Annotated in this window: 45 protein-coding genes and 5 pseudogenes (2 of these 50 cut by a window edge); 26 read left to right on the top strand and 24 right to left on the bottom strand. The window is 65.8% G+C overall.

Translation table 11 applies throughout. The features are described from left to right. The 3 genes from kstD to GTV32_RS11715 form a co-directional block, all read right to left on the bottom strand. On the bottom strand, positions 1–1,313 hold the 5' portion of the coding sequence (gene kstD, locus GTV32_RS11725) for a 3-oxosteroid 1-dehydrogenase (RefSeq protein WP_161060467.1). The gene continues 439 nt to the left of window position 1, outside the view; only the first 1,313 of its 1,752 coding nucleotides appear in the window; its start codon is at positions 1,311–1,313; the stop codon falls past the left edge of the window. 158 nt (positions 1,314–1,471) lie between these two features. Then, positions 1,472–2,236: a histidine phosphatase family protein gene (locus GTV32_RS11720; RefSeq protein ID WP_161060466.1), complete on the bottom strand. Its 765-nt coding sequence runs from the start codon at positions 2,234–2,236 to the stop codon at positions 1,472–1,474. A 166-nt stretch (positions 2,237–2,402) separates the two neighbouring features. After that, entirely contained in the window at positions 2,403–3,461 is a 1,059-nt protein-coding gene (locus GTV32_RS11715; RefSeq protein ID WP_161060465.1) for a ferredoxin--NADP reductase, read from the bottom strand. Between the two features lie 178 nt (positions 3,462–3,639). Between GTV32_RS11715 and GTV32_RS11710 the strand changes: the two genes are divergently transcribed. The 3 genes and pseudogenes from GTV32_RS11710 to GTV32_RS11700 all read left to right on the top strand — a co-directional run bounded on the left by GTV32_RS11710 (position 3,640) and on the right by GTV32_RS11700 (position 7,034). Further along, the gene (locus GTV32_RS11710) at positions 3,640–4,440 is read left to right on the top strand and encodes a mycofactocin-coupled SDR family oxidoreductase (RefSeq protein ID WP_161060464.1); all 801 of its coding nucleotides are present in this window, start codon (positions 3,640–3,642) and stop codon (positions 4,438–4,440) included. Next, a pseudogene (locus GTV32_RS11705) lies at positions 4,437–5,266 on the top strand (mycofactocin-coupled SDR family oxidoreductase). The gene GTV32_RS11710 and the pseudogene GTV32_RS11705 overlap by 4 nt, the downstream one beginning before the upstream one ends. Positions 5,267–5,534: 268 nt before the next feature. Then, complete coding sequence (locus tag GTV32_RS11700; protein ID WP_161060463.1) at positions 5,535–7,034, top strand: MFS transporter; 1,500 nt, start codon at positions 5,535–5,537, stop codon at positions 7,032–7,034. 253 nt (positions 7,035–7,287) lie between these two features. On the opposite strand, the gene GTV32_RS11695 is transcribed toward GTV32_RS11700, so the two are convergent. The 8 genes from GTV32_RS11695 to GTV32_RS11660 all read right to left on the bottom strand — a co-directional run bounded on the left by GTV32_RS11695 (position 7,288) and on the right by GTV32_RS11660 (position 15,934). Then, a complete protein-coding gene (locus GTV32_RS11695; RefSeq protein ID WP_237421526.1) occupies positions 7,288–8,589 on the bottom strand; it encodes a DUF222 domain-containing protein in 1,302 nt (433 codons plus the stop codon). Positions 8,590–8,726: 137 nt separating this feature from the next. Further along, on the bottom strand, positions 8,727–10,205 hold the full coding sequence (locus tag GTV32_RS11690) for an FAD-dependent oxidoreductase (protein WP_161060462.1): 1,479 nt from the start codon (positions 10,203–10,205) through the stop codon (positions 8,727–8,729). 110 nt (positions 10,206–10,315) lie between these two features. Further along, the gene (locus tag GTV32_RS11685) at positions 10,316–11,206 is read right to left on the bottom strand and encodes an alpha/beta fold hydrolase (protein WP_161062476.1); all 891 of its coding nucleotides are present in this window, start codon (positions 11,204–11,206) and stop codon (positions 10,316–10,318) included. 2 nt (positions 11,207–11,208) lie between these two features. Next, positions 11,209–11,997, bottom strand: coding sequence for a glucose 1-dehydrogenase (locus GTV32_RS11680; RefSeq protein WP_202422908.1), 789 nt, complete (start codon positions 11,995–11,997; stop codon positions 11,209–11,211). A gap of 4 nt (positions 11,998–12,001) precedes the next feature. Next, the gene (locus GTV32_RS11675) at positions 12,002–12,292 is read right to left on the bottom strand and encodes a hypothetical protein (protein ID WP_161060460.1); all 291 of its coding nucleotides are present in this window, start codon (positions 12,290–12,292) and stop codon (positions 12,002–12,004) included. 9 nt (positions 12,293–12,301) lie between these two features. Next, the gene (locus tag GTV32_RS11670) at positions 12,302–13,966 is read right to left on the bottom strand and encodes an FAD-binding protein (RefSeq protein WP_161060459.1); all 1,665 of its coding nucleotides are present in this window, start codon (positions 13,964–13,966) and stop codon (positions 12,302–12,304) included. A 16-nt stretch (positions 13,967–13,982) separates the two neighbouring features. After that, positions 13,983–14,327 carry a nuclear transport factor 2 family protein gene (locus tag GTV32_RS11665; RefSeq protein WP_161062475.1) on the bottom strand — a complete coding sequence of 115 codons (345 nt, stop codon included), beginning with the start codon at positions 14,325–14,327 and terminating at the stop codon, positions 13,983–13,985. A 29-nt stretch (positions 14,328–14,356) separates the two neighbouring features. Beyond that, entirely contained in the window at positions 14,357–15,934 is a 1,578-nt protein-coding gene (locus GTV32_RS11660) for an FAD-binding protein (RefSeq protein ID WP_161060458.1), read from the bottom strand. Positions 15,935–16,129: 195 nt separating this feature from the next. Between GTV32_RS11660 and GTV32_RS11655 the strand changes: the two genes are divergently transcribed. Then, complete coding sequence (locus GTV32_RS11655) at positions 16,130–17,779, top strand: NAD(P)/FAD-dependent oxidoreductase (protein WP_161062474.1); 1,650 nt, start codon at positions 16,130–16,132, stop codon at positions 17,777–17,779. Positions 17,780–17,841: 62 nt separating this feature from the next. Here GTV32_RS11655 and GTV32_RS11650 read toward each other — a convergent pair whose 3' ends face one another. After that, entirely contained in the window at positions 17,842–18,357 is a 516-nt protein-coding gene (locus tag GTV32_RS11650) for a flavin reductase family protein (protein WP_161060457.1), read from the bottom strand. Positions 18,358–18,550: 193 nt separating this feature from the next. Between GTV32_RS11650 and GTV32_RS11645 the strand changes: the two genes are divergently transcribed. Next, entirely contained in the window at positions 18,551–19,159 is a 609-nt protein-coding gene (locus GTV32_RS11645; RefSeq protein WP_161062473.1) for a PadR family transcriptional regulator, read from the top strand. A gap of 6 nt (positions 19,160–19,165) precedes the next feature. Here GTV32_RS11645 and GTV32_RS11640 read toward each other — a convergent pair whose 3' ends face one another. From GTV32_RS11640 to GTV32_RS11620, 5 genes and pseudogenes are all read right to left on the bottom strand, one after another. Continuing rightward, entirely contained in the window at positions 19,166–20,101 is a 936-nt protein-coding gene (locus GTV32_RS11640) for an alpha/beta hydrolase (RefSeq protein WP_161060456.1), read from the bottom strand. Beyond that, positions 20,098–20,961 (bottom strand): IclR family transcriptional regulator, encoded by an 864-nt coding sequence (locus GTV32_RS11635; protein ID WP_161060455.1) that lies wholly within the window; start codon positions 20,959–20,961, stop codon positions 20,098–20,100. Before GTV32_RS11635 ends, GTV32_RS11640 begins: the two co-directional genes overlap by 4 nt. Positions 20,962–21,169: 208 nt before the next feature. After that, a complete protein-coding gene (bphC, locus tag GTV32_RS11630) occupies positions 21,170–22,075 on the bottom strand; it encodes a biphenyl-2,3-diol 1,2-dioxygenase (protein ID WP_161060454.1) in 906 nt (301 codons plus the stop codon). A gap of 40 nt (positions 22,076–22,115) precedes the next feature. Continuing rightward, positions 22,116–23,294, bottom strand: coding sequence for an acyl-CoA dehydrogenase family protein (locus GTV32_RS11625; RefSeq protein WP_161060453.1), 1,179 nt, complete (start codon positions 23,292–23,294; stop codon positions 22,116–22,118). Positions 23,295–23,357: 63 nt separating this feature from the next. Continuing rightward, positions 23,358–24,528 (bottom strand): annotated as a pseudogene (locus GTV32_RS11620) (Rieske 2Fe-2S domain-containing protein). A gap of 187 nt (positions 24,529–24,715) precedes the next feature. Here GTV32_RS11620 and GTV32_RS11615 point away from each other — a divergent pair. The 4 genes and pseudogenes from GTV32_RS11615 to dmpG all read left to right on the top strand — a co-directional run bounded on the left by GTV32_RS11615 (position 24,716) and on the right by dmpG (position 28,451). After that, a complete protein-coding gene (locus GTV32_RS11615; RefSeq protein WP_161060452.1) occupies positions 24,716–25,495 on the top strand; it encodes an SDR family NAD(P)-dependent oxidoreductase in 780 nt (259 codons plus the stop codon). Between the two features lie 154 nt (positions 25,496–25,649). Beyond that, positions 25,650–26,438 carry a 2-keto-4-pentenoate hydratase gene (locus GTV32_RS11610; protein WP_161060451.1) on the top strand — a complete coding sequence of 263 codons (789 nt, stop codon included), beginning with the start codon at positions 25,650–25,652 and terminating at the stop codon, positions 26,436–26,438. A 41-nt stretch (positions 26,439–26,479) separates the two neighbouring features. Continuing rightward, positions 26,480–27,384 (top strand): annotated as a pseudogene (locus GTV32_RS11605) (acetaldehyde dehydrogenase (acetylating)). Further along, positions 27,381–28,451, top strand: a complete 1,071-nt coding sequence (gene dmpG / locus GTV32_RS11600) for a 4-hydroxy-2-oxovalerate aldolase (protein WP_161060450.1) — start codon at positions 27,381–27,383, stop codon at positions 28,449–28,451. The pseudogene GTV32_RS11605 and the gene dmpG overlap by 4 nt, the downstream one beginning before the upstream one ends. Positions 28,452–28,563: 112 nt before the next feature. On the opposite strand, the gene GTV32_RS11595 is transcribed toward dmpG, so the two are convergent. After that, positions 28,564–29,490: a hypothetical protein gene (locus tag GTV32_RS11595; protein ID WP_161060449.1), complete on the bottom strand. Its 927-nt coding sequence runs from the start codon at positions 29,488–29,490 to the stop codon at positions 28,564–28,566. A gap of 200 nt (positions 29,491–29,690) precedes the next feature. Here GTV32_RS11595 and GTV32_RS11590 point away from each other — a divergent pair, with 200 nt between their 5' ends. From GTV32_RS11590 to GTV32_RS11575, 4 genes are all read left to right on the top strand, one after another. Beyond that, the gene (locus GTV32_RS11590) at positions 29,691–30,833 is read left to right on the top strand and encodes an acyl-CoA dehydrogenase family protein (RefSeq protein WP_343287302.1); all 1,143 of its coding nucleotides are present in this window, start codon (positions 29,691–29,693) and stop codon (positions 30,831–30,833) included. Positions 30,834–30,843: 10 nt separating this feature from the next. Next, positions 30,844–31,650, top strand: a complete 807-nt coding sequence (locus GTV32_RS11585; RefSeq protein WP_161060448.1) for an FCD domain-containing protein — start codon at positions 30,844–30,846, stop codon at positions 31,648–31,650. A 104-nt stretch (positions 31,651–31,754) separates the two neighbouring features. After that, positions 31,755–33,407, top strand: a complete 1,653-nt coding sequence (locus tag GTV32_RS11580; protein WP_161060447.1) for an OB-fold domain-containing protein — start codon at positions 31,755–31,757, stop codon at positions 33,405–33,407. A 95-nt stretch (positions 33,408–33,502) separates the two neighbouring features. Then, positions 33,503–34,300: a GntR family transcriptional regulator gene (locus GTV32_RS11575; protein WP_161060446.1), complete on the top strand. Its 798-nt coding sequence runs from the start codon at positions 33,503–33,505 to the stop codon at positions 34,298–34,300. A gap of 27 nt (positions 34,301–34,327) precedes the next feature. On the opposite strand, the gene GTV32_RS11570 is transcribed toward GTV32_RS11575, so the two are convergent. Beyond that, positions 34,328–35,086 (bottom strand): SDR family NAD(P)-dependent oxidoreductase, encoded by a 759-nt coding sequence (locus GTV32_RS11570; RefSeq protein ID WP_161060445.1) that lies wholly within the window; start codon positions 35,084–35,086, stop codon positions 34,328–34,330. A 141-nt stretch (positions 35,087–35,227) separates the two neighbouring features. Here GTV32_RS11570 and GTV32_RS11565 point away from each other — a divergent pair, with 141 nt between their 5' ends. The 10 genes and pseudogenes from GTV32_RS11565 (at position 35,228) to GTV32_RS11520 (ending at position 46,994) form a co-directional block, all read left to right on the top strand. Beyond that, positions 35,228–36,748 carry a fatty acid--CoA ligase family protein gene (locus GTV32_RS11565; RefSeq protein WP_161060444.1) on the top strand — a complete coding sequence of 507 codons (1,521 nt, stop codon included), beginning with the start codon at positions 35,228–35,230 and terminating at the stop codon, positions 36,746–36,748. Between the two features lie 130 nt (positions 36,749–36,878). Continuing rightward, positions 36,879–37,661: an enoyl-CoA hydratase/isomerase family protein gene (locus tag GTV32_RS11560; RefSeq protein WP_343287301.1), complete on the top strand. Its 783-nt coding sequence runs from the start codon at positions 36,879–36,881 to the stop codon at positions 37,659–37,661. Positions 37,662–37,710: 49 nt separating this feature from the next. Next, positions 37,711–38,901: an acyl-CoA dehydrogenase family protein gene (locus GTV32_RS11555; protein WP_161060443.1), complete on the top strand. Its 1,191-nt coding sequence runs from the start codon at positions 37,711–37,713 to the stop codon at positions 38,899–38,901. Positions 38,902–39,096: 195 nt separating this feature from the next. Then, complete coding sequence (locus GTV32_RS11550) at positions 39,097–40,605, top strand: class I adenylate-forming enzyme family protein (RefSeq protein ID WP_161060442.1); 1,509 nt, start codon at positions 39,097–39,099, stop codon at positions 40,603–40,605. Between the two features lie 57 nt (positions 40,606–40,662). Then, positions 40,663–41,814, top strand: a complete 1,152-nt coding sequence (locus GTV32_RS11545) for a thiolase family protein (RefSeq protein WP_161062470.1) — start codon at positions 40,663–40,665, stop codon at positions 41,812–41,814. A gap of 149 nt (positions 41,815–41,963) precedes the next feature. Beyond that, complete coding sequence (locus GTV32_RS11540; RefSeq protein WP_161060441.1) at positions 41,964–43,193, top strand: CaiB/BaiF CoA-transferase family protein; 1,230 nt, start codon at positions 41,964–41,966, stop codon at positions 43,191–43,193. Between the two features lie 75 nt (positions 43,194–43,268). After that, on the top strand, positions 43,269–43,457 hold the full coding sequence (locus GTV32_RS11535; protein ID WP_161060440.1) for a ferredoxin: 189 nt from the start codon (positions 43,269–43,271) through the stop codon (positions 43,455–43,457). A 47-nt stretch (positions 43,458–43,504) separates the two neighbouring features. Next, complete coding sequence (locus GTV32_RS11530; protein ID WP_343287300.1) at positions 43,505–44,587, top strand: CaiB/BaiF CoA-transferase family protein; 1,083 nt, start codon at positions 43,505–43,507, stop codon at positions 44,585–44,587. A 44-nt stretch (positions 44,588–44,631) separates the two neighbouring features. Next, positions 44,632–45,812 (top strand): annotated as a pseudogene (locus GTV32_RS11525) (thiolase family protein). Between the two features lie 21 nt (positions 45,813–45,833). Continuing rightward, a complete protein-coding gene (locus GTV32_RS11520; protein ID WP_161060439.1) occupies positions 45,834–46,994 on the top strand; it encodes an acyl-CoA dehydrogenase family protein in 1,161 nt (386 codons plus the stop codon). Between the two features lie 203 nt (positions 46,995–47,197). Here GTV32_RS11520 and GTV32_RS11515 read toward each other — a convergent pair whose 3' ends face one another. The 5 genes and pseudogenes from GTV32_RS11515 to GTV32_RS24030 form a co-directional block, all read right to left on the bottom strand. Continuing rightward, positions 47,198–48,445 carry an ABC transporter substrate-binding protein gene (locus GTV32_RS11515; RefSeq protein WP_161060438.1) on the bottom strand — a complete coding sequence of 416 codons (1,248 nt, stop codon included), beginning with the start codon at positions 48,443–48,445 and terminating at the stop codon, positions 47,198–47,200. A 125-nt stretch (positions 48,446–48,570) separates the two neighbouring features. Beyond that, positions 48,571–49,335 carry an ATP-binding cassette domain-containing protein gene (locus tag GTV32_RS11510; protein ID WP_161060437.1) on the bottom strand — a complete coding sequence of 255 codons (765 nt, stop codon included), beginning with the start codon at positions 49,333–49,335 and terminating at the stop codon, positions 48,571–48,573. Then, on the bottom strand, positions 49,332–52,103 hold the full coding sequence (locus tag GTV32_RS11505) for a branched-chain amino acid ABC transporter permease/ATP-binding protein (protein WP_161060436.1): 2,772 nt from the start codon (positions 52,101–52,103) through the stop codon (positions 49,332–49,334). Before GTV32_RS11505 ends, GTV32_RS11510 begins: the two co-directional genes overlap by 4 nt. A 38-nt stretch (positions 52,104–52,141) precedes the next feature. After that, positions 52,142–52,567: a hypothetical protein gene (locus tag GTV32_RS24035; RefSeq protein ID WP_343287468.1), complete on the bottom strand. Its 426-nt coding sequence runs from the start codon at positions 52,565–52,567 to the stop codon at positions 52,142–52,144. A 56-nt stretch (positions 52,568–52,623) separates the two neighbouring features. Beyond that, a pseudogene (locus tag GTV32_RS24030) lies at positions 52,624–53,382 on the bottom strand (ABC transporter substrate-binding protein); the annotation flags it as partial. 457 nt (positions 53,383–53,839) lie between these two features. On the opposite strand from GTV32_RS24030, the gene GTV32_RS11495 reads away from it, so the two are divergent. The 3 genes in view from GTV32_RS11495 to GTV32_RS11485 are tightly spaced (at most 1 nt apart) and all read left to right on the top strand, a layout consistent with a single transcriptional unit that may run on beyond the window. Next, positions 53,840–54,841: a nitronate monooxygenase family protein gene (locus GTV32_RS11495; RefSeq protein ID WP_161060435.1), complete on the top strand. Its 1,002-nt coding sequence runs from the start codon at positions 53,840–53,842 to the stop codon at positions 54,839–54,841. Beyond that, positions 54,841–55,623: an enoyl-CoA hydratase gene (locus tag GTV32_RS11490; protein WP_161060434.1), complete on the top strand. Its 783-nt coding sequence runs from the start codon at positions 54,841–54,843 to the stop codon at positions 55,621–55,623. The genes GTV32_RS11495 and GTV32_RS11490 overlap by 1 nt, the downstream gene beginning before the upstream one ends. Position 55,624: 1 nt before the next feature. Further along, on the top strand, positions 55,625–57,671 hold the 5' portion of the coding sequence (locus GTV32_RS11485) for an acyl-CoA dehydrogenase family protein (RefSeq protein WP_161060433.1). 248 nt of this gene lie beyond the right edge of the window; only the first 2,047 of its 2,295 coding nucleotides appear in the window; its start codon is at positions 55,625–55,627; the stop codon falls past the right edge of the window.

The following is a 57,671-nucleotide window of genomic DNA, read 5'->3' as shown; positions in this document are numbered from 1 at the left end:
TCCGCGAGTTCGGCGATGGTGTCGGCCTTGACCACCACTCCTGACTCCAGCCACTTCTTCGGAAGCGGCTGGCGTGCACTGATTCCCGCGAACATGTAGCGGTTGCGGCACGTCTGGTCGAAGATCAGCCAGGACGGCACGTTCTCGCCCGGTCCCTCGCCATTGCCGTAGTCGCCGCCGTACATCTGGTGCACTGCCTCCACATAGGGCAGCGACTCGTTCATGAACCGCTCGCCGCGCTCGTTGACGATGAAGGTGCCCGGCACCGAGCGCTCCGACAGCGCGAACCAGGGTCCGCGCGGCAGCGGGATCGTGGGGCCCCACCAGGCATCGTCCATGAGCGAGACCGACGCGCCCGCCTTGAGGCCGGCGTTGATGCCGTCACCGGTGTTCGACGGGGCGCCGGTGGTCCAGTCGCTGCCGATCGGCTCACGCTGGTACTTCTGCCGCATCTCGGCATTGTTCTCGAAGCCGCCGCAGGCCAGGATCACCCCGTGACGGGCATGGATCGGGAACTGGGTGCCCTCGGACTCGGCGATCACCCCGACGACCCGGCCGTCGTCGGTGAGCAGATCGGTGAGGCCGGTGTTGAGACGCAGCGGTACGCCCAGCTGTCGAACGCCCAGCAGGAGTTCGGCCGCGAGAGCGGCGCCCATCGCGATGAGCTTCTTCCCGCGCGAACGGGCCCAGAAGAACCTGCTGCCCACCTTGGCCATCCGCAGCGGTCCGCGCCAGTGCCGTAGGCCGGTGTTGAGCCAGCGGTAGTCCGACTGCAACACCACCATGTTCAGCGGGGCCTTGGTGTATTGCGGGTGCAGGGTCTTGAGGTCGTCGCCCAGTTTGCGGGCATCGAACGGGCGCGGCTCGACGGATCGGCCGCCGAGACGGCCACCGGGCGCCTCGGGGTAGTAGTCGGAGTAGTTCTTCACCCATTCGAGGTCGAGCGGGGCATTCTTCATCAGAAAGTCCAGCGCCTCGGGGCCGCGGTCGATGTATGCGTCGATGCGCTCAGCAGGCGCGTGTTCACCGATGATCGCGTGCACGTACTCGCGGGCCTTCTCGGTGGTGTCGTCGACACCGTCCCGCTTCAGCACCGAGTTGTTCGGGATCCAGACACCTCCGCCGGAGCGTGATGTCGATCCGCCCCAGTACGGGGACTTCTCGATGATCACGGTCTTCAGGCCGCTCGCGGCGGCGGTGATGGCCGCGCTCAGGCCGGCCGCCCCGGCACCGACGACGACGACGTCGTAGGTCTCGCCCTCTGCCTTCGGTGCTGTGGTGTTCTGTTCTGCAGGATCGGTCGCGCCGGCCATGGAAGTCCCTTCGTGCGCCGCGGGGTGCAACATGTTCTCTCTAGGAATTAGAACACGTTGCAGAAATGGTACGCCAGAGGAGGCTCGCAACGTCGCGCAGTGACCAGCGCGGGCAGTGGTCACTGCGCGACGACGATCGATGTGTCAGAGGGCGTGTGTCAGCAGGGGGCGAGCGACCCGAGGTCGAGGGGGAGCGCACCGGCCCCGCAGTCGGCCACATCCGGCAGTTGGGGATTGCCGATCCACTCGACGATCCGCCATCCCTTCGTCGGGTTGCCTTTCATGACGACGCGACCGACGTTGCGCAGCGGGTCGGTCTGGAGCTTCTGTGCATAGTCGGCGCCGTTGGACGCAGTCATCATCGACCAGACCATGATCATTCCCCCGTGGGCGAAGATGACCGGGTTCTTCTTGCCTGCGGCGACCACCGAGGCGAGTGAATCGTCGACGCGCTTCTTGAACTCGTAGCCGTTCTCCGCACCCGGGATCCGGGCCGCGAGGTCGCCGCGCAACCACTTCGACGGCGCGGCGAAGTATGTGTCCCGGGCGTCGGATTCGGGCTGGCCCTCGTAGTCGCCCGCCAGGATCTCGTGGAAACCGGGCTTCACGACGATCGGGAGGCGATGGCGCAAGGCCGTCGGCCGCGCGGTCTGCTGGGTGCGGACCATCCGAGAGGCGTAGACGCCGTCGAATCTCTGGTCGGATAGCAGTTCTGCCACCTGCCGCGCCTGCTTGCGCCCCAGGTCGGTGAGATCGGGCCCCGGTGTGGTCGTATCGATCTTTCCCGACGCGTTGCCTTCGGATTCGCCGTGCCGCACGAACGTGAGGGTCATCTCCCGGGCCGTGGGTGCGGCCTGAACGGGTGCGGCGACGAGGCCGACCATGGTCAAAGCGGCAATGACGACGGCGAAGAAGGCCGCCATCCTTACATTCCAACAGCGCATTTCTGCTGTCCTCCCTGTTTCGTTGATTCTGTTGTGACGACGGACCGTAGCACCAGAGTTGTTTCCTCCGTGGCTATTTCGGAATGCCGCTGGCCGCGACCGCGGATCATGCGCGAGTGCAGAGATGTTCCATCTGTCTTGTGGATCAGAATCGGATTCGGGCACGCGGGCTCGTGGGCCGTGCCTGACATGCCAGGACATAACCGGCCTGCAGATCGTCCTCGTCCAGCACGCCGGTGTCGGCCATCGTCACGTCGCCGTCGACGACGACACACGCGCACGTTCCGCACTGGCCTTCGCGGCACGAGTAGGGAACCTCGAGTCCGTGGGCGAGCATCGCCTCCACGAGGTTCTGCGACCGCGGCCAGGTGATGATGTGCGTGGCCCCGTCGGCATCGACGTGCGCGGTGGTCGCGTCGAGGTCGTCGTGCTCCGCGGTGGCAACCGATGGGGGCCCGGCGAACGGGTCGCCGCGCAGCGATGCGAAGACCTCGGTGTGCACGCGGGAGCGGGGTATGTCGAGTCTCGCCATCGCATCGCGAACGGTCGCCATGAATCCGGCAGGTCCGCAGATGTAGGAGTGTCGGTCGGCGTACGGCTCGGCGAGCCCGGCCAGCTGCTCGGCAGTGGGGCGCTCTCGGACGGATTCGAGCCAGTGGATCACCGACAGCCGGTCGGGATGTCGGGTGGCGAGGGCGCGTAGCTGCTCGGCGAAGATGATCGAGTCTGCGTCGCGGTTGGCGTAGATGAGGGTCAGGCGCCCGCTCCCCGTCGCGAGGGTGGATTTGAGGATGGAGAAGAGCGGGGTGATACCGCTTCCGGCGCCCCAGAGCAGGAGGTCGTCATCGGGCGAGGGCGGGGTGAAAGTGCCGGAGGGCGGGAGTGATTCGACAACATCGCCGGCGGACACGTTGTCGCACAACCAGTTGGAACCATACCCTTCCGAAGTGCGTTTGACCGTGACCATCAACGCGTCATCGCTGGCCGGACAACTGGCCAGCGAGTAGCACCGCGCCACCGACCCGGTTCGGTCACTGGGGATGCGAAGGGTCAGGAACTGCCCGGGACGGTAGACGAAGTCGTGCGCACGGCCGGCGGGGACTTCGAGCACGATGGTCTTCGCGTCGTGCGTCTCGTCGACGACCCGGGAGACCCGGACCGATGCGGAACGTGGCGGGGCCACGCGGGTGGCTACCGTGGTCATGACGACCTCCTTCGTTGCGATCACGTCATGGTGTGCGGTCGGCCTACCCAGTTGAGCGGCGGATTCTGTTGGTCGGGAGAGATCTCGGCCCTCGCCCACTGAGTGGGAGACCGGGAGTATCTGGTGGTCACCGCGGCCTTATGGTCGCGCCCATGCACAGGTTTCACGGGAGAGCACGATGAATCGCATGCGTGATCAGGTCGTCCTGGTCACCGGGGCGGCCAAGGGTATGGGCAGAAGCCACTGCGTACGGCTCGCCGAGGAGGGGGCGAGCGTCATCGCGGTCGACCTCGACGACTCGGCCGACGATCTGGCCGGCACGGTACACGAGGTCGACTGGGTGGGCGGGCGATGCGTTCCCGCCCACGCCGACATCCGTGACTTCGAGAGCCTCGCCGCCGCTGTACGCGGTGGTATCGGTGAGTTCGGTCGACTCGACGCCGTGGTCGCCAACGCGGGTGTCTACCCGGAAGCGCGGCCCTCGTGGGAGATCGATGATGACGACTGGCGACGGGTCATCGACGTCAATCTGACCGGTGCGTGGCACACGGTGAAAGCAACGGTGCCACTGATGAACTCGGGTGGGTCGGTGGTGATCATCGGATCGACCAACGGGCTCAAGGGGATGGCGGGAACCGCGCATTACTGTGCGAGCAAGCATGGGGTGGTTGGGCTGACACAGACCCTGGCGAACGAACTGGGCCCGAGTGGAATCCGGGTGAATGCTGTCCATCCGGGATCGGTGGGAACATCGATGATCCTCAACGAACGGGTTTTCGCGAAGCTGCGTCCCGACCTCGACGCACCTGCCGAGGACGACGCGGCGGTCGCGCTCGCCTCCCGCAATCTCTTGGGCGTCCCGTGGGTCAGCCCGGTCGACGTCAGCAACGCGGTGCTCTTCCTGCTGTCCTCGGAGGCGCGCTTTGTGACCGGCACCAGCGTCGTGGTCGACGCCGGCCTCGTGGCGAAGGTCTCGTGATGGGCCGCGTGGCAGGGCGCGTGGCCCTGGTGACCGGCGCGGCCCGGGGCATCGGGCGAGCACAGGTTCTGCGGTTCGCCGAGGAGGGCGCCGACGTCATCGCGCTCGACATCTGCCGGTCCGTGGATACCACCGTGACACCGCCATCGACCCCGACGACCTCGCCGAGGTGGCGTTGCTCGCCGAGAAGTTCGGGTCGCGGGTGACCTCCGCCGTCGTCGATGTCCGCGATGGTGAATCCCTCCGCGGCATCGTCGACGCTGCTGTTGCTGATCTCGGTGGTCTCGACATCGTGTGCGCCACAGCGGGTATCACCTCGAAGGGTGCGGCGGCCGAACTGGATGACGACGCGTGGAACACGATGATCGACGTCAATCTCACGGGGGTGTGGCAGACGTGCAAGGCCGCCGCGCCGCACCTCATCGAGCAGGGTGGCGGTGCGATGATCCTGACAAGCTCCATCGCAGGGCTACGTGGACTCTCCGGTGTTGCCCACTACGTGTCGGCCAAGCACGGTGTGGTCGGGCTCATGCGGTCGCTGGCACATGAATTGGCGCCGTACAGCATTCGAGTGAATTCGGTGCATCCGACCAACGTCGACACGCCGATGATCCAGAACCCGATGGTCCGTCAGGCCTTCCGGCCAGACCTGGAGAACCCCACCCGCGAGGAGTTCGCTGCGGCAGCCCAGACGATGAACATGCTGCCGGTCCCGTGGATCGAACCGGTCGACGTCGCGAACGCCGCGTTGTTCCTCGCGTCCGACGAGGCGCGATACATCACCGCGGTCACACTGCCCGTGGATGCAGGGTCGACGCAACGCTGACGCCGAGAATCTCGTTCTGACCGACGACGTGGTCCCGCACAGCGGGACCACGTCGTCGCTTGCGTTGACACCTGCCGATCCGATTCGGTTGCAGTGCAGATCTTTTCGTGACGAACACGAGAGGTCTGATTCTGTCCCGGATAACGGGAACCTCGGCTGGTGTAGGCGGTCCGGTGCCAGTGTGATGTGACTGGCGCCACATCCTGTGGTTGTCGATCACTTCGAATCGACCCGAGCTCTGCGGGTCGGTGTCCATGGAAGGTATGCGATGCCTGTACAACCCACTCCGAGCGAGGGCTCGAGCGTCACGCGTGGCGCGGCGACATCCGACGACCAGCGGGTCTGGACGCCCCGGCTCGTGCTCGGTCTCGCGTCCATCGTGCTGTTGCTGGAGGTTCTGGCAATCAGCTATCTGATGATCTCGACGGCACTACCGTTCATCGTCACCCACTATCAGACAACGCAGGGGGCCTGGCTGCTCACCGCGTTCCTGCTCACCGGCGCCGTCACCGCGCCTGTCATCGGTCGGCTCTCGGACATGTTCGGTAAGCGCCGCCTCTTGCTGGGCTGTGTCGCGCTTGCCGCGGCCGGGTGCCTGTTGTCGGCGATCGCGCCTTCGTACGGCGTGATGATCGCCGGCCGTGCACTGGCCGGATTTCTGGTCCCGTGTCTGTTTCTCGGCTACTCGCTGATCCGAGACGTGTTCCCGCCAAAGGCTGTTGCACTTGCGGTCAGCATCGCGACAACCGGCATGGGCCTGGTGGCCGTGCCGGCGCCGTTCCTGACCGGTTGGCTGATCGATGATTTCGGATTCCGCAGCATCTTCTGGTTTCTCTTCGCCGTGGTGGTCGCGATCGGGTTCGCGATTCTCGTCACCGTCGACGAGTCGCCGCTGAGGGTGAGGACAACCGTCGATCTGGTGGGCGCGGTGCTGCTCGGCGCGGGTCTCGCCGGAGTGTTGATCGGCGTCAGTTTCGGGCCGTCCTGGGGCTGGACCGCATCGTCGACCCTCACCTATCTCCTCGGTGGGGCGGCGTTGCTCGTCGCCTGGCTGGTGTCGGCGAGAACGGTTGCCGCACCATTGGTGGATCTGGACGTGCTGCGACGTCGTCCCGTGTATCTCACGACCATCAGCGCCGGCGTCGCTTATGGGATCTCCGGGCTGTTCGCGGTTCTGCTGCCGATGATGGTGATGGTGCCCGGAATGCTGGGCCTCGGGTACGGCTGGGGTCTGTCGGCAGAGGACTTTGCGCTGTTCCAGCTGCCTATGGTGATCGCGATTGTGACCGGCGGTCTCCTCGTCGGTGTGTTGGTGAGCCGCGGTATCGCTCCCCGGTTGCTCATGCTCGCGGGCCTCTCGCTGATGGCTCTCGGCATGCTCGTGGTGGCGTTCAACCATTCGGAGAAGTCGACGATCATCCTGGGAGCGGTGGTCCTCGGTCTGGGACAGGGTATGTCGTATGCGGCCGTTCCGAACCTGGTGATCGAGGCCGTGTCGCCCACGATGCAGGCCAGTACGGCCAGCATCGTCGCCGTGAGTCAGAGCATCTTCCCGGCGGTGCTGTCGGTGGTTGCGTTCACGGTGTTGAACAACTCGCACGTCGCGATGGTCGCGGAAGGCGCCACGTTCTATGACTCGGACGGATTCGAGCTGGCCTTCGTGATCGGTGCGATCGTGTCTGTCGTGGGCGCGCTGACCGCATTGGCCATGCCACGACGGGCACGTGATGAAATCGCCGAGACCACCGGGCTTCTGGGCGCTGCCTGACCGGCGACGATCTGATCGGAGATGACGTCCATACGGTGTCGCGTATCGCGCACCACCATGGTCGGATCGGAAGATCCTGAGCTCGGTGGCCGTCGGTACGCGACACCGTTTGGTGCCGCCCGATTCATGCACTATTGAGTTCTCAAGGGACAGATGCGGTCCCGGCCGGGGCCGGGTGCGTGGGGAAGATATGCGGATCAGCGTGTCGAGTCAGGTGGGCGGGTGTCCCGGGGTCACGCCGAGATCGGCGGGATCACGCAGCCGAAGGCAGGTTGTCGAGATTCAGAGTGCGTCGGTTGTGAGCCGGTATCGGTTGCCGTTTGGGGTCCACGGCGGCCGGTGGTATCAACCAGGGGTGTTTGTCGAGTCCCATCACCACGTCCCAGCCGTTGTGGTGGACGTCGGCGTGGCAGGACGGGCAGAGTAAGCAGCCGTTTTCCAGACAGGTTTCACCACCGTCGGCCCAGTGATGCAGATGGTGTGCATGCGCACGGGATGCCGGTGCACCGCATTTGATGCAGCACTTGTCGCGCTCATGCAGGGCTCTCCGTATCGGCCGCGGGAAGAGTCGTTTCTCCCGGCTGATATCGAGGGGCACCTTCTCCCCGTCCACGATCATGGTGGTGATGGTGCCGTCGCAGGTGAGGGTATGCAGCGTGGCTTCGGTGATCGAGCCCATGAACTCCAGCTCCGCCTGCGCGGGTCTCTGCGCCGGCACGGTGATCAGTGTTTGGGTCCGGGGTGCTGATGCGCAGTCGGTGCCGCGGGCGGCGATGTCGAGCAGCGTCTCCAGTGCATCGGCCTGGCGGCGTTCGGTCGACCGCGCGTCCGGTGACCCGTCGGGTTCCGGCCGGGGTTTTGCGAGTTCTTCGATGGCGGCATGGAACTTTTCACCGACCTCGACGTCGAGGTCGGCGCGGACTTGCAGGCGACCATCGGTATCGATGGATTTCGAGAGCGCATTCAGATCACGGTCTTCGGCCGCAGGGATCCCGCCGGTGTCGTCGGCCTGCTGATTACCGAGAGTACGAGCACGTTTGGCGATCTGGGTCGGTGTGGCGCCGGAGAAGAACTGGCCGAGAAGATCTGTCACAAGAGTCAGACGCGTCGCGTCGTCGATCGGTTCCGCAGATCGCGAAGCAGCGTGGGCAACCCCTTTGACTATGGCGTCGACGTGTTCGCCGGAGATCGCCCCGTCGATGGCATGCGCATGCAGTGTCGGCAACGATGACGACGACGCGGCGACGCGTTGTAGCCGGGCGGCGAAGGCGGGGGCGAGTCCCATGACGATTAGTAGTTCGGTCATCTTGCGGCCGTGGTCTTCGGCGACCCCGAGGCGGTCGAGGTGGCCGGTCACGGTTACCATGCGGTGTTCGAGCAGGTTTCGCATTACGATCAGCGCACTCATGGTGTCGAACGCCGATGGCTTCGTCAGATCCGAAATGTCGTCGAAGTGCAGGTCGCGCAGTGAATCGATGACGGTATTGACCGTGGTCATGAGTTCCCCCGAAGTTCTCATGCCATTCAATGTATTCGAACTGGTGTTCGAAGTCAAGCAGATTGTTGGCGATAGTGCAGAGAATTGTCCGGGGTACGGGGAGCTCGATACGAGCTCGAAAGGCGCCTCGCCCTACTCGATCGGCGTGACGACGTGCGGCGGGGGCCTACTTGATGGCTCAGAGCGCCGCATTCTCAACGCCTTTCGGCGGCAGCGGTGCCGGCCCGTCGACCGAAGAAGGTGCCGTCGCCCAGTGAGGTGCCGCTGATGTAGCCCCAGGAGTGCAGACCCGACGTCGCGCGCCCGGCCGCGAAGAGCCCTGGTATCGCCTCTCCGTCGAGATCCAGAACCATGCCGTCGACCGTGGTGCACACGCCCCCGAGGGTGAAGACCTCTGCTCCGCCGCCACCTGCCGCACCGTATTCCGGTGGGGCGATGCCCCTGCGGACGTCGATGGCGGCAAACGGAGCCCGCAATGGGCGCAACCACCGGGCGGACTTGTGGAAGTAGGGATCGATGCCTGCACCTGCATACCGGTTGTATTCGGCCACTGTGTTCTGTAGCGCGCCCTCTGGCATACCGATCTCGTGTTCGAGTTCCGCGACGGTCTCGGCGACAAAATGCGGTGCCACACCCCACCTCTCGTTCTCCGGGACCTCGTCATATCCTTGTTCGTCGAGGATCACCCAGACCCGGAGTCCGTGTTCGAACAGCGCGGCTTGGCCGACGAGGCCGGGATAGACGTCCTCGTTGATGAAACGCCTGCCCAGCTCGTCCACGATCATCCCGCGGACCATCATCCCGGGGATCAGAGAGATGCCGACCTGTCCGGCCGACATGTGTCGGATCGCGGCTCCGGCGGCTTGTGCCATCCGGATCCCGCGGCCGTCGTCGCCGCCGTCACTGTTGACTCCCAGACCCACCAGCTGCGGCGCATGGTGCGCGACCATCTCGGTGTTGTCGGCGAAGCCACCGGTCGTGATGACGACGCCGCGACGCGCTCGGTAGGTGACGGTCTCGCCGAAGTGTCCTGCGGTCACACCGACGACGTGGTCACCCTCGACGATGAGTCGTCGGACCGAGGTATCGGTGTGGACCGCGACTGCCGACGACGCGATCGCGTCGCCGAGAACCGCCATCAGAACCTTTCCGCCGAAGCCGTCCGACGTCACCCGGTGCCCGCGTGGCGCCGGCGTCGCCAGGTCGCAGAAGGGGTGAGCGTTCTCGCCCATCCACATCAGACCGTCGTCGGTCGGCGGCACCCAGGTCGGAGAGTCCCACAGCGATGGCTTGAACGGAACACCTTGTGCCACCAGCCATTCGTAGTGCTCGACGCTGTTCTCGCAGTATTGCCTGATCTTCTCTGCGTCGGCGTCCGGTCCGAGCGCGGCGAGCAGGAATTTCGTCATTTCCTCAGCCGTGTCCGCGAATCCGCATGCCTGCTGGATCGCGGTGCCGCCGCCGAGGTAGATCTCTCCGCCGGACAGGGCTGCCGATCCGCCGCCACCGCTCTGCCGCTCGAGGAGGACGGTCTCGGCGCCGGCGGCCTCTGCCGCGAGGGCGGCCGCCGCACCGGCGCAGCCGAATCCGACCACCAGCACATCCGTCTCATAGGTGAATGCATCGACGTCGGATGCAGCGAGCGGACGGACGGTGCTGGCTGAGGTTGACATGTGCTTCTCCTGGCGTTGGTCGGGCTCTGGTCAGTTGATGGCGCGAAGACGTCGAATGCCGCCTCTCCTGGGGATGTGACGGCATTCGGGATCGTCGCGTGCGCTTCTCGTCATCGACGGGTGTCGCCATGGTCCTCTCGTCGGAGGAATGCCGACACCGCACTCTCGAACGCTGACTTCTGCTCGATCATCGCCCAGTGTCCGCACCGCGGAAACACGTGCAGCTCGGCGTTCGGGATCGTCCGCATCGGGAGGAGCGCCATGTCCAACGGGCTCACCCGGTCGTCGCGGCCCCAGGTCAGCAGGGTCGGCGCGGTGACCTTGTGCATGGTCGCCCAGGGCGCAGGGGAGTCGGAGTTCTCCATCGCGGCGATCATCGCGGCGAATGCGGTGGACCCGTACATGCGTCGAGCACTCTCGAGGGTCCCGGGCTCGGTGGCCTGTGCCCACCGTTCTTCGACGAGCTCGTCGGTGATCAAGTCGGGGTCGTAGACCATCGAGTGCAGCCAGCGCACGAGCCGCTCCCGGTTGGGATCATCGGTGAACTCCTGCAGGAGCCGGATGCCCTCGCTCGGTCCGGGGCTGAAGAGATTCTTGCCGATGCCGCCGATCGTCACCAGCTTCCGGACCTTGTCCGGATGAGCGGCCGCGTAACTGAGCGCGACGCCTCCGCCCATCGAGTTCCCGATGACGGCGACGTTCGGCAGGTCCAGCGCGTCCACGAACTCCTCTACCGCGGAGAGCGCGGTGATCATCGGATGCCCGCCGAAGTCGTCACTGACTCCGAAACCTGGGAATTCCACGACGAGACAACGGAAATGCGCGGCGAAAAACGGCAGGTTGCCGCGGAAATTGCGTAGGCCGGTGACGCCTGGCCCGGACCCGTGTAGAAGGAGTAGGTCCGGCCCCTCGCCGGCCTCGTGGTATCGGAGTACACCTCGCGCAGTGGCGATCTCGTGTGCGCTCATCTCAACGGCCGACGCGGGGCCCATCAGCGTCATGATCACTGCCCCATCGTGTAAGCGACGGTGGGACCTGCGGTCCAGCCGCCGTCGACGGCGAGCTCTGCGCCGGTCATGTACGTGGAGTCGTCGGACAGGAGAAATGCGACGGCACCGGCGATCTCGTCCGCGACCCCGACTCGGCCCATCGGGGTGTTGGGATACTTGCCATCGCCGGTCTCGATGCCGATCGGCGAGGTCATGGGAGTGTAGGTCATCCCGGGATGAACAGAGTTGACGCGGATGCGATCGGTGGCGAGCTCTACCGCGGTGATCTTGGTCAGGCCTCGGACACCCCACTTCGACGCGCCATAGCCGCTGGTGAGCGGCAATCCGGTGAGTCCGGCTGCCGACGAGATGTTGACGATCGACCCGCCGCCCCCGGCTCGCATGGGGGCGATGGCGGCGCGGATACCGTTGAACACGCCGACCAGGTTGATGTCGAGCACCTGCCGAAAGTTCTCGAGCGAATCCTGCTCGACGAAAGCACCGGTCGAGATCCCGGCGTTGTTCACGATTCCGGTCAGGGAACCGAATTCGCGCTCGGCATGAGCCACCGCCTCGGCCCACTGGTCGGGGTCGGTCACGTCGAGGTGGACATGGCGGGCACCGTCGCCGAGGTCCTCGGCGGTCTGCTTGCACACGTCGTCGAGGATGTCGCCGATCACCACCTTGCCGCCGCGCTCGACGATGCGCTGCGCGAAGGCAGCCCCGAGACCGCGGGCGCCGCCGCTGACGACGATCACCTTCCCGGCCAATTGTGTGCCGGCCGGCGCTGACGTTGGACTCACGATGTCACTCTCCTGGGGTGGTCGGATCGGGTCGGTGGGGGTGGGGTAGCCCGCGCGTCGGTTCGACTCGGCGGCTGTCGGTCGCCAATCGCCCACTGCGGGCTGCTTCTTCGATGGTCTCGCGGAGTGCCGGGCAGGTCGGGATGGCATTCACGTTCTCGCCGGCGGCCGCGAAGCGGGCGAACTCGGGACAGGCGTGCTTCGCGTCGTCGAGCCACTGGATGCTGGTGTGGCTCGGACTGAACTTCTCCACGAGGACGGTTGTTTCGCAAGCGCCACAGATCAATTCCTGCATCTCGCGACCTCACCGGCCGGACGCGGCGCGACGGGCCGCGACATAGCCGAAGACCATGGCGGGGCCGATGGTCGCGCCGGCGCCTGCATAGTCGTTGCCCATCACGGACGCCGACGTGTTGCCGGTCGCGAAGAGCCCGTCGATGACGGTCCCGTCATCTCGCAGCACCTGCGCGTCGGCGTTGTAGACGAGGCCGCCCTTGGTGCCGAGATCACCGGCACGCATTCGGAGCGCATAGAAGGGACCGCGATCGAGAACGTCGAGCGTGGGGTGCTCGAGACTCGGGTCGCCGTAATAGTTGTCATATGCGCTGTCGCCGCGGCCGTGATCGAGATCCTTGCCATCGCGGGCGAAACCGTTGTAGCGCTCCACCGTCGACGCGAGGGCGGACGGATCGATGCCGATCGCGACGGCGAGTTCCTTCACGGTCGTGGCACTCACCAGCAGACCGCTCTGTGTCCAGTCGTCGGGGAAGGACTGTCCGGGCATGATGCCGCCGACCGGATATCGATTCTTCGCGGTGCGGTCGAAGATGAACCACGCCGGCTCGTGACCGCCGGCCAACTGGGCGTGCACGAACGTGACGTACGGTGCCGCCTCGTTGGTGAACCGGTGACCAGAGTGGTCGACGATGATCGATCGCGGGATCGATCGCTCCGACACCAGTACCTGGTTGATGCCGTCGGGACGTTGGAACGACGGCATCCACCAGGCGTCGTCCATGAGGTCGACCGCGGCGCCGACGTCGACGCCCGCGACGATCCCGTCTCCCGTGTTGTCCTTCGAGGCGGCGCTGTAGTCGTCCTGTCCCCCGGGTGGCAGGTGCTGCTTGCGCATCTCATCGTTGTGCTCGAATCCTCCGGTGGCCAGTAGAACTCCCGCACGGGCGCGAATCCGGACCTGCTCTCCGCGATGCTCGGCGACGACCCCGATCACCGCGCCGGACTCGTCGGTGATGAGCGACTGCAGTGGTGTGTCGAGATGCAGAGGTACGCCCGCATCTTTCATTGCGAGTCGGAGCCGGGCGACGAGTGCTCGGCCGAGCGTGTCCATGTGGCGCCGCAGGAGCACCGCCTTGACTGCCCGCAACCCCGTCAGCAACGCGGTCCGCCTGCCCTTCCAGGTGCGCATCACCATGTTGAGCGCGACAAAGTCCTTGGACGTGATGAACAGGCCGGGAGGAGTTGCCAGGGCAGCCGGGCGCAATCGTTGCTCGTCCTCGCCGAGTTGCTTGAGGTCGACGGCCAAGGGCTCGATCGACCGGCCTTCCGGGCGACCGCCGGGACGCTCCGGGTGATAGTCCGAGTAGCCGGTACACCACTGGAAACGCATGTGCGCGCTGGTCTTTTCCAGGAACTCGACCATCCGGGGTCCCTCGTCGATGAAGGTGTCGACGTTGGCGGAGGGCACGCGATCGCCCACGACGGCATCGAGATAGGCGCGGACACTCTCGCGTGAGTCGATGATCCCTTCACGACGGAGCGTGGGGTTGTTCGGAATCCAGACTCCGCCGCCCGACAATGCCGTGCTCCCGCCGAAGAACGAGGCCTTCTCGATGACGAGGGTGTCGAGTCCACGGGCGGCAGCGGCCAGCGCACCGGTGAGCCCACCTGCGCCGCTCCCGACGACGACGAAGTCGACCTCGCGATCCCACTTCGGTTCTGGTGTGGTCATGAGCGGTCCCCCCCCTTTATCGGTTCTTGATGGTCAGGTCGTCGGGCGACCAGATCGCGCGCATGCTGGTGATCTGCGCGTCGTCGTCGAACGTCATGATGTCGATGGGTTCGACGACGATGATCTGGTCGGGAGTACGTGTGGTGACGCGGAAGTGGAATGCGGCGGTGTGCCCGGACACGCGCAGCGTGAGGAGCTCGGTGTCACAGTCGGCGCCACTGAGCGCCCCGTAGAATTCCTCGATCGCGGTTCGACCGGTACGGATCTCGGAACCGACGGGGTCTTCGACGGTGGCGTCGTGGGCGTACAGGGCGGCGACATCCGCGGCGGCACCGCTCCCGATGGCGGCGAGGTACTGCATGACACGGGAGCGGATCAGGTCAGTGGGATTCAACGGTTCTCCTCGGGATCGTCTTTGTCGTCGCGCAGGTCTGCGCGTTGGCGAAGCATGTCGAGTACGGCGAGATGGCTGAACAGGACCGATGCTCCGATCGGGTTTCCACCACCCGGGTAGACGGTTCCGCTGACCGCGGCCATCGTGTTGCCCGCGGCGTAGAGGCCGGGTATCCGACGACCCGACCCGTCCAGCGCGGCGCCGGCTGTATCGGTGCGCACTCCGCCTTTGGTGCCGAGGTCGGAGATGCCGAAAGCCGCTGCGTGAAAGGGCGGCTGGTCGATCGGCGTCATCGGTGACGAGCCGCCGGAGAACGCGCGGTCATAGGCCTCGTCGCCGCGCCCGAAGTCGGGGTCGACGCCGTCGGCGACGAACTTGTTGAACCGCTCGACCGTGGCCACGAGGCCTGCCGGGTCGACACCGATACGGGCGGCGAGTTCCTCGAGGGTGTCGGCGGTGTGCCACAGGCCGGCGGACTCGTAGTCGTCGCTGTCCACCATGGACACGTTGGATGCCTTGACCGGCGGCACGACACCGTCGGTGTCGTCGTACACCATCCAGAACGGAAGCGACAGTGCACCCTTGTCGATCTCCCCGATGACGGCGCGGCCCAGCCGGTCGTATGGCGCGGACTCGTTGACGAATCGTTCTCCGTCCTGGTTCACGAAGATGCCGCCGGTGAACCAGAGTGCGAACGCCGAACGCCCGTCCGGATGCGTCATCCCGGGTGACCACCAGGCTTGATCCATCAGATCGAGATCGGCACCCGCGGCGGTCGCCGCCTCATGCGCTCGACCGAGATTTCCCCAGGGCCCCATCGTGTCCCGTGCCACCCCCGGGACACCGTAGCGATTCCGCATCTCGTCGTTCTGCTCGAAGCCGCCGGCCGCGAGCAGTACGCCCCGGCGGGTGCGGATCGCGTGGCGCGCGCCATCGCGTTCGACGACCGCACCGGTCACCGCACCGTCCTCGACGACGAGTTCGACGAGGGGTGAGTCGAGGTGAAGCGACGCATCGGGGAACCCGGCGATGGCCTTGAGGAATCGGCCGATCAGTGCCTGACCGCCGATCAAGAGGTCCGGCAGTGGTACCCCCAACCGATCTGTGTCGAGCGGCCCGCGCAGCGAGTCGCGCAGATCGCCGAGCTCCGAGGCCGGCAGGGGCGCCGGAATGATGTGGCGCTGACCGTCGAGTCGTGCGCCCGGCGCGTTTCCGAAGTAGTCGGGCCACGGGAACATCTCGAAGGCGAACGCGGGATCGCTCTCCAGGTACTCCACCACGTCGGGGCCGCGACGGACGTAGGTCTCCTGGAGGTCGGCAGGGGTGCGGTCACCGACCACCGCATGGAAGTACTCGAGTGCCGTGTCGACGGTGTCGTCGGTGCCCGCTCGGCGCAGCACCGGGTTGCACGGGAACCACATCCCGCCACCGCCGGAGTACGCGGTGGTTCCCCCGAACTTGTCGGTGGCCTCGACCACGGCCACGCGTAGTCCCTCACGTGCCGCGGTATAGGCGCCGGCGAGTCCGCCGCCCGATCCCGCGACCAGCACATCTACTTCGTCGTCCCAGTGCATGCTGTCCCCTTCCGTGAACAGTGCCGACGCTAGGCGAGGACCGGCGCCTGCGGAGTCGCGTTGTCCCGATCATCGGGAGGCGATGTGACCGGCGGTGACCGGAGACGACTGTGCCGATCAGCGGGAGAGGCACTGGCCTGCGACGGGTTCGCGATCCTAGCGTCGGCGGCAGTGAACGTACCGATCGGAAGGCGAATTCCCGTGGAGAGCCCGAACTCATCAGACACCACACCTGTGCGTACCGTCGACGTCGTCGTGGTCGGCGCGGGTATCGCGGGACTGTATGCGCTGCAGCGATTCAGAAGTGACGGCTACACCGTCGCAGTTTTCGAGGCCGGCGGCGGGATCGGCGGGGTGTGGTATTGGAACCGCTATCCGGGCGCACGGTGTGACGTGGAGAGCGTGGACTACTCGTATTCGTTCGACGACCGACTGCAGCAGGAGTGGAACTGGAGCGAGAAGTACGCGACGCAGCCCGAGATCCTGCGATACCTCGATCATGTCGCGGATCGATTCGATCTGCGACGCGACATCACCCTGAACACCCGCGTGATCGACATGACGCTCGACGACACGACGCTCCGCTGGCTCGTGCGGACCGATACCGGGGAGGAGGTGTCGGCAAGATTCTGCGTGCTCGCGCTCGGGCCGCTGTCGAGTGCGAACATCCCGCAGATTCCCGGTCTGGCGTCATTCGAGGGCGACGTCCACCACACCTCGTCGTGGCCGCACGACGGCATCGACTTCAGCGGACGCCGGGTCGGCGTGATCGGGACGGGATCGTCGGGAATACAGGCGATCCCGCATATCGCCGAGACGGCCGCAGAACTTCATGTCTTCCAGCGCACACCGAACTACAGCATCCCGGCGGGCAACGCGCCCCTCGACGACGCGACTCGTGCGGCGCACAAGGCCGACTACCCCGAGCGTCGTCGGCGGTCGATGGACAGCGGAGGTGGCTCGCCGCACCAGCCGCATCCACGGTCGGCATTGGAAGTATCCGAGGACGAACGTCGCGACGCCTATGAAAAGCGTTGGCTCCTGGGCGGAGTCCTGTTCAGCAAGACCTTTCCCGATCAGCTGACCGAGCTCGAGGCGAACCGAACCGCACAAGAGTTCTGGGAACGAAAGATCCGTGCGGTCATCGACGACCCGGCGGTCGCCGACATCCTGATCCCTCGCGATCATCCGATCGGCGCGAAGCGGATCTGTACCGACGACAACTACTTCCAGACGTTCAACCGTCCCAACGTCCACATCGTCGACGTGCGGACCACACCGATCGAGAGGATCACGCCGTCGGGCATCGAGGTCGGCGATCGCGAGATCGCCGTGGACTCCTTGGTGCTGGCAACCGGATTCGATGCCATGACCGGCTCGGTGGAACGTATCAACATCGTCGGGCGTGGTGGTGAGACCCTCAAGCAGACGTGGAGCGAGGGGCCGCGAACCTATCTCGGTCTGGGTGTCGCCGGTTTCCCCAATCTCTTCAACCTGACCGGGCCGGGCAGCCCCTCCGTTCTGGCGAACATGGTGCTGCACTCGGAACTTCACGTCGACTGGGTGGCCGATGCGATGGCCGCACTCGATGCGATGGGGGCCGATGCCATCGAGGCACGGCCGGATGCCGTCGACGAGTGGGTGCGCGAATGCTCGGAACGTGCGGCGCGAACGCTGATGCCCGAGGCGAACTCGTGGTATCTGGGCGCGAACATCCCTGGGAAGCCTCGGGTTTTCATGCCGTTCGTCGGCGGATTCGGTGTCTATCGACAGATCATCGGCGATGTCGCGGCGGATGGCTATCGCGGATTCGAGATGATCCGACGCCACCCCACCTCCGACTGACGCCTTCGCGGCCGCGCCGGCGCTCCCCGTCCGATCGAGGCGGGGAGCGCTCGGTCGTGCGGTCACCCGGCGAGATCGTCGAAGGTGCCGAATCCGCCGCGGAAGAAGAGCAACGGGCCCTTGGCTTCCTGGGCCGAGAGCGCGGTGATGCGCGCGACCACGATGGTGTGATCGCCGGCGTCGTGCTCGGAGTCCAGCCGCGCGTCGATGTGCGCCAGCGCGTCGTCGAGGGTGGGAGCGCCGGAGGGGCCCGGACGCCAGCCGATCCCGTCGAACTTCTCGGTCCCGGTCCGCGCGAACTGCCGGCACATCTCCTGCTGGTCGGCGGCGAGAATGTTGATGCAGAACTCGCCGATCGTGCGGATCCGCGGCCAGCTGGTGGAGGTCGCCGAGGGGCAGAACGACATCAGCGGTGGCGCCAGCGAGACCGAGACGACGGACTGGCAGGTGAAGCCGATCGGCGCCGTCCCGTCGTGTGCGGTGATCACCGCCACACCGGTCGCGAAGTTGCTCCATACCCGCCGTAGCCTGCGCTCATCGAGATCGAGCGGCTCCGTCAGCATCTGGTCGTGGCTCATCATTCCTCCGAAAGTTTCCGTGTGACAACAGGATCACTCTCTGCCGCCGGGGACACAACGGCTTGTCCCGGTCAGTGCGCGCCTGTGCGCTCACCGGCGGACGCAGGTTGGTAGCATTTGCCCTGTGACCTCGGAAAAAGTGCGCTTCGAGGACCTGCCCAATCTTCCTCCGACCTCATGGGCGGTCCTCTGCATGCTCGCCTACGAGGAAGAGGTCTCCGGGTACGACATCAAGAAGTGGGCGGACTGGAGTCTGCGGCACTATTACTGGAGTCCGTCGTTCAGTCAGGTCTATTCGGAACTCAAGCGGATCGAGAATCACGGGTACGCCGCTTCTCGGATGGCCGGCGGTGATGGGGGCCGCAATCGGCGTGTCTACAAGATCACCGATGCCGGACGCCGGGCTGTGCGCATATGGGCGCTCGATGCTCCCGTCGACCCGCCGATGCTCAAGCACGGCGCGCTGATGCGGACAGCCTTCGGGCATCTCAGTACTCCGGACACCCTCAAGGCGATGCTCCGTGAACACGTGGACCGAGTGGAGGCGTTGCAGCACAGGATCGCTGTCGACGCGGTCGCGGCCGAGGCTGAACCCGCCTGGGCGTACGCGCGGATCGCGATGCGGTGGGCCGAGCGCTACTACGCCAGCGAACGTGAACTTGCGCTCGAGCTGATCGCCGAGATCGATGCTGCCGACGAGGTTTTCAACGCCGGAAAGCGTGGCGAGAGTTTCCCGAGGCCGCGGCCCGGGCACTGGCGCGAGATCGAAGAACAGGTGAAGGCGACCGAAGACGACGACTGATCGGTCTCAGGTCTGGGCCACCAGCGCCCGAAGGTCTTCCCATGCCCGGGTGCGAGCCGTTTCGCACAGGCTCAGTACAGGCATCGTCATGAAACCGTGGATGGCGCCCGCATGCTCGTGGTGGATCGTCGGCACCCCGGCAGAGGCGAGTGACTGCACGAGGTCGGCACCCTCGGAGGCGAGCGGGTCATGGCCGGCAGTGACCACGAGGGTCGGCGGCAGGCCGGCGAGTTCACCCAGGATCGGTGAGGCGTGGGGATGTGTCCGGTCGTCGAGTTCCGGAACGTATTGATCCCAATACCATTTCATCGCCGTCGCGGTGTTGTAGTGGCCCTCGGCGAATCGGATGTAGGACTCGGTGGTGAAGTTCGCGGACACCACCGGGTAGAGCAGAGCCTGTGCGCGAATCCGCGGCCCACCTTCCTCGCGGGCCATGAGCGACGCGACGGCGGCGAGGTTGCCGCCCGCGCTGTCACCGGCCACGATCAGATGTCCCGCGTCGGCACCGAGGGATGCGGCATTGTCGGACGCCCAGGCGGTGGCCGCGTGGACATCGTGTGCCGCGGCCGGCCACCGGTGTTCGGGTGCGCGGCGGTAGTCGACCGACACCACCACGGCTCCGGTTCCGTTCGCCATCGAACGGCACAGGTCGTCATGGCTGTCGAGATCGCAGAACACGAATCCGCCTCCGTGGGCGAACACGATCAGCGACGGTGCGGGGTCGACGGGATAGCGCGCGGCGGGCCAGTAGATCCGTACCGGGATCTCGCCGGCCGGCCCTGGGATCGTCTGCTCATGGACGCGGGCCACCGGGACGGGATCGGGATCGGGTTGCAATCGTGCACGGATCGCCGCCCGCGCCGCTGCGCCCGTCATCGTCTCCACCCGGGGGAACCCGTCGTTCAGACGAGGGAGGATGGCAGCGACTTCCGGGTCGATCATCGCGCCATGCGGGTCGGCGTGCCGGGGCGCGAAACACCCGAGACCCGGTGCATCCCGACATGCTGATGTCTGCGCTGCAAGGTGGGTACCACCCGACCCGAACCGCCCTCGAGCGTGCGCCAGATCGCCAAGGCGGTCATGCGAACGGGGGCCGCCAGTCGATGATCGAAGTTCATCCGATCCGCGGGACCGCAGACCGAGACCGCGGCGACGGCGTCGTCGAGTTCGCCGATCGGCGCCGCGACGCAGCCGATGCCGGCGAGGGATTCTTCCCGCTCGTAGGCGATCCCGTGCGTGCGGACCTTGACGAGTTCGGTGTCGAGGCGGGAGCGCGTCGAGATGGAATAGCGCGTCTTCTGTATGAGCGGCTCGCCGATGCTGGGCGTCCGATGGTCTGCCCGATCTTCGGAATGCGCGAGGATCGCCTTGCCGACAGCGGTGCAGTGCGCCGGCTGACGACCGCCGACCCGCGTCGGGACGGAGGCCGCGAGGGTGCCGCCGATCTTCTCCAGGTACACCACGTCGGGTCCGTCGAGGATGGCGAGGTGCACCACGAATCCGGTGGTGCGATGCAACTCGTGCAGAAAGGGCAGGGCCGCCTCGTGCAACCGGTCTTGATGGACGGCGATCGATCCGAGTTCCATCAGCCGGATGCCGAGTTCGTAGTCGCGCCCCTGCCGGCGCAACCACCTCAGGGCGACCAGACGCTCGAGCATCCGGTGGGCCGAGGAGCGGGGCAGGCCGGTGCGGCGCACGATCTGGGCGAGAGTGAGTCGCCCCGGTCCGTCGAACGCGTCGAGGACGAGGGAAACACGGTCGAGTACGGCATTCGGAGTGGATGTCTCCATCTCGAGGGTCATGGCACCTCCGTGGGCGGGTGGCGAGTGGCGAGGACGAGAAGATCGGGCTGGGCGTTATGCCTAATAGGCATATGCCTATTAGTAACACATAATGTGCTCGTTGTCACACAGTTGGTCCGCTCCGGCCGTGGTTTCGCCATCCGACGCAGACGAGGCGCCCCACCCGCAGGTGGAGCGCCTCGTGTGCACCACGGAACGCGCGACGGCGCTACATGGCGGCCAGCGGCTCGCTGCCCGACCAGTCGTGACCCCAGTAGCTGTCGGCGGTGATCTCCTCGGCTGTGTAGTGCGTCTCGTCCACCTTCATGCCGTCGGTGCCGAACTCGATGTCCCAACCGCCGGGTGCCCGCACGTAGAAGGACACCATCTTGTCGTTGGTGTGCCGGCCCAGCGTGGACGAGACGGAGAAGCCGTCCTTGACGACCCGGTCGAGGGCTTGGCCGACCGCGTCGAGGGAATCCACCTCGACCATCACGTGGATGAGGCCGGGCGCTCCGCCGTGGGGTGCGGGGCAGAGGGCAAGGCTGTGGTGACGCTCGTTGACGCCGAGGAAGCGAATACGCATCGGGCCGAACTCCGGCGGAGCCGGAAGCCGCATCGCTCCGCGGGGCAGGAAGCCGAGGACGTCGGTGTAGAAGTCGAGTGCACCCACCGGGTCTGTGGTGGGCAGCACGACATGTCCGAGACCCTGGGCGCCGGTGACGAATCTGCCGCCGAACGGGGTGATGATCGGGCTGTGGTCGAGTACGGGTCCATGGAAGATCTCCACGGCCGCACCCGTCGGGTCCGTGAACGAGATGACCTCCTCGACACGCCGGTTCTCGGCCTCCTCGACCGACAGCGGTTTCACCGCCACACCCGCCCGCTCCAGAACGGTCCGCACCCGCGTCAGCGCCGCAGCGTCGCGGACCTCCCAGCCGATCTCGACGACCTCGTCGGTGTTCCCCGGAACGACGACGATGCGCGCAGCACGTTCGTCCATCCGGAGATAGAGGGCATCTTTGTCCGGGCCGCTGCCCTGCGCGAATCCCAGCACGTCGAAGGCGAAGGTACGCCAGCGGTCGATGTCGTTGGTCTGGATCTTGAGATATCCCAGGCCTTTGATCTCTGTCATGTCGATTCCTTTGTCCGTCAGGTTCTTCCGTGGTGGTCGGTCAGATCATCTTCTGGAGTTGCTCGGGCGGGTCGATGCCCAGTGAGCTGAGAGCCGAAGCGTGGTAGACGGTGCTCGGTACGTGGATCGCGTGATTCAGGCCGGCATGCGCGTCGCGCCAGAACCGCTGCAGTGGCTTGTCCATCCGCAGGGCGTTGCCGCCGGACCGCGCGAAGATCTGATCCACGGCCATCACGGCACGCCAGGCCGCACGCACCTGGGTCCGTCGCCCTGCGGCCCGCTGCTCGAACGACACCTCCTTGCCGGCGTCGACGATGTCCCACATGGCGTCGACGGTGGCCAACAATTCCTGCCGCGCGGCGTTGATGTCCGCGGCGGCCTCGCCGACCGCGAACAGGACGTAGGGGTCATCCTTGATGGCGGTGCCCTGGGCGCCGACCCGGTCGCGCTGATAGTCCAGGTGGGCGGCGAGCGCGCCCTCCGCGATGCCGATGACCGCCGCAGAGATGCCCAGCGGGAACATGTTCGACCACGGCATCTTGTAGAGCGTCTCGGTCACGCCGTACTCGCGCTGCGCGGTGCCGTCGATCACCTGGTCGCCGTTCATCACCCGGTACGCAGGGACGAAAGCGTCCTTGACGATGATGTCCTTCGAGCCGGTTCCCTTGAGACCCACCACATTCCATGAATCGTCGACGATCTGGTAGTCGCTGCGGGGCAGGATCATGTGCAGCATCGTCATGGGCTCGGCGATCGCGCCCTCCGCGGTGCCGAGCATCGCTCCGAGGAAGATCCAGTCGCAATGGTCGGTACCCGAGCTGAACTGCCAGCGACCGTTGAAGATATAGCCGCCGTCGACAGGGACGGCGATCCCGGTCGGTGCGTACGGTGACGCCATCCAGGTGTCGTTGTCGGTGCCCCAGACCTCTTCCTGGACCTTCGGGTCGGCAAACGCCAACTGCCACGGGTGGACGCCCACGATCCCGCAGACCCAGCCGGTCGCACCGTCGAGCGAGGCTGCGGCCATGACTGTTTCGGCGAACTCGCGAGGATGCGCTTCGTAACCGCCGTACTTCTTCGGTTGCAGCAGGCGGATCGGGCCGGCCGCCTTGAGCTTCTTGGCCGTCTCGTCGGGGAGTCGGCCGAGTCGTTCGGCCTCGTCGGCCTGGCCGCGGATCTCGTCGGCCAGTGCGGCGATGTTGTCGAGTGCTTCGTTCATGATCGTCCTCGTGCTCGTGGTGGTACTCGGGTGGGTGCGGTAGACCGTCGGCGACCTGACCGGTCAGGCGGGCGCTTGCAGTGTGGTTCCGTTGGCGATGTTCTCGGCGACCTCGGCTTCCCAGCTCTGCACCGCCCGTTCGGTGTCGATCTCGAACTCGAACCGATTGGTCATGTCGTCGGTGACCTCGTCGACGTCGACGTAGAACTGCTCGTACCAGCGACGGAGCTGATACACCGGTCCGTCCTCTTCGGAGAGCAGCGGGTTGTCGATGGGCGCCTTGTTCTTCCAGATCTCGATGTCCTGCTCGAATCCCATCTCGACGCCCTGGGCGAACTGGGCCGCCATGCCGGCGGCCATCTCGTCGGACATGCCCTCGGGCTTCTTGACCATTGCGCCGTACTGCAACACGAACGAGTTCGAGGTGACCGGGTAGTGGCAATTGATCAACACCGTCTCGATCGTCATGCCCTGGGCTTCGCTCCACAGCCAGTCGATCATGTACGACGGACCGAAATAGGATGCGTCGGAACGCAACGTGGAGTTCGGATCGTCGTAGTTGGTGCCCACTTCGATGTCTTGTCGGGGGTGGATCGCATGTACTGCGTGGCGATGTGGCCCTCGAACACATTCTTGAAGTAGCGCGGGAACGCGTAGTGCACGTAGAAGAAGTGCGCCATGTCGACAACGTTGTCGACGATCTCGCGGCAGTGTGATCCTTCGACGAGGAGTGAATTCCAGGTCCAGCCGGTCCATTCCGGACTTCCGAATCCCTCGATCTCCGGGATCGTCACGTCGTCGGTGGGCTTGCTGCCCTGCGGGTCATGCCACACGAAGAGCTGCCCGTTGCGCTCCAGCGTCGGCCACGACCGGGTCTTGGCCACCGGGGGGACCCGCTTGGCGTACGGGATGTCGGTGCAGCGACCGTTGCCGCCCCAGCGCCAGTCATGGAACGGGCAGGCTATCGAGTCGCCCTTGATGGTCCCGAGCGCGAGGTTGCCGCCCATGTGCCGGCAATAGGCGTCGAGGATGTGGAGCTTCCCGGTCTCCTGGGCTTGGAATACCACCAGCGTCGTGCCGAAGGCCTTCACCTGGTGAGGCCTGCCGTCCCGGTAGGTGTCGAGCAGCCCGAGGCAATGCCAGCCGCGGGCGAACCTGGTGGGCGCGGCCGCGGCTTCGATCGTCCTGAACTCCTCGGTTTCGGGGATTGACCATTCGTCGTGTGACCCAGCATCGAGACCTCCAACTCTCCAGGCGGACTGGTGACGGTTTCGATGGTGGTCCGAAGTGCCCCGAGCGAAGCGCTTTCTCCCGTTCAGTGGACGGAATTCGCACTTCCCGCTGAGTGGATGCCGATTGCTTCCGCGACGACGCCGTCTGGTGGTATCGCTGGGGTAGTGCCGAGAAAAGGGAGAACTGCCATGCAGCGATATGACGGGCGCCGGGTCCTGATCACGGGTGCCGGCTCGGGGATCGGTCAGGCGACCACCCTGCGGATGCTCGACGAAGGGGCGCGGGTTGTCGCCGCCGACGTCAGCGAGGCGGGTCTGGCCGACACCAAGGACAGGGCGGGGGCCACGGCGGACCTGACGACTGTTGTGGTCGACGTCGCCGACGAGGCATCGGTTCGCGCGGGCGTCGCCGCCGCGATCGAAACTCTCGGCGGGCTCGACGTCCTGGTGAATGCCGCGGGGATCCTGCGTTCTGCGCACACCCATGAGCTGTCGGTGGAGATGTTCGAGAGCGTCTTGCGGATCAATCTCACCGGAACCTTCCTGATGATCCGGGAGTCGATACCGGCCCTGCGTGAGGGATCGTCGCCCGCGGTGGTGAACTTCAGTTCGACGTCGGCGGCGTTCGCGCATCCGTACATGGCCGCGTATGCCGCGAGCAAGGGCGGTATCCAGGCGATGACGCACGCCCTGGCCTCCGAGTACGGAAAGTCGGGTATCCGGTTCAACGCGGTCCAGCCGGGGTCGATCTCGTCGGGCATGACCGATGGCAGCGGCGCGAGCGGGCAGAGTGTCGGGCCCGGGTTGCCCGAGGATGCCGACTACTCGCTCTTCCCCGCACCACTCCTGGCCGGCGGTGGCTTTGCGCCGCCCGAAGCGGTGGCCGGCGTCGTTGCCATGCTCGGCAGTGCGGACGCCGCATTCATCACCGGCACGGAGGTGCGTGTCGACGGCGGCTCGCACGCCTGAGTTCATTCACCGAGCTCAGGCGAACGAGGTCACCCGAGCGATGGAGTGGCCGGGGCATGTCGCAGATCTGCAACATGTTCTAAACTAGAACACGTTCACCCGACGGCGCCGGGAATGCGGCGGGTGGGTAGAAGGTGACGACGAAGGAGACGAAGTGGCGGTCGACCAGGCAATTCGTGAGCAGATCGCGGCCGATCTGTGGAACGCGGAGAAGACCGCGGTCGCGATCGATCGGCCGACCGACACCCACTCGGACCTCGACGTCGTCGACGCCTATGAGATCCAGCTGGTCAACATCCGCAAGCGGCTGGCCGCCGGCGCCTCGGTCGCCGGTCACAAGGTCGGCCTCGCCTCCGAGGCGATGCAGAAGATGATGAACGTCGACGAACCGGACTACGGTCATCTGCTCGACGAGATGCAGTATTTCGAGTCCACACCCATCGACGCGAAGAAGCTCTGCTTCCCCCGGGTCGAGGTGGAGGTCGGGTTCATCCTCGGTGCGGATCTGCCGGGTGAGGGCTGCACCAACGAGGATGTGATCGAGGCGGTCGAGTGGGTGGTGCCGTCGATCGAGCTGATCGACTCACGCATCAAGGATTGGAAGATCACCCTCTGCGACACCATTGCCGACAACGCATCGTCGTGCGGCTGGATCCTGGGGGAACAACGTGTCCCGATCAGCGAGATCGACACCGGGAACATCGACGCCGTGTTGCACCGTAATGGTGAGGTGATCGCCAAAGGCAACTCGTCGGCGGTGCTGGGGCATCCGTTGAACGCCGTCTCGTGGCTCGCCCGCAAGGTCGACAGCTTCGGCGTGCGCCTGCGCAAGGGTGACGTGATCTTGCCCGGCACCGCGACCCGCGCGATCGACATCAGCTCGGGTGACCACTTTGTCGCCGAGTTCGACGGGCTCGGCTCGGTCACCCTCGATTTCGACTGATCGACAGAAACTTTGAACACGTCAACACACAGGAGGCGCACGTGGCAGCCAAGCTGACCGCAGCGATCGTCGGGTCGGGCAACATCGGCACCGACCTGATGTACAAGCTGGAACGATCCGAGGTCATCGAGCCGAGGTGGATGGTCGGCATCGACGCCGACTCCGAGGGTATGAAGCGGGCTGCCGACCACGGCCTGATCACGATGAGCGGTGGCGCCGACGAGCTCTTGTCGTCGTCGGAACGGCCGGACTTCATCTTCGAGGCGACCTCGGCATACGTGCATCGCGAGTACGCGCCGAAATACGAGGCGGCCGGGATCACCGCTGTCGACCTCACCCCGGCCGCGGTGGGGCCGGCGGTCGTGCCGCCCGCCAACCTCCGCGAACACCTCGACGCGCCGAACACCAACATGATCACGTGTGGTGGTCAGGCCACCATCCCGATGGTGCACGCGGTCAGTTCGGTGGTGCCGGTGCCGTACGCCGAGATCGTCGCCTCGGTCGCCTCGGTGTCCGCCGGTCCGGGAACACGGGCGAACATCGACGAGTTCACCGCGACGACGTCGAAGGGTGTCGAGACGATCGGTGGCGCCACCCGCGGCAAGGCGATCATCATCCTGAATCCGGCCGATCCGCCGATGATCATGCGCGACACCATCTTCTGCGCGATCCCGAGGATGCCGACATCGACGCGATCGCCGAGTCGATCCACAAGCGGGAGAAGGAGATCCAGGCGTATGTGCCCGGCTACCGGCTGCTCCAGGATCCACAGTTCGATCCGCCGTCGGTGATCAACGGCGGGCACGCACGGGTCTCCATATTCGTCGAGGTCGAAGGCGCTGGCGACTTCTTGCCGCCCTATGCAGGCAACCTCGACATCATGACGGCCGCTGCCACCAAGGTCGGCGAAGAGATCGCGAAGCAGAAGTTGGGAGTCTCGGCATGAGCAATGCAGACCTGATGGCGAACGCACGCAAGTACTCCGACGCCCTCGACATCCGGATCACCGACTCGTCGTTGCGCGACGGCAGCCACCACAAGCGGCATCAGTTCACCGAGCAGGAAGTGCGTGACATCGTCGCCGCACTCGACGCCTCGGGTGTGCCGGTGATCGAGGTGACACACGGTGACGGGCTGGGCGGGTCGTCGTTCAACTACGGGTTCTCCAAGACGCCTGAGCAGCAACTGATCAAGGCCGCCGCGGAAACCGCCAAGCAGGCCAAGATCGCCTTCCTGATGCTGCCCGGACTCGGCACCAAGGACGATATCCGGGCCGCGCAGGACAACGGTGGGCAGATCTGCCGCATCGCCACCCACTGCACCGAGGCCGACGTGTCGATTCAGCACTTCGGTCTCGCCCGTGACCTGGGGCTCGAGACGGTCGGCTTCCTGATGATGAGCCATTCGCAGCCGCCGGAGAAACTGGCAGAGCAGGCCAGGATCATGGCCGACGCGGGATGTCAGTGCGTCTATGTCGTCGACTCGGCGGGTGCGCTGGTCCTCGAGGACGTCACCGTCCGGGTGCAGGCGTTGCGGGCCGAGCTGGGTGACGACGCCCAGATCGGTTTCCACGGGCACGAGAACCTCGACATCGCGGTTGCCAACTCGATCAACGCTATTCGTGCCGGTGCCCAGCAGATCGACGGCTCGATCCGTCGCTTCGGTGCAGGCGCGGGCAATACGCCCACCGAGGCATTCGTGGGTGTCTGCGACAAACTGGGCATCACCACCGGTGTGGACTTCATGAAGATCGCCGACGCGGCTCAGGACGTGGTGCGCCCCGCGATGCCGAGCGAGTGTCTCGTCGACCGCCCGTCGATGATGATGGGCTACGCCGGTTGCTACAGCTCCTTCCTCAAGCACGCCGAGGGCCATGCCGAGCGCTACAACGTGTCCGCCGCCGAGATCCTCTTGGAGGCCGGCAGCCGCAAACTCGTCGGCGGGCAAGAGGACCAGCTCATCGACATCGCGCTGGAACTGAAGAAGAAGCAGGACGCGAACGCCGGCGTCTGAGGTCGCTTCACGCGGGCCGTCTTCGCTTACGCGGGTCGGTCCGGCTCGCGCGGGTCGTCGACCGCCCGCGTGAAGCCGGGCGGCCCGCGTTCTGCAACGGCGCTCGCGTCGGTTAAGCCGCGGAGATGGCGAGTCGGGTCAACCATTCCCGGATGATGCCGACCACGCGCCCGTTCTCCAGGTCGGCCCAGGTCCAGCGCACCACGACGATGCCGCGCCGACGCAACGAATCCTCGCGTGCCTTCTCGCGGACGACGGCATCCGAGGTGGATTCCCCGGGACGTAGGTGCTTCTCGTACTTGACCTTGCCGTCGAACTCGCCGACCAGCAGTCCGGCCCAGTCATAGTCGGTGCGTGCGATGAACTCCCCGTCGATCCCGTGGAATTCGTGCTGCAGTCGGGGGATCGGTAAGCCTGCCTCGATCATCTGGGCGCGTCCCCACGATTCGCCGGGGTTCTCCGCCAGAGCATCTGCGTGATGCAACGCGCGTCGGGCGTGTGCCGCACCGCGCCGTCTTGCACGGAGCAACCGCGCCATCACCTCGCGATCTGCATCCTTGCGCAGCGCGGAGTCGAAGACGGCCAGCGCCCCGGCAAACCCCAACGGGCTCGTACACGCGACGTCGACTGCGGTGCGTTCCAGGGAGGTCACCCGCAGGCCGTCGATCTCGACGACCTCGTCGGGGCTCAACGTGCCGACATGTCGATGCGCGGTGGTGGTGCGATAACCCCCGTTCGGGGAGCCCGTGGTCATGTGGACACGGCGCAGGTTCGGTCTCAGCATCTCGACACCGTGGATCACCGCGGCCGATTGATGGCTGAGTGTGGCGGCGACATCACTGGTGACCGAAGCCGCGATGGCCTTCAACCTGTGCCATTCGGCGGCGGACCGCTGTCCCGCGGGGACACATACGCCGCGGCTGACGGAGATTGTCGCCTTCGTCTGCAGCGCACGCCGGTACTCGTCGTCGGAGAACTGCGCCGCAAGGATGGCGGCGCGATGGATCAGGCCGTGGCGATCGGTGGGGAACGATGTCATGAAGATTGGACGCAGCACGGCTCAGATCGGTGCCCGCCGTTCTCGAAACGCGGGCCGCCTCCGGTCACGCGGGCCGGCTGGGCGAACGCGGGTCGTCGACGGCCCGCGTCAGCCCGGACAACCCGCGTTCACCAAGTCGAGTCGCGTCAGGAACGTCTCCCGGCGGCTGTCGCAACGTGGAACCACATGGTTAACTATGTATGACAACGGAGACGGGAGGGCTGATGGATTTCGCGCTGAGCACCGACCAGCAAGACCTGGCCGACGCCGAGCGTGCATGGCTGCAGAAGCACGATCCGATCCTGGAGCGGCGGCCGTCGATCGACGATGGGCCCGCGACCATCTCGGCGACCATGCGCAAGCACCTGACCGAAGCCGGGTACGCGGGCCTGTTGACAGATGAGGTCGGCGCGACCAACGTCGACCTGTTGCTTCTCGTGGAAGCCCACGGTTGGGCAGGCAGCGCATTACCCCTTGCGGAGGTGGCCATCGGCTCGGCACTGCTCGAGGCGATGGGCTTTCCCCGGTGGCGCGACGCCGCTGCCGGTGAGGAGATCGTCATCCCGGTCCGTCCGTCGACGCCTGCTGGTCTCGACATCGAGCTGACGGACGACGGCCTGCGGATCCATGGGACGACTGCGCCCGCAACCGGGTTGGTCGACGCGGATCGCATCGTGCTGATTGCCCGCGCGGCCGACGGTGGCGACGTGGCGGCGGTCATCCCGATCGATGACGTCGGAGTCCGCGTGCGCGAGACCCTGGATCTCCTTCGCTCATGGGCGGTTGTCGACATCGACCTGACCGTCGGTGCGGGACAATGGGCGTCGATGCCGGCCGGCACAGCCGACACGGTCACCGAACAACTTGCCACGTTCCGCGCCGCCGACGCGCTCGGTTGCGCCGATCGGCTCCTCGGTCTTGCCGTCGATTATGCCGGGCAGAGAACACAATTCGATCGCCCTATCGGAACGTTCCAGGCGGTCAAGCATCATCTGGCGAACATGGCTCTGGCGGTTGAGGCCTCGCGTTCGACCTTGTGGGCGGCCGCGCTCGCTCTCGACGACGACGCTCTCGACGACGGCGCTCTCGACGACGACGCTCTCGACACGGACAGGACTGCGCGAGCCCTGGCGGTGTCGTCGGCGGTCGCCTTCGCGTGCCGGAGCGCCGGTGAGGTCGCCCAGTTGGCGCTCCAGGTCCACGGGGGAATCGGTTTCACCTGGGAGCACGACGTCCATCTGTTGCTCCGGCGGATCAAGGTCGACGAACTCCTCGACGGTTCGGTCAGCGATCATCATCGCCGCATCACCGACCTGCGAGCGGGTTCGACCGGCACGTCCTAGGATCGGCAGCGTGCCATCCGACCGTGACCGCGTGCGCGACTCGCTGGCCTCCGACGGTGCGGTCCGGGCGCCCAAGGCCGCGGAGCAGATTGCGGGTCGGCTACGAGGGCGGATCGTGCGCGGTGAGCTCGCACCCGGTTCGAAGTTGAGATCCGAGCCGGATCTGCTCGTCGAGTTCGGGGTGTCGAGACCGACCTTGCGTGAGGCGTTTCGCATCCTCGAGAGCGAGGGGCTGCTCCTGGTGGTCACCGGGGCCGGTGGCGGGCCGCGTGTACAGGCGCCGGATCTCGGTGTCGTGTCCCGCCAGATCGGTTACTACCTGCAGATCAAGCAGACGACGCTCGAGGATCTGCTGGAGGCGCGGGAGGAGTTCGAACCGATCTGCGTGCGTCTGCTCGCGGAACGACGGACAGCGGGTGCGCTGCGGGAGTTCGCCGCATTGCTCGACCGTCTGCGGCGGGCTGCGGGTCCCGGCTTCGCATCGGAGTCGGCATATGTCGCATGGGTCGACTTGACGCGCGAGTTCCACGAACTGATCGCCGAGAACTGCGGTAACAACACATTGGCGGCGCAGGCACGGGCACTCGGTGAGATGCTGCGGGCCCACCATCGGCGGAGCCTTCGGTCGGTGAACTTCCGGCCGAGTTCGCCGAAACTCGCCGCAGAACTGATCGGGGACTACGCACGGCTGCTGGAACTGGTCCGGGCACGCGACGTCGACGCGGCCGAACGACACTGGCGCACCCACCTCCAGCGCTCGGCTCGTCTCACATATCGGAATCAAGACCCGCGGTCCGTCGTCGATCTCGTCGACTGAGCGGATGGTGGTACACGCGTGCACCGCGTGTGGGTAAGGTAACCAAGATAGATAACTCACGGGACGGTTGACGCGCATCAGCGGCAGCCGAGCGAGGAGGCCGAGTGACCAGTCCGTCGGGACGCCCTTTGCCGCAGCCGTCACTTCGTTCCGCGGAGTTCTGGGCATCCGGTGCCGATGGAGTGCTACGCGTCGCCAGGTGTGGGCGCTGCGAGCGTCTGACACATCCGCGGCCTGCGGTATGTCCGCACTGCCGAAGCCGCGAGATCGAGATGAGCGCGGTGTCGGGCCGTGCGGTGGTGGTCGGACTGACGGTGAACGAGCAGCAATGGTTGCCGTCGTTCCCGCCCCCGTATGTGATCGCCGTGGTCGCGCTCGACGACGATCCGTCGGTCCGGTTGACCACCAACATCATTGGGTGCGACGCCGCGGATGTCGGCATCGGGTCGCGGGTGCGGGTGACCTTCGAACAGGCCGACGACGACATCTGGATTCCGTTGTTCGAGCCCGACCCGGACGCGACCACCCCGGGTGTCATACCGGCGCCAGAGGACCTGTCCTCGCGATTGCGCGCGATGCCCTCGGCGTCGAAGTTCGAAGAGACGGTAGCGATCACCGGGATCGGGCAGTCCCGGGTCGGTCGCCGACTCATGATCGATCCGCTGAGGTTGACCGTCGACGCCTGCGAGGCCGCGATCGCCGACGCAGGCCTGACTTTCGAGGACATCGACGGTCTGGCCACATATCCCGGCGGTGCGTCGGCGGGTGGGCTCACCGAGGGCGGGATCATGCCGGTCGAGGAGATCCTGCGGCTGCGTCCCACATGGGTTTCCGGTGGCAACGAGTTCCCTGGACAGAACGGCTCGATCGTCGCGGCGATGCTCGCCGTCTCTGCCGGGTTGTGTCGCCATGTGCTCTGCTATCGGACGGTCTGGGAATCCAGCCATGCCGCGATGGTCCGTGACGGCCGATGGCACACTCCGAAGGCGCGGGCGACCGGCATGATGGAAGGGCGTGCGCCCTATGGGGCCATGTCGGCGGCCAACTGGATCGCGCTGTGCGCCAGTCACTATTTCCATCGGTATGGGGGCGGGCGCGAGACGCTCGGCCGGATCGCGGTCACCGCGCGGACACACGCGGCCGCGAACCCCGAAGCGGTGTACCGGGATCCGATCACCCTCGACGATTACCACGCGGCGCGGATGATCTCGAGCCCGTTCGGCCTGTACGACTGCGATGTGCCGGTCGACGGCGCGGTCGCTGTCATCGTCTCGGCTGCCGAGACGGCATCCGACCGCCCTCACCCGCCGGTGTACGTCGAGGCGGTCGGGACCCAGATCATGGAGACGCTTTCCTGGGATCAGGGCACGCTGACGCATCTCCCGCAGAGCCTAGGCCCCTCATCGCATCTCTGGTCACGCACCGATTTCGGGCCGGGCGACGTGGATGTGGGCCTTCTGTATGACGGATTCACCTTCAACGCGCTGTCGTGGCTCGAAGGCCTCGGTTTCTGTGAGCCGGGCGGCGCGGCCGACTTCATCGGAGACGGCAGCGCGATCTCCCTCGGCGGCCGGTTACCGCTGAACCCGCACGGCGGGCAGCTCTCCGCGGGGCGACTGCACGGATACGGGTTCGTCCGGGAGGCGGTGCTGCAGCTGCGGCACGAGGCACCTGGTCGCCAGGTCGACGAGGCGCAGGTCGCCGTCGTGACGTCCGGCGGCGGTGTGCCTTCGGGGGCGATCCTGCTCCGGAGCTGATCGGCTGCAACGCACGGAATGGCGTCTGGCGCGGACAACGGCGCTGGTGAGGTAACTTAACAAGTGAACGTTGTCGACTGGAGAGGACACCCCACGTGACCGACAACCCGACCGTCCGGGTCTTCTCGACACGCCACGATGCCGAACGCGGTATCCGGACGCCGAAAACCGCCGAACTGGTGGCCCGGCGGTTGCGTGGGATGGTCGTCGACGGTGAGCTCAAGGCAGGAGACCATCTGCCCAACGAGGCCGAGCTCATGGAGCTGTTCTCGGTGAGCCGACCGACGTTGCGTGAGGCGATCCGCGTGCTGGAGGCCGAACGGCTGGTGGAGGTGCGACGAGGGTCGCGATCGGGCGCCAAGGTGTGTGTGCCAGGTCCCGAGGTGGTTGCCCGGCCGGCCTCGCTCCTGCTGGAGTTGTCCGGAGCGACCGTGGCCGATGTCTATCGCGCGCTCGAGGCCGTCGAACCAGCCGCAGCGCGCCTGCTCGCCGCGGAGGGCAGCGAAGAGGCGTTCGACGAGCTGGAGCAATTCGTCGACGAGGTCGTGCCGGCCGAGTTCGCATCGGGCCAGCTGGGCCGTGCAGCAGCGGATTTCCACCTGCGGATGGTCCAGCTGTCGGGGAGTCCGACCCTCGCCCTGATCGCCGGCATGGTCCACGAGATCTTCGAACGCAATCATGTCGCGTTTGCCAAGGAACGTCTCGATTCCGACCGCTCCCAACATGAATCGAACTACAAGCTCTTCGTCCGCTCGCAGCGGCGATTCATCAAACTGTTGCGGGCACGCGATGGTGCGGGCGCATTCACCCACTGGCAGAAGCACATGGGCGTCGCCCGCGAGTTCGTGATGCTCGGCCGAGAAGATCTGCGGGTGCAGGACCTCCTCGACTGAGCATCCGATGTGTGGGCGTCCGACGCACTAACGCGGTGCGAACCGTTGGCCGGCGTCCAGGCGGATGCACTGGCCGTTCAACATCGGGTTGTCCACGATCGCCAGCGCGAGTTTCGCGTACTCCTCTGGGCGTCCCATGCGTTTGGGGAAGGCGGCATCCTTCACCAATGGGGCGACCTGCTCATCGGTGAATCCCGCTGTGGCGCCGGTAGAGAAGAGGCTGGGTGCGATCGCGAGCACTCGGATCCCGAGCGGGCCGAGGTCGCGAGCCATGACCAGGGCGCTGCCGGCGATCCCGGCCTTCGCGGCCGCATAGGCGACCTGGCCGATCTGCCCTTCGAACGCGGCCAGGGACGAGGTGTTGACGATGACCCCTCGTTCATCGTCAACCGGATCGTTGGCCGACATGTGCAGCGCCTGCAGACGGTTCAGGTTGAAGGTACCCACGAGGTTCAGATCGATCACCTGCCGGTACATGTCGAGGTCGTGAGGACCATTGCGGCCCAATGTCTTCTGCACCTTGCCGCCGCCTGCGGTGTTGACCGCGACATGGAGTCCGCCGAGTTCTGCCACCGCCGCCGCGAGGACCTCCTCCACACCGTCGAAATCGGTGATGTCGGCTGGGTGGAAGATCCCTCCGATCTCCGTGGCCAGGTCCTTGCCGTCGCTGCCCTCCCGGTCCAGGATGGCCACGTGCGCACCTGCCCGAGCCAGGGCCACGGCCGTGGCCCGACCCATCCCGGATGCTCCGCCGACCACGACCGCCGACTTGCCTGCGATGTCCATGCTGCTCCTCACCATTCACGTATCCGGAGCGCCGCCCGGCCGGGCGGGCCTTGTTCTCACTTGTAATACTATCTAAACTATGTCGGACCGTCGGGCAGAGTCGATGGACGGACTCGACCGAGATGAGGACTGGGGTATCAGATGAACATCGCGTTGTTGTCGGACATGGCCGCGGATGGTTTCGGAGAACGGGTCGTCGTGGGTACCCGGGATTCGGGCATCACCGCGATCGGCCTACGGTCCATGTCCACCGCGGGCGCGGAGATCATCCGCAGGTCGCGTGCCGATGCGGTGGTGTACCTCGCGGTCAACGGACCGGCATTCCCGGTGGCGATGTTCTCGGCTGCCCGTGCCGGCGTTCCGCTGGTGCCGGTCAACTATCGGTTGGGTCGTGAACAACTCGATGCACTTCTCGCGAATCATCCCTCGGCACTGGGGATCGCAGATCCCGAGCACGCGCCGATCCTCGAACGTGCCGGCCTACAGGTGCTGACCACGGAGCAATGGCTGGATCAGACGCGGGCAACCACGCCGGTGACCGAGGCCGACCAGCCGTCGATCGAGAGCAATGCGCCCGCGGTGATCATCTACACGTCCGGGACGACGGCCGCCCCCAAGGGGGTGCTGCTGCGCAACGAGAACCTCACCTCCTATGTGTTCGGTTCGGTGGAATTCGCGAACGCCGGGGAGACAGAGGCCGCATTGGTGAGCGTTCCGCCGTATCACATTGCGGCCGTGGCCAATGTCATCAGCAATCTGTACGCAGGCAGGCGGACACTTGTGCTGGAGCAGTTCACCCCGGAGGAGTGGCTGCAGACCGTGCGCGACGAGCACGTCACGAACGCCCTGGTGGTCCCGACGATGCTGGCCCGCATCGTGGAAACCGATGCAGACAAATCGATTCCGTCGCTGCGAAACCTCGCGTACGGCGGCGCACCGATGCCGTCGCGCGTGATCGAAGAGGCCCTGCGACTCTGGCCCGAGGTCGGTTTCGTGAATGCCTACGGCCTCACCGAGACGAGTTCGACGATCGCGGTGCTCGGTCCGCAGGACCACCGGGATGCATTGGCCAGCGACGACGAACGCGTGCGAACGCGTCTCGGTTCCGTCGGCCGGGCGCTACCGGGTGTACGGATCGAGATCCGCGACGACGACGGGGCGCTTCTCCCGCCCGGCCATGTCGGGAGGATATGCGTGTCCGGCGAACAGGTCTCGGCGGAATATGCCGGCGTCGGCCGTGTCGTCGACGGGCAGGGGTTCTTCGATACCCGTGACAAGGGATTCGTGGACGACGATGGCTTTCTCTTCGTCGGTGGACGCGCCGACGACACGATCATCCGGGGCGCGGAGAACATCGCGCCGGCCGAGATAGAGGACGTCATCTTGCGTCATCCCGACGTTCTCGACGTCGCGGTGGTGGGTGTGCCCGACGAAGAGTGGGGTCAGCGCATCGAGGCCGTTGTGGTCCTGCGGGCCGACGCGGATCGGGACGCCGAGGGGCTTCGCGACCATGTCCGCGCGGCGTTACGCGGCAGCAAGACCCCGGAGCGATTTGTCTTCTGGGACCAGGTGCCACGCACGGAGACGGGGAAGCTCGTCCGCCGGCATGTGGTCGACCGGCTGGTGACCGAGTCGGCGCCGGCGTCGGTGAACGGGGCGTGATGGGGTGCCCGGCGGTGCGATACTCACCTCGACGCACGGACCGGTCGCCCGACCGGCGGAGTTCAGCGGTCATGGCGAATGCCACCGACGTGAATGAGTATCCGTCCCGTCGACGAAGGAGGACGACATCGTGGACCTCGATGCCCTGACCACAGTGATCGCGGAGCTCGACGACAATGTTCTGACGCTCACGCTCAACCGTCCCGAACGGCTCAATTCGTTCACCAACACGATGCGTGCGGAATTCCGGCAGATCTGGGAACACGCACGCGAGGACGACGACATCCACGTCATGGTCCTGCGCGCCGCCGGTGACCGTGCCTTCTCGACCGGTATGGACACCCGCGAGGGAACCTTCATCTCCGACAACGTCTTCAGTCGCCGCGATCCCGGGAACGATCTGTCTCCCAAACACAACGGCTGCTGGAAACCATTGATCTGCGCGGTCCACGGGATGGTCGCGGGCGGTGCGCTCTACTGGCTCAACGAGGCGGACATCATCGTCGCCAGTGACGATGCCCAGTTCTTCGATCCGCACGTGTCCTACGGCCTCGTCGCGGCGTTGGAACCGATCGGGCTGGCTCACCGGATCCCGATCGGTGAGGTCCTTCGCATGGTCTTGCTCGGTCTCGATGAGCGGATGTCGGCGCAACGGGCACGCGAGATCGGGTTCGTGAGTGAGATCGTCGCCCGAGCAGACCTGTGGACGCGGGCGGAGTCCCTGGCGCGACGGATCGCTGCGAAGCCTCCTGCGGCCATCCAGGGCAGTGTGCGGGCGATCTGGGAATCCCGGGACGTCGGCAGATCTCATGCGCTGGCAACGGGAATGTCGTACACGTCGTTGGGCAACCCCATCGGCAAGGCCCAGGTGAACAGGGCTGAGGTCGCGACGCGCGACTACGAGGTCCGCTGATCGTCGGCCGACGTGCGCCACGCATTCCGATACAGAAGGGTGTTCGATCGTGAAGTACGGAGTGACAGCCGAATTGGACGATTTCCGCGCGGAGGTTCGCGACTTCGTCCGCCGCCACGCGCCCGCGATCCCGCCCAAGGCGGGTGTCCGTGTCGCAGAGGACCAGAGAGAACTCGGCCTGCTCAAAGCGTGGACGGGCAAGCTGTTCGAGGCCGGCTACGTCGGAGGTTCTTGGCCGCGCGAATACGGCGGAAACGGCCCCGATCACCAACTCGAACGAGATGTGGTGGTCGGCGAGGAGATCGCGCGGCACCGCGCGCCCGCCCCTGTCCAAGGCGCCGCAAATCTGGTCGCCCATGCGCTCATCGATCACGGCACCGACGAACAGAAGCAGGCATACCTCGCCGGGATCCGGTCGGGCGAACACATATTCTGTCAGCTCTTCAGCGAGCCGGGCTCCGGAAGCGATCTGGCCTCGTTGCGGACCCGGGCCACCCGACTGGACAACGGTGGCTTCCGAATCACCGGCCAGAAGGTGTGGACGACGAACGGGCAGTGGGCCGACTACGGCTACCTGCTCGCGCGGACGAATCCAGAAGCACCCAAGCACAAGGGAATCAGTGCCTTCATCATCGACATGAGCCTGCCGGGCGTCGACGTCCGGCCACTGCGTGAGATGACCGGCACCGCCGATTTCAACGAGGTCTTCCTCGACGACGTCGAGGTGGACGAGAGCGCGCTGATCGGAGAGATCGACCAGGGCTGGCGGATCGCGAACTCCAGCCTCGGCCACGAGCGGTCGGGCGTTGCGAACAACGCGGTTCGCCTGCAGCGCAACATCTCCGCCCTGTTCGAGCTTGCCGGGACCGTCCGGCGCCGTGGACGACCGGCGATCGAAGACGATGCGGTCAGGGAACGTCTCGGCGAACTGTCCGCGTCGGTGGATGCCTTGTCGGCCCTGGTCTACGCGGCCCTCACCAGGGTGTCTCGTGGGGACGTCCGTGCGGGTGATGCCCCGATGACGAAGCTGATGTTCAGCGAACTGGGTGTGGAGATCGCTGCCTTTGCGCTGGAGCTCTGCGGTGAGGAAGGCATCCTGGTCGCGGGTGACGAATCGGTGGTCGATCACGGTCGATGGCAGGACGAGTTCCTCTACGCGCGTGCGTACACCATCGCGGGCGGCAGTTCGGAGATCATGCGCAACATGATCGCCGAACGTGGACTGGGGCTGCCGCGCTGATCGTCCGGCCGCACGTGGACGAGTATCTCGCGGCCGCCTTTGGGGGTTGTCATAGTTAACTATGTCAGATATCTTTGACGCATAGACCTGGCCGCTCCTGCATCGGGACCGTGCCATCGGGAGAGCGGGTGTCACCGCTCGCAGATCCATCGGGTTCGCGCGCGCAAACGTCGGTTTGTGCGGAACGGAGGCGTCGTGACGGGTATCAGGCAAGCGCTTCGCGAGTTGTGGTCGGCCCCAGACGATGCCCGGGTGCTCCAGCAAGACGGTCGGTGGTACACGTGGGGCGAGGTGCGCCTCCTCGTCGAGAGCATCGATCATGAGCTGAGTGTGTCCGGAGCGTCCGAGGGATCGCGCATCGCGGTGGTCCTGGGAAATCGTATGGAGTCGATCGCCGCACTGATCGCTCTTCTGAGTACCGGCCGCACGATCACGACGCTCAATCCCATGCAACCTGTCGGTCGGCTGACCGCCGATCTGCGACAAGCTCTTCCACGCGTGGTGCTGGCCCCTGGGGAACTCTGGGAAATCGACGAATTCGTCTCCACTGTAAGCGAACTCGCCACCGATGGCTATGTCATCGATGCCGGGATGGCACATCGCGCGACTCGGGGGGCGGCAAGCGTCGACGATGCGAGCACCACCGACACGGTGGCGATCGAGATGTTCACCTCGGGGACGACCGGTCCACCCAAGCGGGTTCCGCTGACCTGGCGTCAGCTCGACGCCGCGATGTCCGCGGTACACGGCCATGTCGGCGCCGCACGGTCGGCGCGCGAACCCTTGACCGGGCGGGTGGCACTGGTGACCCTCGCCATCGTGCACATCGGAGGCATGTGGGGCGTGCTCCAAGCGCTCACCGAGGCACGGCCATTTGTGTTGTTGCCCAGGTTCACCGTGGAGGGGTGGGTCGGTGCTGTCGAGGAACACAAGCCGAGGATCGCGAGCCTGCCTCCTGCCGCGATGCGCTCGCTCCTCAACGCAGAGGTGCCCGTGGACAAGCTGGCCAGTCTGCGGGCGGTGACCGCCGGTACCACGTTTCTGAGCCCCGATCTGGCCGACGAGTTCATCGCGCGCTACGACATCCCGGTGCTCACCGTCTATGGCGCGACCGAGTTCTCGGGTGCGGTCGCCGGCTGGACGAAGCCGATGCACGCGCAATGGTGGACAACGAAGCGCGGGAGTGTCGGCCGTCCCTTCCCCGGCGTGCAGTTGCGCGTGGTCGACGACAAAGGTCTGGTTCTCCCACGGGGAGAGACGGGTGCGCTGGAGGTGTGCTCGGGACAGACCGGATCGGGCTCCGACGAGTGGGTGCACACCAGCGATCTCGCTCACATCGATGGCGACGGATTTCTCTACATCGACGGTCGAGCCGACGACGCCATCATCCGCGGTGGGTTCAAGGTGCAACCTGAGGTGGTGGCCAACGCCCTGCGTGAGCACAGCGCGGTCCTCGACGCCACGGTCTACGGCAAGGACGACGACCGATTGGGACAGGTCCCGGTGGCGGTTGTGGAACTGGTGGATGGTAACCGGGTGATCGACGAGTCGGAGCTGAAAGAGTTCCTGCGCGACCATCTCACCGGATACGAGGTCCCGGTGGCCATCCACGCAGTCGAATCCCTGCCTCGCAGTGTGTCTCTCAAGGTCGACCGTCGTCGGCTGCTCGAACTCGTCGCCGAACTGGAGGCGTCGACCGCCTGACGCGGCACATCCACCGCGCGGCCCGCCGAGCGGAGCCGCCCGTTCGTCAAGGAGATTCTGATGTCTGCAGTGATCGTCGAAGCCGTCCGTACCCCTGTCGGCCGCAAGAAGGGACGTCTGTCCGGGATTCATCCGGCGGATCTGTCCGCCACCGTCCTCGACGGGCTCGTGGAACGGAGCGGAATCGATCCGGGGGTCGTCGACGACGTCATCTGGGGATGTGTCCAACAGGTCTCCGAACAGGCCATCGACATCGCCCGAACTGCGGTGTTGACGGCCGGCTGGCCGGAATCGATCCCGGGCGTGACCGTCGACCGGCAGTGCGGATCATCGCAACAGGCACTCAATTTCGCGGTCGCCAGTGTGGAAGCGGGTCACTACGATGTGGTCGTCGCGGGGGGCGTGGAGTCGATGTCACGGGTGCCGATGGGCTCGTCCACGTCGGTCGGCGAGAGCCCGTTCACGCAGCGATACCGTGATCGGTACGACGGCATCGTGCCGAACCAGGGGATCGGTGCGGAGATGATCGCGGAGAAGTGGGGTCTGTCACGCAACGACGTCGATGCGTATGCCGCCCGCTCACACGAGCGGGCAGCGGCCGCGCAGGATGCGGGATGGCTCGACCGGCAGATCGTCCCGGTGACGACGGCGGATGGCATCGTGTCCGCGGACGAGGGCATCCGTCGCGGGACTTCGGTCGAGACCCTGGCGAAACTCAAGCCCGTATTCGCCGAGGACGGGGTCATACACGCGGGCAACGCCTCCCAGGTCTCCGACGGTGCCGCGGCGCTGCTGGTGATGAGCGAGGAGGCCGCCCGGCGGCACTCGTTGACCCCTCTGGCACGGGTGCACACGGCCGTCGTGACGGGGGCGGACCCCGTGATCATGCTGACCGGGCCGATCCCAGCCACCGCGAAGGCACTCGCGAAGGCGCATCTGGACGTTTCCGACATCGGTGTGTTCGAGGTCAACGAGGCCTTTGCGACCGTGCCACTGGCATGGCAACGGGAGGTCGGAGTGGACGACGAGGTTCTCAATCCGAACGGTGGTGCCATCGCGTTCGGTCATCCGCTGGGGGGTTCGGGCGCACGGATCATGACAGACCTCATCGCGCATATGCGGCGCAATCACATCCGATACGGATTGCAGACGATGTGTGAAGGCGGCGGTCAAGCGAACGCCACCATCCTCGAACTGCTCGCGGCATGAGGATGTGCGCAGGCCGAGCCGTTCCGTCCCACTCGCCGGGAGGAAAGGCCCGACACCGCGCAGATCGTCACACCATGGACCGAGACGAACCACCGGTCGGGCGCGCGGAATGGAGACCGCCAGGGCCGGACGAACCGTGAGGAGTAGGCATGCACCGCCCGATGGAAGGCGTCCGCATTCTCGAGGTGGCGCAGTTCACCTTTGTCCCGGCCGCCGGAGCGGTCCTGGCCGACTGGGGTGCGGACATCGTCAAGGTCGAGCACGCGGAGAAGGGTGACGCCCAGCGCGGACTGGTGCGGGTGCTCGGATACGACCTGGCCGGTTCGTCTTTCGCTCCCATCATGGAAGGTCCGAATCGCGGGAAACGCAGTGTGGGAATCGCACTCGAACGACCCGAGTCCCGTCCCGTGCTCGAAGAACTCGTCAAGAAGAGTGACGTCTTCCTGACGAATTTTCTGCCGGCCGCGCGTAGCAAACTCGGGATCACGCTCGAGGACATCCGGGCGATCAATCCCGACATCATCTACGTGTCCGGGAGTGGCTTCGGTTCCGAGGGGCCGGATGCGGACAAGGGAGGCTATGACTCGACCGCGTTCTGGGCGCGCGGTGGCAGCGCCTTCGGTACCACCCCTGCGGAGGCGGAGCGGGTCAGCTTCATGCCGGCTGGAGCATACGGGGACAACATCGGAGGAATGACCATCGCGGGCGGGATCGCGGCGGCGCTCTACGGTCGTGCGATGACCGGGGAACCGTCGGAGATCGACGTCTCGCTCCTCGCGGTGGGTGCGTGGGCCACGCAGTTCACCGTGAACATGGCCCTGATGCGCGGTGAGGCGATGCCTGCGCCCTCTTCGGAGAAGCGTTCTGCGAGTGCGGGTAATCCGCTCTCCGGGGCCTACCGCACGTCGGATGGACGGTGGATTCAATTGTCCATGCTGCAGGCGCGACGCTATTGGCCGGAGTTCTGCCGCGCGATCGGCCACGACGAACTCGTCGACGACGAGAGATTCCGGACCGACGCACTGATCACCGAGCATTACACGCAGGCGCTGGACATCTTCTCGGAGATCATCGGCGCACAACCTCTCGACCACTGGCGTGCTGCGCTGAAGGACATCCGCGGACAGTGGGCGGTTCTGCAGGATTCCTGGGATCTTGGCAACGACCAGGCCCTCACCGCCAACGGTCGTATCGCCGACATGGTCGATGCCGAGGGCAACCCACAGAAGCTGGTGGCCAATCCGGTCAAGTTCGACAATGCACCCGTGTCGCTCACCCGTGCACCCCAATTCGCCGAACACACCGACGAAGTGCTTCGTGAACTGGGCCTCGACGACGACCAGCTGATCGCCCTGAAGATTGCCGGTGCGGTCACCTGAGCCGTGAAGCACGGGTACGTCCGACAGCGGATACCACGATCACCGGATACCACGATCACCGAAACGGAGTTCGCGATGAAAGTCTCGATCGACCTCGACAAGTGCGCCGGACACGCGCGTTGCTTTGCCACCTCGCCCGAAATGTTCGAGATCGATGACGGTGGCTATGCACTGAACGCCGAGATCAGTGTTCCGGAGGGAGACGAGGCACTGGCCCTCGAGGCCGTCGCGGCGTGCCCCGAACGTGCCATCGAAACACGGTGATCCAGAGTGTCTTCCGGCAGGCCGGCAACCGTGGAACGAGGTGAGCCGTGCAGTCGGGACCGTTGAGCGGGCTACGTGTGGTCGAGATGCTGGGCCTCGGACCGGCACCCTTCGGGTGCATGCTTCTGGCGGACCTCGGTGCCGACGTGATCTCGTTGCGCCGTCCGGGGGCCGCGGTACCGGCGCTGGCGCGTAATCGCGCGATCCTCGATGTCGATCTCAAGGATCAGCAGGTGGTATCGGAAGTCCGCGAGATCATCGCCGCCGCCGACGTCGTGGTCGAGGGGTTCCGGCCGGGCGTGATGGAACGCCTCGGACTCGGACCAGAGGACCTGCGGCCGCGCGAGTCCGGGCTGATCTATGCGCGGATGACCGGGTGGGGTCAGACCGGCCCGCTCGCACGGACGGCGGGGCACGATCTGACCTACATCGCCGTGACCGGCGCCCTGCACCTTGCCACTCGTGCCGGTGGCCGCCCCGTTCCGACCGCCAATCTCCTCGGTGACTTCGGGGGTGGGGCAATGTATCTCGTCACTGCGGTCCTGGCTGCCCTGCACGAACGCGTTCGTACCGGCGAGGGAACGGTGCTCGACGTCGCCATCGTCGACGGGGCAACCTATCTCACGTCGATGCAACACGAGTATCGGGCGCGGGGTGTCTGGTCCGACGAGCCGGGAACGAACCGGTTGGACACCGGCGCCCCGTACTACGACGTGTATGCGTGCGCGGACGATCGGTTCGTGGCCGTCGGTGCGCTCGAAGAACCGTTCTTCGTTCGACTGCTCGAGGTGCTCGAGTTGGACCCGGAATTGGTCCAGGGACGCGAGCTCCCCGTGAACTGGCCGGGCTTGCGCGAGAAGATCGCGACGGCAGTGCGACGGCGCACGAGAGACGAGTGGGCCGATCGGGCTCAGGAGACCGATGCATGCCTCGCCCCGGTTCTGGACCTGTCCGAGGCTGCGGGGCATCCACAGATGGCAGACCGTGATGTGCTGCTGACCACGGGTGAGAACCGATGGACGCCAAAGCTTCCCATGGGATTCGTGCCGGATGGCGGCAGCCCCGATCAACTGCTGGAGAGGTGGGGAGTGAGCCTCTCGACCGTTGACCTGGTCAACCAGGAATACTAGGTTTGGAGCCGATCCAATCCACCCGCGACCGACTGGAGCAACCCATGCCTGATCGTGATGCCGTGATCGTCGAAGCGGTCCGGACGCCAATCGGTAAGCGGAACGGCTCGCTCGCCGGTGTTCATGCCGCCGATCTCTCGGCGATCGTCCTTCGAGAGCTGGTGCGGCGCACGGGTGTCGACCCGGGCATCGTCGATGATGTCATGTGGGGCTGCGTAACCCAGCTCGGCGATCAGTCCAGCAATGTGGGCCGATTCGCGGTGCTCGCCGCCGGATGGCCGGACTCGGTTCCCGCGGTGACGATCAACAGGGCTTGCGGTTCCGGTCAGCAGGCGATCGAATCGGCGGCACACGCCGTGATCGCCGGTGCCTACGAGGTCGCGATCGCGGGCGGAGTCGAGACGATGTCCAGGGTGCCGCTCGGGGCGGCCCGGGAGAGTGGCTTCCCGTACGGGCAGACTGTCTTCGATCGCTACGGGGTCGATGAACTGAACCAGGGTCAGGGTGCCGAGATGATCGCCGACAAATGGGGCCTGTCCCGTCTCGCTCTCGACGAATACGCCTCACGCTCACACCAACTGACGGCCGACGCCATCGACCGAGGTGCGTTCGAAACCCAAGTGGTGCCGGTGGAAACCGCCGACGGGGTGCTCGCCGTCGACGAGGGTTTACGGCGCGGCACCACCCGGAGAAGCTCGCCGGGCTCAACCCCTCGTTCCGGGAGGGTGGGGTCATCCACGCGGGAAACGCCTCACAGATCTCCGACGGTGCCGCGGGTGTCATGATCATGACGTCTCAGAAGGCCGCTGAGCTGGGTTTGCGTCCTATCGTCCGTCTGGTGGCCGGGTCGGTGGTCGGTGATGACCCTGTACTGATGCTGACGGGACCGATCCCGGCGACACAGAAACTCTTGGCGCGCACGGGGCTCTCGATCGACGAGATCGGTGCGGTGGAGATCAACGAGGCGTTCGCACCGGTACCGCTGGCCTGGCAGATCGAACTGGGAGCCGATCCGGATCGGGTCAATCCACTCGGCGGTGCGATCGCGGTCGGTCACCCACTTGGTGCGTCGGGCGCGATCCTGACCACCAGGCTGATCAACCACATGCGCGATCAAGGCATCCGATATGGGTTGCAGGCCATCTGTGAAGGCGGGGGAACGGCGAACGCGACCCTCTACGAGCTGGCCGACGAACCGCAATCCGGTGTCGTATCGCATCAATGATCCCGACCGAGGAGAACTACCGTGCCGCAACGCTTCTACGACGACGACCACAACGCCTTTCGGCAGGTCGTCGAGAGTTTCGTCGCCCGCGACGTGACACCGAACCTCGAGCAGTGGGAGGACGACCGCGAAACCGGGCGCGAAGTCTGGAAATCCGCCGGGGCATTGGGAATTCTCGGGGTGCGTACGCCTGAGGAGTACGGCGGTGGCGGGGCACGCGACTATCGGTTCCGATGTGTGGTCCAGGAAGAACTGGCACGTGTCGGGGCCGCGTCGCTGGCATCGGGATTCTCGATCAACGAGGACATCGTCGGGTCGTACCTCAACGAACTCGGAACCGAGAAGCAGAAGCGGGACTGGCTGCCCGGCATGGCACAGGGTGACGTCGTCGCGTCGATCGCGATGTCCGAGCCTGCCGCCGGCAGTGACCTGCGCGGTATGAAGACCACGGCGGTCCGAAGTGGTGACGAATGGATCATCAACGGGGCCAAGACATTCATCACGAGTGGATACTCGTCGGACGTGGTGCTCACGGCTGCGCGCACCGGTGCGAAGAACGGCAGGCCCCAACTGTCGCTCATCCTGGTACCGACCACGTCGGCAGGCTTCGAGCGCGGCCGCAAGTTGCGCAAACTGGGTCTACACGCCCAGGACACCGCCGAGATCTCGTTCACCGACGTACGCGTGCCCGCGGAGAACCTGGTGGGCGACGAGGGACGTGGCTTTCATCATCTCACGGCGCAACTGCCACTCGAGCGCCTCTCGATCGCATGGCGGGCATTGGCCGCGGCCGAGGCCGCCCTCGACTGGACCGTGCGGTATACGAGCGAACGCAAGGCGTTCGGTACGCGGATCATCGATTTCCAGAACACACGTTTCAAGCTCGCCGAGATGACCACCGAGGTGGAGATCACGCGGGCGTTCCTCGAGCAGGGCATCCTGGCGCTCAACGCGGGCGAGTTCGACGCCACGCTGGGCGCCAAGGCGAAATGGTGGACCACCGAGTTGCAGAACCGGGTCATCAACGGCTGTCTGCAGATGCACGGTGGCTACGGCTACATGGACGAATATCCGATCTCGCGCGCCTACGCGGATGCACGGGTGCAGACGATCGTCGGTGGGACCACCGAGATCATGAAGGAGATCATCGGGCGCGATCTGGCCGCCCGTCACCCCGGTTGATCGCCGTCGCCCTTCGTGACGCTCGCGGGCTCGCTCCTCGGGGAACGGTTGATGCGGGTGCGTTCCTGGGGGCCACCCTTCGTGACTGTCGCAGGTTCGCTCCTCGGGGAACGGTTGATGCGGGCTCGCTGTCTTCAGGCCGATGAGAACCGCGGCACCGGTGAGGTTCACCGGTGCCGCGGAACATATCAGTCGGAGGCTCGCTACTGCTTCGAGACGCTGACCTTGGTCGGATCTGTCAGTTCGCCGTCCTTCATCGTGAGCACGATCATCGTATCGCCGCACAGGGACTTCAGGCCGGGGATCGCTGTGCCATCACAGGTGAAAGTGATGCCGTCTCCGGCGGGCAGTTCCACCTTCTGGGCCTTCTTGATCGCGGTGCCGACCGACTCCGGCGTGACGTCGCCGGTCAGACCCGCAGTGGCGCGGACCAGGCCCAGCATGCCCTGATACCCGGTGACCGCATACCCCTGGGTCGGGGTGTCCGGCGAGTACTTCTTCATGATCGTCCGGTACAGAACGCTTTCGGGATCGTCGGAAACCGTGTCGGCGCTGCTGAACACCCTGAGGTTCTCCATACCGGTGGCGCCGACGGCCTGGACCACTTCGGGAGCCGCGCAGGTCTGCGGTGAGATCGGAATCGCCTTCGAACCCAAGGTGTTCAGCGCCTTCAGGACTGACGTGCAGACCGTTGACTCGCCGTACACCAATACTCCGTCCGGATTGGCGTCGAGCCCGGCACTCACCTGGGGGGTCGCATCGGCGGTACCGAACGGGATGGTGATCAGTTTGAAATCCATGCCGGCGGCACGGAATGCGGGGCCACCGATGTTGGTCAACGAACCGGTCGCCGCGGGGCTGTCGATACTGTAGGCGACCACCGACTTCATTCCCTGTTCCTTGGCGAACCTCGCCATCGCCTGTGACGTGTTGGAGCCGGCGGTCCATACGTAGGAATTGTCGCTGTTGATCTCAGCCGGACTGCCACCGAGCGCAGTGATGTATGGGATTCCCGCCTTCGTGATGATCGGCGCGATGACGCTGCCGAGCCCGGTGTTGGTCACCACGACTGCGGGAACTTTCTGCTCGACCATCTGATTGGCACAGTTCCGAGCGGACACCGGGTCCTCCTGCTCCTTGCAGATGACCAATTCGATGGGCCGACCGGCGATCCCCCCGAGGTTCTCGTTGGCGTACTTCGTGGCCGCCTCCGCGGCCTCGCGGGTTTCCGGCAGCGACATCGCCTGTCCGCCTTCGTTGGCGATGAGGCCGATACGGACCGGTGCGCCGGCGGCTGCTTTGCCGGGAAACGCATCGGACGGTACGGCGGCGCTGCTGCTGGCGCTCTCGGGGTCGTCGTCGCTGCTGCACGCTGACACGCTGGCAAACAGAACCGCTGCAGCGGCCGCGGCGATGATCCGCGTGGTGTACGGACGGCGGACGGTTTTCATGGGGTCCCTTTCGGCGGAGCGACTTGTGCCGCGATCTCGTGGTACGTCAGGAGCTGATCTTCGGTTTCGTGCGCGAAATAGTCGGATTCGCAATCGTCATCGGCGTCTGCAGAAGCGTGGTGGCGCTACTGAACGGATTCGGCGGGAGCCATCGTTTCGGATCCCCCACCGTTGTGGTGGGCGCCGAGGTATGCCTGTTCGATGAGTTCCGGAGTGGCGGAGAGGGTTCGGGAGTCACCCTCGAGCACGTTGACCCCGTGCCGCAAGACCAGCGCGGTGTCCGCCACCTCGAGAGCCAGGTGCACATGCTGTTCCACGAGGACCACCGCGGTCTCGGTGGTGTCGGCAACCTGCCGCATGACCGGCAACAGTCGCTCGACGATGACCGGCGCAAGCCCCATACTCAGCTCATCGATCAGCAGGACGGTTGGGTGCTGGGCCAGCGCGCGACCGATGGCCAGCATCTGTTGTTCGCCACCCGACAGTGCACCTGCCTGCACCTGCAGGCGATCACGGAGGCCGGGGAAGTAGTCGAGGATCGCGTCACGCTCACTCGTCCACTGCCGCCGAGCGCGCACCGCGAGTCGCAGGTTCTCTTCGACGGTCAGCGTGGTGAACAGTTCCCGGTTGTCCGGGACCAGGACGAGTCCCGCCCGCGATGCGGCCCGCGCGTGCCCGGACTTGACCGCGGTTCCCGACACCTCGACGGTGCCGCCGAGGCTGGGCAGCAGACCGGCCAGCGTCAGCAGCGCGGTCGTCTTGCCGGCGCCGTTGGGGCCCAGCAGGGCGAGCACCTCGCCCGGGCGGACCTCCAGATCCAGATCGCGCACGCATGGACGACCTTTCGCGTAGCCGGCCTGCAGACCTTCGCATCTCAGAGCCGCGGTCATGCGTTCACCTCCTTGCCGCTGTGGGTCGCACCGAGATAGGCACGGGTGACCTCCGGGTTGTTGCGGACCTCATCGGGTGTGCCGATCGCGATCCGTTTACCGAGGTCGAGGACCACGATCCGATCGCAGACCTCGAGAACCAGCTCCATGTCGTGATCGACCATGACGATGGTGGTCCCGGCGTCGCGGATCGCGCGGAGCCGGTGGCCCAGCCACGCGCTCTCGGTGGTGTCGAGTCCGGCGGCGGGTTCGTCGAGCAGCACTACCCGTGGACGTCCCGCCAGCGCACGGGCAACCGACACGAGTTGTCGCTGACCCTGCGAGAGCTCCCGGACCGGCCGATCGACGACCTTGTCGAGATGCAAGACCTCGAACAAGTGGTTCATCTGCTCGGTGTCGAGGGGCGGCCGGTCGGAGCCTCGGTGCAGGGATGCGGTGGAGCCGACAGACACGTTCTCGCGGACCGACAGGTCGTCGTACAGGTCGATACCTTGGAAGGTCCGGCCGAGTCCTGCGCGACTGCGCTGATATGCGCGTAGCCCGTCGAGGGGCCTGCCGACGAGCGACACGGTGCCGTCGGCATCGGCGAAGCCGCTGATCGCGTCGATGAACGTCGTCTTGCCGGCGCCGTTGGGGCCGATGAGGCCGATGATCTCGCCTTCGCGCACCTCGAGCGACACGTCGTCGAGCGCCGTGATCCCTCCGTAGTGGACTCCCACACCCTGTGCCGACAGGACGACGCCACCGACTTCGCTCGCCGTGTCGAGATGGATCTCGTCGTCCGTCAGTGCGACATCGAGATCGGTGCTGAGTGCACTGGTGTCCGACGACCTGCCGAGTCTGGTCCGGAGCTGCCCGAGGCGCTTGTAGATGTCGGAGATGATGCCCTCGGGATTGGCGATCACGGTGATGACGAGCAGGATTCCGGTGATAACCGAGTAGTACTCGCCGACGTTGGCGACTCGGTCGAGGAAGACGAACAGGATGCCGCCGGCGCCCATGATGCCGGCGAGCATTGCCCCGGAGACACATGTGATGCCGGCGAGGTAACACACCGCGAACATCGCGATGCCGCCGATGGCGGTGAACGCCTCGGGTACCGCCATGGTCTGTTGATAGGCCATCAGGGATCCGCCGATGCCGGCGATGAATGCGCCGATCGCGAACGCGACCAACTTGGTTCGCGACACGTTGATTCCGGAGGCGGCTGCCGAACGCTCGTTTGCCCGAATGGCGAGCATCGAGGCACCGAGCCGGCTGGTTCGTAGCCGTACCACGGCCAGGGCCGTCACGACGAGGACCACGAGGCAGACCACTCCGAAGGCGATGCGCGGATACGCGTCGCCGGACCCGATCCCGAGGTCCAGCCCGAACAGTGACGGATCGGAGACGTGGGCTCCGTCGATGCCACCGTTGAACTTGTTGTTACGGAACCAGAATGCTTCGAGAAACACCGCGAGGCCGAGGGTGACGACAGCCACCGGTAGGCCGCGGATGCGCAACGCGGGCAGGCCCACCACGACTCCGACGACCGTGGCGACGAGCGCCGCGAGAATCGGGGCGAACGGGAACGGGATGCCCATGTCCACGGTGAATCTGCTCAGCATGAACGCGCCGACGCCGCCGAGTGTCAACTGTGCCAGCGAGATCTGCCCTGCGAATCCCGTCACGACGACCTGCGAGAGCGCGATGATGGCCAGCGTGAACGTCATGATGATCGCACCGCGATAGCTGCCCTGGGTGAACAACAGGAAGCCGAGGGCGATCAGGGTCCAGATCGCCCCGGTGACGACCGGATTCTTCGGACGCGGCGCTGCGCCGAGCGTGTTCTGGATGATCGCGCCGCGTGTGGGGAGCGGCTTGCCGCGGAACACGAGGAACACGAGGATGAGCACCAACGGGATCAGCTCAGCCATCCCGGACTGCGGCATCCAGTCGATCGTCGACTGCAGGTGTGTCATCTCCGACTGCAGGACGCCGATTCCGAGACCCGCGGCGACCGCCGGTCCGATCGCGCTGAAGTTGCCCACCAGCGCGGCGGCCAACGCGGGCACGATGAACAGCGTGTAGGACACCGGGATCAGTGGCACGATCGGTGCGATCAGGATTCCGGACAGTCCCGCGATCATGGTGCTCAGAGCCCAGTTCGCGTACGCGATCCGCTCGGGGGACAGGCCGGTCACGAGTGCGCCGGTCTCGGTCTCGGCCGCCGCCCGGGTCGCCAGCCCGAAACGGGTGAGTCGGAAGGCGATGATCAGCAGCACGGTGAGCACCACGACGATGCCGGCGAACCAGATGCGGTCTACCGGAACCCGGATGTCACCGAACGTGACGATCCCGGTCGGCAGGATCGGATCGACTGAGACCGGAGTGGTCCCCACTCGCGCCGCGAGCAACGCCTGGATCGCGAGCATGAGGGCGATGGAGGCGACGGCCTTGGCAGTGGCGGGAGCCGTCCTCAGCAGCCGGAACACGGCGAAGTACAGCAATATGCCGAGCGCGGCGGCGATGGCCAGTGAGATCGCCATCGCCGGCAACACGTCGAGCTCGCCGCCGAGGTCGACCGTCTTCGGGAAGCCGGGGATGGGGATCAGGAACTCGCCGTTGCGGAGGTAGGCAAAGGTGTAGGCGATGTAGAGCGCGACGGCGCCGGTCGCGAAGTTCACCACCCCGGAGCTGCGGTAGGTCATGACCAGGGCGAGGGCCAGCGCCGCATAGACGGCGCCGTTGCCCAGGCCCAGGAACAAGAACTGGATGTCTTGTGTCATCGGATTGCCTCGTGATCGGTGGGCGGGATGGTCCTCGGCTACTGACCGCCGACGATCTGAGCATCGACGAGCTTGCCGTCCTGCAGGGTCGCCACGACAGATCCCTTGCCACACACCGCCTTCATCTGCGGGCTGGCAGATCCGTCACAGGTGAAGGTGAGGCCGTCGCCGGCCGGCAGGACGACATCCTTCGCTCCTCGGATGGCGGTGGACACCGCAGCGGGAGATGTATCGCTCCCCTCGAGCGACTGCGTCGCCCGAACCAGTCCCAGCACGCCCTGATATCCCACGTACGCATAGCCCGAGATGTCGGTGTCCGGGGCGTACTTGGCGATGACACTGCGATACAGGGTCGCCTCGGGGTTGTCGCCGGTTGTCTGGGCAGCGGTGAAGATCTTGGTGCCGTTGATATCCGAGCCGACTGCCTGGACGACATCCGGGGTGGCGCATGCCTGGATGCCCATCTTCTCCCCGAGAAGCCGAGCGTGCCGAGCGATTTCAGCGCAGCGGTGCAGAGGGTTCCCTCTCCGACGACGACCACGCCTTCCGGCGAATCCGCGAGACCGGCACTGACCTGGGGCGTGGCATCCGGGGTGCCCGGCGGGATGGTCACGATCTGGAGGTCGACCCCGTTGGCCTTGAATGCGGGCGCGCCGATGGCCTTGAGCCCGTTGACCGCGGCCGGCACGTCGATGGTGAAGGCGGTGACGTGTTTCATGTTCTCGCTCTTGGCGTGTGCAGCCATGGCCTGCAGGCTCGACGGGAAGCCTCCGGTCCACAAGTACGAGTTGTTCGCGGTCAGCTCCTGCATGCTCTGGCCCGAAGCGGAGACGTACGGGATGCCGGCCCCGGTGATGATGGGTACCAGCACATCCCCCTGGCCGGTGGTGGTCACGACGACTGCGGACACCTTCTCCTCGACCATCCGGTTCGCACAATCCCGCGCGGAGGTGGGTTCCTCGGCATTCTTGCACTCCACCAGCTTGATCGTGTGACCACCGATCCCGCCGAGTTGTTCGTTCGCGTACTGGGCCGCAGCCTCTGCGGCCATGCGATTGTCCGGTTGCGAGATAGCTTGGCCACCTTCATTGTTGATCAACCCGATCTTGATCGGACCGCCGGTGGCTGCCTTGCCGGGGAACGACGCGGGCGGGGCGGCGACGTCTGATTGCGTCGCCGAATCGCTGCTCTCCCCGCTGCAGGCGGTCAATGCGGTCGCGACGACCACGATGGAGGCCGCCAACACGCCGGCGGGACGGAGGCCACGCAGATGTTTCATCGGTGTTCCTTTGGATAGTCGGTCCCGGCGAACGATGATTTCGGAATCCCTGTGTTGGGGGTCCGGATGCGTCCTCCGGTAGATGACCTAGCTAACTATGTATGTTTCGGTACTATCGCACATCGGAGCACCTGCAGGAATGGATTTGTCGAACTGTCTCTGCAGGCGGGACCAAGGATTGACGGTGGCCAGGCCATATGGTTGACGTGTCACTCGTCGGCCTCTGCTGTGCAGCATTGTCCGGTGTGTCACGACGCAGCGCCACACAAGGGCAGATAAGTCAGCCTTCCTTCGTGAGGGTGGCAGGAGGGTTCCCGATCGCCGTTGGCATGTTGCACGGTGGCACATAGGCAACTATGTTAGATATGTTGCCCGCCGAGTGGATCGCCATCGGCATCTAGTGCCGTGGCCCACCGTCATCCAAGGGTGGAAACCGCCCAGGTACCAGGAGTTGTCGATGCTCACAACACGTTTGACCGAGTTGCTCGGTATCGAACACCCGATCGTGCAAGGCGGGATGATGTTCGTAGGTCGCGCCGAGCTGGCGGCCGCCGTGTCGAATGCCGGCGGGCTCGGCATCATCACTGCACTGACACAACCGACCCCGGACGATCTGGCTGCAGAGATCGAGCGCTGTAAATCTCTGACCGACAAGCCTTTCGGGGTCAACATCACCCTCACCCTGTCGATAAATCCGCCCCCGTTCGCCGAGTATCGGCGGGTGATCATCGAGTCGGGTGTGCGGGTGGTGGAGACCGCGGGTTCGGACCCCACCGAGCATATCGAGCACCTCAAGGAGCACGGGATCACCGTGATCCACAAGTGCACGAGTGTGACTCACGCGCTCAAGGCCGAGCGGATCGGTGCCGACGCAGTGAGCATCGACGGATTCGAATGCGCCGGCCACCCTGGCGAGGATGACATACCGGGCTTGGTCCTCATTCCCGTGACCGCGGAGGCCATCTCGATCCCTTTCGTCGCATCGGGGGGGTTCGCCGATGGGAGGGGGCTTGCCGCGGCGCTCGCCCTCGGCGCTGACGGGATCAACATGGGCACCCGGTTCATGTGCACCCAGGAGAGTCCGGTTCACCCCAACATCAAGGAGCTGATCGTGGGTGCGTCGGAGCGCGACACCAGGCTCATCATGCGGCAACTGCGCAACAGCATGCGAGTCGCCAAGAACACCGTCAGCGAGGAGGTCGTCGACGTGCTGGCCCGCGGCGGCCGGTTCCGGGACATCAAGGACATGGTCGCCGGCGTGCGCGGACGGCGCGTATTCGCCGAAGGCGATCCGGAACTGGGGATATGGACGGTCGGGCTCGCGCAGGGTCTGATCCACGACGTACCGACGGCGGGTGACGTGGTGCGGCGTAGTGCAGAGGAGGCCGAGCGTGTCATCGACGGACTGGGGAAGATGATCGTCGGAGAGTCGCTCGTCACCGCGAAAGGGCCGCACTGATGCAGGGCGAGTCGACGTCAGACGTGCCGGAAACACCACCGTTGCTCGTGGAGAGGGACGGTCATGTGGCCGTCCTGACCCTCAATCGTCCGGAAGCCCGGAATGCGATCAATCGGGCCATGCGCCGGGCGATCAAGAAGGAATTGTGGCGCGCCGATGCCGACCCCGATGTCCACGTGGTGGTCATCACCGGAGCCGGCAGCTCCTTCTCGTCCGGGGTGGATCTCCCGGAGGCGCTCTCGGGTCCCTCACCCCGAACCGAGGGCCCCACCCCGACCCAAGTGCTGCGCGCGATCTCCAAACCCGTCATCGCCGCCGTCAACGGGCCTTGCTACACAGGTGGGTTCGAGCTCGCGGTGAACTGCTCGTTCATCATCGGTTCGGATCGAGCAGTCTTCGCCGACACCCATGCGCAGATCGGACTTCTCAACGGTTGGGGTGGCAGCGCTGTGCTGCCCCGTACCGTCGGCCTGGCCGCTGCCGTCCAGATCATCCTGAGTGGTGAGCCGATCGATGCCGCCACGGCGCTACGAATCGGATTGGCGAACGAGGTCGTGGCGCACGACCGCCTCATGGAACGGACGATCGAGGTGGCGCAGGCGATCGCAGGCGGCCACCCTGGCGCCGTACAACGCATGCTGCGCCTGCTGAAGGACGGCGCGGGTGCGTCGGTCACCGAGGCGCTCGCGCTCGAAGCCGAGGCCGCGGTCTCGTTCCGTACGAGTGGCGCCGACATCACCGAGCGATACGGCCGACGCCGTTCGGCCTCGAGAGAATCCTGACATGAGCACCGACAGTGCACGGCTCACCGCCGGTGCTGATCTCGGCGAGGCGGCGCCCTGGCGTGCGCGACTCATATCGCTGTTGGACGACTACGCAGGGCGTCCCCGGCCGGACACCTCCCGGGCGCGATTCGATGCCGCGGTGGCCTGGCAGTCCGAACTGGTGGACGCCGGCCTCGCCGCGCCCGGTTGGCCGGTGTCGGCCGGCGGTATGGGCCTAGACCTCGACGATCAACTCGACTACTACCGGATGACCTCTGCGGCCCGGGCCCCGAAACATCCGTGCAGTCTGTCGTTCATCGTGGCTCCGACCCTGATCGTCCACGGAACACAGCAGCAGCGGGATCGCCACCTCGAACCACTTCTGCGTGCCGACGAGTTCTGGTGCCAAGGGTTCTCCGAGCCCGGCGCCGGAAGCGATCTTGCTTCTCTGTCCACGCGGGCGGTGGCCGACGGCGACGTCTACCGGGTGAACGGACAGAAGATCTGGACCACGATGGCCGACCGGGCCGATTGGATCTTCGCCCTGGTGCGCACGGGATCTCCCGGCCGCGGGACCGCAGGGATCACGTATCTGCTCATTGCCATGGACTCGCCGGGCGTGACGGTACGGCCGTTGCGGGATGCAGCGGGCGGGCACCATTTCGCGGAGGTCTTCTTCGACGATGTCGAGGTGCCGATGGCGAACCGCGTTGGCGAGGAAGGGGAGGGGTGGTCGATCATGCGGACGTCCCTGGGGCACGAGCGGGCGACCGCTTTCCTCGCCGACGAATTCCGATACCGCAAGACCGTCGACCAGGTGTTGCGTCTCGCCGTCGAACAGGGCTACCGCGACGACCCGCTCGTGCGGGCACAGGTCGCCGACCTGGAGACCGACGTCCGTACCATCGCGACCAACAGTGCACGTGCCTTGAGCGCGGTTCTACGACAAGAAGATCCGGGCGGTGTCGCTTCGATCAATCGTCTCGTGAAGTCCGAGTTCGAGCAGCGGTTGCACCGACTTGCACTCCGGCTCACCGGCCCGGGCGCCGTGCTCGGTAACCGGTCACCCGGTGCGGTCGATGGTGGTCGGTGGACCTACGGATACCTGATGTCGCGCGCTTCGACCATCGGTGCCGGTACCGCCGAGATCCAGCGGAACACCATCGCGGAGAAGGTACTCGGCCTACCGTCGCACCGCGGTGAGGGACGTCACGACCCGGCGGTGGGGCCGGGCAGCCCGCTCGCCGCGCCAGAGGACGACGAGCGGGCCGTTCGTGAGGCGGTCGCAGGCGTGGTCCGTTCTCACGTCGACACCGACCGCATCCTCCGCGATCGCGTGGACACCGATGAACTCTGGGACGCGCTGGTCGGTTTCGGTCTGCCCGGACTCTCCGCACCGGAATCCTTCGGCGGGGGTGGCGCTTCCCTACGTTTGTTGTGTGCGGCGATCGAGGAAACGGCTCATCATCTCGCTCCGGTTCCGCTGGTCCCCACGGTTGCAGCACTGGCCCTGCTCCTCGCGTGCGGCGCCGACGACGCGGCTGGGCAGGTGATCGCGGGTGCTCGTTCCGCTGTGGTGGTGCCCGCCGACGATTCCGGATGGCGTGTGGACGGAGCGGTTCCCACGATATGCGACGGGGTGCTCACCGGTGTGGTGGATCGGGTCGTCGGCGCGCTCGATGCGCAGGTCCTCGTGGTGGTCGCGCGGACCTCGGACACCGGGGAAGCGGCAGTGGTGGTCGTCGACCACGTGGATGCGGTGATCACGCACCAGGCCGCCGTCGATCTCACGTCGTCGGTCGGCGCGGTGTCCCTCGACGGGGTCCGCGGTCGGGTCGTCGCGACCGCAACGCAGGCCCGCCGTGGGATCGAAAAGGCACAGCGGATCGCGCATCTCGCGATCGCGGCCGATTCGGTCGGTGTCGCCAACCGTGCGCTCGCGATGGCCGTCGCCTGGGCGGGGCAGCGAGAACAGTTCGGCCAGACGATCGGATCGTTCCAAGCGGTGTCCCACCGCTGCGCGGACATGCTGGTGGAGGCGGAGAGCGCGCGGAATCAGGTCCTCG

The organism is Gordonia sp. SID5947 (genome assembly GCF_009862785.1).
Lineage (GTDB): Bacteria > Actinomycetota > Actinomycetes > Mycobacteriales > Mycobacteriaceae > Gordonia.
Note: the sequence above shows the minus strand (reverse complement) of the source record. Positions and strands in the feature narration are given on the sequence as shown.

Coding starts and splice junctions, on each gene's coding strand:
- bphC (WP_161060454.1), bottom strand. CDS start 22,075: ATGACAGAGATCAAAGGCCTGGGATATCTCAAGATCCAGACCAACGAC.
- GTV32_RS11690 (WP_161060462.1), bottom strand. CDS start 10,205: ATGTCAACCTCAGCCAGCACCGTCCGTCCGCTCGCTGCATCCGACGTC.
- GTV32_RS11590 (WP_343287302.1), top strand. CDS start 29,691: ATGACAACGGAGACGGGAGGGCTGATGGATTTCGCGCTGAGCACCGAC.
- GTV32_RS11720 (WP_161060466.1), bottom strand. CDS start 2,236: ATGGCGGCCTTCTTCGCCGTCGTCATTGCCGCTTTGACCATGGTCGGC.
- GTV32_RS11640 (WP_161060456.1), bottom strand. CDS start 20,101: ATGATCGACCCGGAAGTCGCTGCCATCCTCCCTCGTCTGAACGACGGG.
- GTV32_RS11570 (WP_161060445.1), bottom strand. CDS start 35,086: ATGGACATCGCAGGCAAGTCGGCGGTCGTGGTCGGCGGAGCATCCGGG.
- GTV32_RS11635 (WP_161060455.1), bottom strand. CDS start 20,961: ATGACCCTCGAGATGGAGACATCCACTCCGAATGCCGTACTCGACCGT.
- GTV32_RS24035 (WP_343287468.1), bottom strand. CDS start 52,567: ATGGGCATCCAGGCATGCGCCACCCCGGATGTCGTCCAGGCAGTCGGC.
- GTV32_RS11715 (WP_161060465.1), bottom strand. CDS start 3,461: ATGACCACGGTAGCCACCCGCGTGGCCCCGCCACGTTCCGCATCGGTC.
- GTV32_RS11675 (WP_161060460.1), bottom strand. CDS start 12,292: ATGCAGGAATTGATCTGTGGCGCTTGCGAAACAACCGTCCTCGTGGAG.
- GTV32_RS11700 (WP_161060463.1), top strand. CDS start 5,535: ATGCCTGTACAACCCACTCCGAGCGAGGGCTCGAGCGTCACGCGTGGC.
- GTV32_RS11495 (WP_161060435.1), top strand. CDS start 53,840: ATGCTCACAACACGTTTGACCGAGTTGCTCGGTATCGAACACCCGATC.
- GTV32_RS11535 (WP_161060440.1), top strand. CDS start 43,269: ATGAAAGTCTCGATCGACCTCGACAAGTGCGCCGGACACGCGCGTTGC.
- GTV32_RS11665 (WP_161062475.1), bottom strand. CDS start 14,327: ATGCAGTACCTCGCCGCCATCGGGAGCGGTGCCGCCGCGGATGTCGCC.
- GTV32_RS11685 (WP_161062476.1), bottom strand. CDS start 11,206: ATGACGCTGATGGGCCCCGCGTCGGCCGTTGAGATGAGCGCACACGAG.
- GTV32_RS11490 (WP_161060434.1), top strand. CDS start 54,841: ATGCAGGGCGAGTCGACGTCAGACGTGCCGGAAACACCACCGTTGCTC.
- GTV32_RS11515 (WP_161060438.1), bottom strand. CDS start 48,445: ATGAAAACCGTCCGCCGTCCGTACACCACGCGGATCATCGCCGCGGCC.
- GTV32_RS11615 (WP_161060452.1), top strand. CDS start 24,716: ATGCAGCGATATGACGGGCGCCGGGTCCTGATCACGGGTGCCGGCTCG.
- GTV32_RS11565 (WP_161060444.1), top strand. CDS start 35,228: ATGAACATCGCGTTGTTGTCGGACATGGCCGCGGATGGTTTCGGAGAA.
- GTV32_RS11595 (WP_161060449.1), bottom strand. CDS start 29,490: ATGACATCGTTCCCCACCGATCGCCACGGCCTGATCCATCGCGCCGCC.
- dmpG (WP_161060450.1), top strand. CDS start 27,381: ATGAGCAATGCAGACCTGATGGCGAACGCACGCAAGTACTCCGACGCC.
- GTV32_RS11660 (WP_161060458.1), bottom strand. CDS start 15,934: ATGCACTGGGACGACGAAGTAGATGTGCTGGTCGCGGGATCGGGCGGC.
- GTV32_RS11710 (WP_161060464.1), top strand. CDS start 3,640: ATGAATCGCATGCGTGATCAGGTCGTCCTGGTCACCGGGGCGGCCAAG.
- GTV32_RS11510 (WP_161060437.1), bottom strand. CDS start 49,335: ATGACCGCGGCTCTGAGATGCGAAGGTCTGCAGGCCGGCTACGCGAAA.
- GTV32_RS11505 (WP_161060436.1), bottom strand. CDS start 52,103: ATGACACAAGACATCCAGTTCTTGTTCCTGGGCCTGGGCAACGGCGCC.
- GTV32_RS11645 (WP_161062473.1), top strand. CDS start 18,551: ATGCTCGCCTACGAGGAAGAGGTCTCCGGGTACGACATCAAGAAGTGG.
- GTV32_RS11670 (WP_161060459.1), bottom strand. CDS start 13,966: ATGACCACACCAGAACCGAAGTGGGATCGCGAGGTCGACTTCGTCGTC.
- GTV32_RS11540 (WP_161060441.1), top strand. CDS start 41,964: ATGCACCGCCCGATGGAAGGCGTCCGCATTCTCGAGGTGGCGCAGTTC.
- GTV32_RS11650 (WP_161060457.1), bottom strand. CDS start 18,357: ATGAGCCACGACCAGATGCTGACGGAGCCGCTCGATCTCGATGAGCGC.
- GTV32_RS11625 (WP_161060453.1), bottom strand. CDS start 23,294: ATGAACGAAGCACTCGACAACATCGCCGCACTGGCCGACGAGATCCGC.